The sequence below is a fragment of the Rheinheimera baltica DSM 14885 genome, from assembly GCF_000425345.1.
In the GTDB taxonomy this organism is placed as follows: Bacteria; Pseudomonadota; Gammaproteobacteria; order Enterobacterales; family Alteromonadaceae; genus Alishewanella; species Alishewanella baltica.
On record NZ_AUDG01000038.1, the window covers coordinates 1 to 40425 of the forward strand.

Sequence of the window (40425 nt, forward strand, 5' to 3'; positions counted from 1 at the left end):
TTGCGCGGCAAAACCAAGGTGCAAGGCCAATGGCAGTTGTATTGTCTGGTACATAATTTAGAGAAAGTAAGCCGGTACGGGAAGTTAGGGTAAAAAGCCAGGCGATAGCACTCAATAACACCAGCTAAAGCAGTTGTTTAAGTGAAATGGCATCCAATAAATCTTATCTTGAAATTCCTACCAAAAGCATGCAAAGTTCGTAACAAATAATAAACAGAATAGCCGGAGCGGAAATGCTGTGTTCTGAGCAGGTTTTTCTACAGGCTCGTTAGACGGTCCGGCAGCTTTTGATATTAGAGAGTTCTGGTTAAAGTCGTTTAAAATGGCGAATCGGTGTAAATGGCTAGCCAAAACCCTGAAAATTGATGCCGAAGTGGCCTTTACCTGCGGTTTATTGCACGCCATTGGTGAATATCTTATTCATGTGGTAAAGCCAGCAGAAGCTGTTGTTATCGATGAAAGGGTGAACACCGGTGAAAGCCGCTCGCGCTTAGAGCAACAATTATTAGGTTTTGATTACACGCAAGCTGGTGCAGAACTTACTGATTTTTGGCATTTCCCACAAGAAATAGTACAAGCTATTCGTTGGCAGGAAAATCCTACAGGCAGCCCAGAGCTATCAAGCTATGCCGCTTGTGTACATATTGCTCATTATATGGTTGAAAACGAGGCTAAAATTGCAGACGGCAATTTAGACGACTTCCCTGCCAAACTCGTCCATTCAATGCACCTAACCTTGTCAGATGTCTTTGCTAAATTTGAAAATGTACCTGAACTGGATGAGGGTATCGAAGAGTTCCTGAACTAACAGCCCGTGACATTATGATTGTAACAGCCCTGTTGTCAGGGCTATTACACCAACGATGAATTGCTGAGTTGTTATAATAAAACCTTAATCGCTGCACTTAAGCCATCTAGCGTCAATCCATACATACGCTTAGCCATTAATTGCTCAATAATGCCTATCGAATAATAATGCTGCCACCACGGCAGCGGTTGCGGATTTAACCACACCGCTTTAGGATATTGTGCTAACAAGCGTTGCAACCAAACTTTACCCGGTAGTTCATTGTAATGCTCTACACTGCCGCCCGGATATTCTATCTCGTATGGTCCCATCGTCGCATCACCAACAAATATCAGTTTATAATCAGCGCCATAGGTATGAATAATATCATCAACATTTATTTGTTCGGTGTAGCGGCGCTTATTGTCTCGCCATACACCTTCATAGACGCAGTTATGGAAATAGAAAAATTCTAAGTGTTTAAATTCCGTTTTTACGGCAGCAAACAGCTTTTGGCATTGTTCGATATGATCGTCCATCGAACCGCCAACATCGAAAAATACCAGCAGTTTTATTGCGTTATGGCGCTCACGCATAAAGCGCAAATCCAGCCAACCGGCTTGCTCTGACGTCGCCTGAATAGTGCCATGCAAATCCAGCTCGGTTTCTGCACCACTGCGGGCAAATTTACGCAGCTGTTTTAGTGCCAATTTAATACTGCGGTTATTCAGTTCGGTGTCAGTATCTAAGTCTTTAAACTCACGTTTATCCCATACTTTTACCGCACGACGTGCACCGCTGCCCTGCTGCCCTATCCTTACGCCTTCAGGGTTATAACCATAGGCGCCAAACGGCGAGGTGCCGCCAGTACCCACCCATTTATTACCGCCACTGTGTCTTTTTTGCTGCTCGGCTAAACGTTCGCGCAGCGTTTCTAATAGTTTGTCCAATCCGCCCAGTGCCTGTAACTTGGCTTTGTCTTCTTCTGTTAACTTGCGCAGAACATCGGGGATAAGCCATTCAGGCGGAATGGTTGCAGCCAGGTCTACTTGAGCTACACCTTGAAAATATTCCGCAAAGGCCCGGTCAAACTTGTCGTATTGCGTTTCGTCTTTTACCAAACACAAACGGGCTAACTGATAAAAGGCATCGGTATCAGCAAAAATAACCTGCTGTTTTAGTGCATTGAGTAAATCCAGCAATTCAGTGATGCTGGTTTTTAAACCGTATTTGCGCAAGGTAAAAAAGAAATCGATAAGCATAAGACTAGGTCACTTAAACATAACAAAATGAAAACGAGATCGGCGTACGCTTCGGCTCACAACACTTGCTCCGGCTCGACACAGCAACTCGCTCGGGCTCACGCCCTCACTCAAACACTCTGTGTCGACCGGTTCAAGGTTCTGATCCTTCGCAAACAATCTAACGTCGACGGTAATTATCACTCGTTACCTGCCCTGTCGCTTTGCCAAAAACGCCAGTTTTTCTACCAATGCAACATCTTGTTCATTTTTCAGCAGTGCACCAAACATTGGCATTAAGCCGCCCTTCTGCTGTTTATCAGTAAGCACGTCAGCGGGGATATCTTCGGCCAGCAATAACTTTAACCAGTCCAGTAGTTCAGACGTAGAAGGCTTTTTCTTTATGCCTGGCAGTTCACGCAGCTCAAAAAATACTTCCAACGCCGTACTCAGCAACTGTTGTTGTATCTGCGGGTAATGCACCGCAACAATAGCGCGCAAAGTCTCAGCATCGGGAAAACGAATATAGTGAAAAAAACAGCGGCGTAAAAACGCATCCGGCAGCTCTTTTTCATTGTTCGAGGTAATAATCACAATCGGCCGGTCAACCGCGCTTATTTGCTCACCCGTTTCGTGCACGTAAAATGCCATCCGATCCAGCTCGTGCAGTAAATCATTAGGAAACTCGATATCGGCTTTATCAATCTCATCTATCAGCAACACCGGCCGCTTAGCCGCCGTAAAGGCCTGCCAAAGCTTACCAGGGCGGATATAATTATTAATATCGTGCACTTTATCGCTGCCAAGCTGGCTGTCTCGCAAGCGTGACACCGCATCATACTCGTACAGGCCATGCTGTGCTTTGGTGGTAGACTTAACATGCCATTGAATAAGTTCGGTGCCTAAACTTGCTGCCAGCTCTTCTGCCAGCCGGGTTTTTCCGGTGCCAGGCTCGCCTTTTATTAACAGTGGTTTTTCCAATGTCACAGCGGCATTTACCGCCAGAGCTAATTCGTCTGACACGATATAGTTATCGGTACTTACAAAGGCCATTGTTACCCTCTATGCTTGTGGTGAAACGTAATATCTTATAGCCAAAAGCTACTGTTATTTTTGCCACGCTGGCGTATTCTTATAACCAATTTATCGTAAACGGAGTTTTTTTATGGCAAACGTCTATGCAGACAACACATTGTCTATCGGTCGCACCCCTCTGGTCAAATTAAACCGGACCATCGAAGGTGGCGCAAATGTATATGCAAAAATTGAAGCGCGTAACCCAAGCTTTAGTGTTAAGTGTCGTTTGGGTGCCGCATTAATCTGGGATGCTGAGAAAAAAGGTACCCTAACTGCCGATAAAGAAATTGTTGAGCCGACCTCGGGTAACACCGGTATCGCTTTAGCATTTGTTGCTGCCAGCCGTGGCTATAAATTAACGCTGACTATGCCTGCAACGATGAGCTTAGAACGTCGTAAGCTGTTAAAAGCTTTGGGGGCTAATTTAGTTCTCACCGAGGGTCCTAAAGGCATGAAAGGCGCCATTGAAAAAGCTAAAGAAATTCAGGCGTCAAACCCGGATAAATATTTACTATTGGGCCAATTTGAAAATCCAGCCAACCCACAAATTCACTTTGATACTACTGGCCCAGAAATTTTCAATGATCTGGATGGCAAAGTAGATATCTTTATCGCCGGCGTAGGCACAGGTGGTACCATCACTGGCGTTAGCCGCTACCTTAAACACGAAAAGCAACTGCCACTGTTAAGTGTAGCTGTTGAGCCGGCTGAATCACCGGTGATTACGCAAGCCAAAGCCGGTGAAGAATTAAAACCAGGCCCACACAAGATTCAGGGTATTGGCGCTGGGTTTATCCCGGGTAATCTCGATTTAAGCCTGATAGACAGCGTTGAACAAGTTAGCAGCGACGACGCCATTGCCGGTGCGCATCGATTAATGCGTGAAGAAGGTATTCTGGCCGGTATATCATCTGGTGCAGCACTGGTCGCAGCACAACGTTTGGCGGCAAAACCAGAAAACGCCGGTAAAAATATTGTAGTTATACTGGCAAGTGCTGCCGAGCGCTATTTAACCAGCCCATTGTTTGCCGACATCTTTACTGAACAAGAATTACAAGCTTAATCAAAATATTAGGTATATCCCAGGGCTGAAATCTCAGCCCTTTTCTTTACAGCCTTTTAAAAAAAAGCCACACTAGGCACTGAATGTGTAAGCGGATACCGCCTTTATGACACGCGTTTGGTTTCTACCTCTATTAATGCTGCTGCTAGCATGCCGCGAAGAACAACCTAGCGTTAACGCGCAGTGGGGCTCTCCCGAATATATTGCTACAGAGTTTTTTCATGCACTGTATATTGAGAATAATCTGGAGAAAGCGAAACGACTCAGTACGCCAAAATATGCCGATTTAATGGAATCCTACGGCTCTGTTCGCCAGGTGGAGCGCACACTGATCAATTTATCATTCGACAGCGTCGAAATTAGGGTGAATCGTAGCGGCGGCAATTTACGCGAACAGTATGAAGATCAAGCCGACATTGAATTGTTGTTAACAGGCCAGCATAACGGCAAAAAAGTTGACGAAATGCGGGTTGTAGAGATGATCCAACAAAATGGCAACTGGGTTGTTCAGTCAGTTAAAATAGATAAATTCAGCAGTAGCGCACGCTAACACTTAATGCTAGCGTTTAGTGAAAAATGCGGCAATGCGCTGCTGACACTCATCGCCATCGAGAAGACGCTGAAAATGTTGTAATTCTGCAGCGATCGTCTCCAGAGTAACCTGCTGGAAACCTCTTTTCATCAAGGCCTTGCTGGTTTGTACAGCGTCAGCAGGCAGTGATGCCAGCTTAAGTGCTTTTTGTCTAGCCAACTCAGTTAAGTTGTCAGCAGAAACAACCTCATTCACAAAGCCCATCTGCTGGGCTTCATTGGCAGTAAATGCTTCCCCCAATAAGAGATACTGCGCAGCATGCTGATACCCCACCAACTTGGGCAGTAACAAACTTGACCCCGCTTCAGGGCACAAGCCTAATTGCGTGAAGGGCAACTGGAAACGTGCATTATCACTGGCATACACCAAGTCGCAATGCAATAACGCTGTGGTGCCAATACCAATAGCCAGGCCACTGACGGCGGCAATTAACGGCTTGGGGAACTTAGCTAACTGATACAAAAACTGCACAGTAGGATGCGCTGCGTTTAATTCACCTGCGCCTAAGAAATCCAGTAAATCATTTCCCGCGCTAAAACAGCTTTCAGTCCCCTGTAATAAGACAACGTTAATGGCCGCATCATTTGTTGCTTGTTGCAGTGCCTCTGTCAGTTCACGGTACATTTGCTGACTTAGGGCATTTTTTTTCTCTGCCCGGTTAAGACGAATGTGTAATACGCCCTGGTCCTGTTGCTGTAAAATATGACTCATTGTTCTTCCTGCTATTTGCCAGCAACACTGCCTTCGCGGCGCGGATCTGCTGCGCCTTCCAGGCCGTTAGGTGTAATCATTATGGCATGTAGCCCGCTGTTTAAATCCTGAATCTGTACCTTGTATCCCATATCCTCCAGCACGGCTTGCTGCTGAGTCAGTGCACTACCTTTTTCAAGCGCAAGATAGTCGTTACGGTGGGTAATACGCGGCAAGTTAAGCGCTTGCTGTATGTCTAACTTCCAATCCAATACTGCGACAATGCTTTGAGCAACGTAATTGATAATTCGGCTACCACCAGGTGAACCAATGAGTAATATCAGCTTATTGTTCTGATCAAATACCATCATTGGTGCCATGGATGAGCGCGGTCGTTTACCGCCCTCTACCCTATTGGCAACGAGTTGGCCATCTTTTATCGGGCTTAAACTAAAGTCGGTTAACTGATTGTTGAGTAAAAAGCCCCCTACCATTAAGCCTGAACCAAATACGTTTTCAATGCTGGTGGTCATGCTGACAGCATTACCTTGGCTGTCGACAATGGAGAAATGGCTGGTATTAGGTAACTCTGGCGAACTGGCTGATAGTAGCGCTTGTGCGCCTTCAGGCACACCGGCTTGTGCCAGCTGCCCAGCTTTAGCTAAGTCGATTAATGCGGCTCTTTTGGCAAGATAATCCGGTGCAAGCATACCGCTGATGGGCACATTAGAAAATGCCGGATCAGCCAGGTAACGTTCTCGGTCGGCAAAGGCTAGCTTGGCGGCTTGTGCCAACAGATGTGTTGCTTTGAAACTGACTGGCTGTAGTGCTGTTAAATCGTACTGCTGCAAAATACCCAAAATTTGTAGTACGGCAACACCGCCAGAACTTGGCGGCGCCATACCACACACTTTATACAGCCGATATGGCATGCAGATAGCTTCACGTTCAATTGCCTGGTAATCGGCAAGATCTGCAACGCTTAGTGTGCCCGGATTAATAGGCGCTGTTTGCACCCGCTCGCTTATCGCCTTGGCTAACTCACCGTGATAAAACGCCTTCGGCCCTTCATTTGCGATGGCTTTTAATGTTGCAGCATAAGCTGGATTTTTAACTATTTCGCCCTGCTGTAAAGGCTTGCCATTGGGGTAAAAGTATTGCTTAGAATCAAAAATTACTGACACGCCTTTATTCCAGCCCTGAGTCAATTGGCTGGACGTGCGGCTTGATATAGCAAAACCTTGCTCCGCAGCGGTAATGGTATCGACAAATAACTCTGCCCAAGGCAATTTACCGTGTTGTTGATGGGCAGCATAAAGCAATGCTACAACGCCTGGCACCCCCACTGATTTACCACCGACATAAGCCTCTCGCCAATCCATTGTTTTGCGGTTATCGGTAAACAGCAGTGGCGTGGCTGATGCTGGCGCAGCTTCGCGCCCATCAAAGGTGGTTAATTGCTGTTTGTCTGCCTGCCAATGCAGCATAAAAGCACCACCGCCAATGCCTGAGCTCTGTGGCTCTACCAGTCCCAGCATAAGCTGGGTAGCAATTGCGGCATCAACGGCACTGCCACCTTTGGCTAATATCGCCCGGCCCGCTTCAGTGGCAAGAGGATGCGCGGCGGCCACCATATACTGTTTGCCTTTAACTAACTGCTGATGATAAATCCCAGTTGCAGCTTCTGGCTCACGGGTTTCTTGTTGTACCGTAGCGGAATATGCCAACAGTGGGTTTGATAAACATGCCCAAAATAGCAGTGTTCGGTGGTGAATTAAGTTTGCAAACATAAAAGAGCATCGTATGATCAGTATTTATCTACACCCTAACCACTTCGCTGCACAAGATCAATATTGACAACCGCCACTGGACTGGCCTGTTTGCTCCTTTGCCGCATAACAACCGGTTCCAAATATATTTTGCTTGACCATATCACGCAGATAGTTTTGCATAGGCACACTTAATCCTGTGCTGAAGCTGTGTCGTTACCCGTGCAAATACCGTTGATGAAACCCGTTGTATCCTATTTTTTGTTAGCCGCTACAATGCTGTTACTTGCTTTATTACCAGGATCTTGGCAAGCAACACTGTATTTTGACCATCTTGGTATTGATAAAGGCCAATATTGGCGCTTAATAACCGGCCATTTGTTACACAGCAACTACTGGCATTTATTAATGAATAGTGCCGGGTTAGCAATGGTTATGCTGTTGCATGGTAGGTATTTCAGCTACGGACAGCTTGCACTGCAATGGCTGCTATGTGGCTTAGCAATTAGTGCTGGCTTGTATTTTTTCTCTATCGATATTCAGATTTATGTCGGCTTGTCAGGCCTGCTGCATAGCATGCTAATACTAGGTGCGATAAAAGATATTCAGCTTAACATGACCACCGGCTGGCTGCTGCTTCTTGGCATTATTGGTAAAGTAAGTTGGGAGCAATGGCAAGGCCCTGATGCCGAGCTGGCACAGCTGATTAACGCCAATGTCGCTATAGATGCGCATCTTTATGGTGTTATCAGTGGCCTGCTCTTTTGTCTTGCCCGTTGGTGTGTTTGCCGGGTTAAAACGGCGCAGGCTCGCTAAACGCTAACACTTCGCCATTCAGCGGATGGTTAAAACGTATATATTGCGCGTGCAGCATTAAACGCGAGCTTTTAGCGGCAATGTCTGCTGTAGCATACAAGGTATCGCCGAGTATGGCATGACCCAGCGCGAGCATATGCAATCTTAATTGATGTGAGCGACCCGTTATAGGTTCCAACTGCACCCGACTTTGGTGTGTTGCACTGTCATAGCTAAGCAGCTGATAGCGGGTTACCGCAGGTTTGCCGGTTGCATGGCAAATTTTATACAGTGGCCGATTGGCTTCATCTGCGGCAATAGGTAATTCAATAGTCCCTCTGGCCTTTGCCACTTTGCCTGCAACAATAGCGATATAGTGTTTTTGCACTGTTCTGGCTTGAAATTGTTTGCTGATGTCAGACAGCACACGTTTGGTCAATGGCAATATGACTAAACCTGAAGTGTCGTAGTCTAAGCGATGCACTACCTCAGCATTATAAAACTCGCGCTGCACCCGGCGAATCAGACAATCCTGGTTTTGCGGATGTCTTCCTGGAACCGTCAGCAAATGAGCGGGTTTGTTCACTACCAGCAAAACATCATCTTCATAAGCAATATGATACGGCTCGGTTGTTGCTGGCAATATGGTTAAATCTTCAGGGCTATCATTCACGGTGCTATCATTCACGGGGCTATCATTCTCATGGCTGGCGCTCATAAGCTTCTCCATTCTTTAAACGGCGGCCATTATGCCGTAAAACCATTTGTCTGCCGATTAAATTCGGCTAAGCTACCCACTTTATCGCCTTAATGGTCTAAGCATGACTGACGTTTTTGTTTACCAGCCCCCTACCGAACCATGGCTTGACGTGATCTATCAGGATAAAGATTTGATCGTGCTAAATAAGCCAAGTGGCTTATTAACGAATCCCGGCCGCGGTGCACATCTGGCCGACTGTTTACTCAGTCGTGTACAACAGCAATATCCTCTAGCGCAATTGGTGCATCGCTTGGACATGGCGACATCTGGCGTTGTGGTTATGGCGCTTAGGCGCAAAGCAGAAGCGGCGCTAAAACAGCAATTTGCCGAGCGTCGTGTCAGTAAACGCTATTTGGCTGTGGTATGGGGCACACTGGCGCAAGCCGAAGGCACAATAGATATGCCGTTAATTGCGGATACGGCCAATGCACCAAAGCAAAAAATCTGCCTAAGCAGTGGTAAACCGGCTATTACTCACTACAGAGTACTTCAACAGTTAACAGACCGTGCGCTGGTTGAACTTAAGCCCATTACAGGGCGTTCGCATCAGTTGCGTATGCATATGTTGCACCTTGGCCACCCTATTTTGGGCGATGCATTTTATGCCCACCTTGACGCACTGCACGCTGCGCCACGTTTGCAGCTTCACGCTGCCAGCTTACAGCTACACCAACCATACAGCGGTGAATGGCTAAGATTTGATGCGGATAGCGATTTTGTGGCAGCTGATGGCAAGCTAATTATCTGACTTAATTAAACAATAATCCTTGTTGGAAAATAGTAAACGTCTAGCTATAGTGCTATTACTGCGCGCAATTGACCTGCTTGCAGATAACAACAATAAAATAGGAGCGTCACAATGAGCATGCTACATGAATTTAAAGCGTTTGCCATGCGCGGTAATGTCGTGGATATGGCGGTGGGGATTATTATCGGAGCGGCATTTGGCAAAATTGTATCGTCGTTTGTCAGCGACGTTATTATGCCGCCTATTGGCGTGCTGCTGGGCGGTGTTAATTTTCGCGATCTGGCCGTTGTTATCCAACAAGCCACTGAAAGCCAGGCCGAAGTGCTAATTAAGTACGGCATGTTTGTGCAAACAATAATCGACTTTATCATTATTGCATTTGCCGTATTTGTTGGCGTAAAAGCAATGAATTCGATGAAAAAGAAAGAGGAAGCGAAACCTGAACCGACACCTGAAGCCACACCAGCTGATGTTCTTTTGCTGACTGAAATCCGCGATTTACTGAAAAAACAAGCTTAGCATTCCAGCTAACGCAGTTAAATAAAAACGTCTCCCTAAGGAGACGTTTTTATTGCTGCGGGTAAACATAGTTGGGCAGAGAGTTATCGTTACCTTACAAGTGTTGTTCAAACAATTTGTAAATACGACGGTACTCATCCAGCCAGCTACTCGGTTGACGGAAACCATGCGGTTCAACCGGATAAATAGCCGTTTCAAAGTTTATATTTTCTTGTTCAATTAAACGCTGTACTAAACGCACAACATCTTGAAAGAACACGTTGTCATCTACCATCGGCGCATTAATCAGCAAAGGTTTTGTTAATCCCTGCGTGAAATAAATAGGTGAACTGCGCTGATAAGCAATGGGATCAATCGCCGGTGTATTAAGAATATTCGACGTGTAAGCATGGTTATAATATGCCCAGTCACTTACCGGACGCAGCGCCGCACCTGCCTGGAATAAATCAGGTTGGGTAAACAGCGCCATAAAGGTCATAAAGCCCCCATAAGAGCCACCGTAGGTGCCAATACGTTTGCGATCAACATTAGCATTGTTAACCATCCAGTTTACGCCGTCAGCTAAATCTTCAATTTCAGGTGTGCCCATTCTACGGTAAATAGCGGTACGCCAATCCCGGCCGTAGCCAGCTGATGCGCGATAATCCATATCCATCACGACATAGCCTTGTTGAGCCAGCAAGTTGTGAAATAAAAATTCGCGGAAATAGCCAGACCAGCCCAAATCACTATTTTGCAAGTAACCTGCACCGTGATTAAATACTACCGCGCGCCGTTTATCACCCGCTTGATAATTGTCTGGCAAATAAACCTTGGCAAAAACAGGTTGCTTACCATGGCTTGAGGGTACTGCCACTATCTGTGGCGCACGCAGAGGTAACTGCTTAAACTCAGCAGAGATGGTGTCGGTTAGCCTTTTAACTTCAGCACCGGGCTTGGCATCAGCTACATATAGCTCGGTAGGCAGCAAGTTAGTTGAAAACTGCAGCAACAGCTTTTGTTCGTCTGGCGACAACGTAAAACTTGTACTGCCGCCTAACTGAGTTAACTGCTCTGTTTTACCTGTGGCTAATACCACACGGTACACCTCGTAATTCCCAGGGTGCGCCATGTTAGCGCGAAAATAAATGTAATCATCTTGGCTGCTCAACATAGGCTCACTGACTTCAAAAGTGCCACTGGTGAGTTTTTTGGCTTTGCCTTTCAAAGGTTTAACATACAAGTGTGAGTAACCGGTTTCTTCCGATAAATAATACAGACTGTCGCTATTGTTTAACCAACCAAAATCATTGAAAGCGTAATTTACCCATGCCGTATCATGTAGACGATGTTGCGGCACCAGGGTTTTATTTTTTAAATCAACGGTAGCAATCCAACGATCTTTGTTGTCCTGCGCTTGCAGCATTAGTGCAACCTGCTGACCTGACGCATGCCAGCGTATCGGGCCCTGACGCCAATACCAATCATTCATCAGACCAATGTTGCGGATGATTTTTTCGCTTTTGTATTTCTCACCCCGGGCTTTAGCATTTTCTGCTTTAACCTCGGCTAGTACATCTTCGTTATAGCCTGGCATACTGGTATAGCTAAGTTCAGTGCTACTGCCATCAAGCAGGTTTAACAAAACAATACGCTGAGGCTCCGGAGTAACATCATTAACCCTGGCCCTTACCTTTTCCGCTGCAATATCCCCATTTGCGGTAATGTAGTTTGGCATAATGTCTTTGTCATTGCGTTTGCCTTCTTTACGCACCGACACCAGCATATAATCAGCCAGAGGTGACAAACTGGCAGCTACTACCTGCAACCCTTTGCCCAGATAAAATGCGTCGGGTGCAATACTGTCATTTTGCTGCTGCAACTGTGCTTGAGCGCTAAAACGCTGTTGTGCATTGCTTTGTTGCAGTGCGACAAATTCGATAAGCTTGTGCTGCTCCTGCGCCAGGTAACCTGCCGGTTTAGCGGGTGCTTTAGGCTTATCTTCAGTTTTCAAGCTGACCAGCTCACTACGCTTACCTGAGGCTAAATCCTCAGCGTACCAGGTCCAGCCCTCGCGATAAGATAAGCGGCCATCGGCTAAAAAAGACGGTTCAAATTGTGCTTCGTTGTCTCGTGTTACCTGAGTTAGCTCTGCAGTCAATGCGTTTCGAACAAAAATATCGCCTTCAAACACATAGGCTTGCAAAGTGCGATCGGCGTTAAATACCCGCTCACTGCTGCCTAGTTGATGTAATTGTGACAGCGCAACCTCAGAGCCGTTGTCTGTAGCAGAAAGTGGTCGGGCAAACCAGTCTCGCTGCTGATAACCTGCCTGCTTTCGCTGGTAGTACACCTTTTGACTGTCGAAGCTCCAATGTGCATTTTCCGGTTGGCGGCCAAGCCAATCTGGATCTGACATAATTTGCTCTAAGCTGAGCGATATTTCGCTATTGCCAGCGTATACCGTGGGCACACTAACGGTTGTTGTCTGATAAGTTTGTACTTCAGTTTTTTTTGCCTGTAATGGCACAGAAAGTGTCAGGCTGCATAGTGCTATAGCCAACACAGAAAAACGAATATGGGTCATATCAAAATTCTTATAATGAGAAAACACGCCTTGTTATACAAAGCCTGTGCCTGCAACGCAACTGTCGCGACAGCAGATGCGGCTGACGGCGTAACAAACAAGATTAACAGACATAAAAAAACCGGCCTGTAACGGCCGGTTAAAACAGAGTGAATACGAGGTATTCGAACAGCTGTAGAGAAGTTAAGCCACGAGTTTAGCGCTAATTTCTGTTAAACGCGCCTTAGCTGCGTTAAGTGCCGTTTGTTGTGCGTCAGTTCCCATATTTAATCCCTCGGCATAAACAAAATGTATGTCTTTCAAACCGACAAAATTAAAAAATGTTTGTAAAAACGGCGTCTGGCTATCCATTGAGGTGCCCTGATAAATACCACCACGGGTAGCAAAAATAACAACCGGTTTATCCTCAAGCAAACCCACAGACCCTTGCTCTGTATATTTAAACGTAATGCCCGCACGTGCAACACGGTCTAATAAGGCTTTTAACTGTGACGGAATACCAAAGTTGTACATGGGAACACCAAGTACTAAAACGTCCGCCGCTTTTATACGTGCCACGATATCGTCAGACACCGCTGCTAAACGTTGCTGCTCATCATTACGTTGTTCAACGGGCGTCATCCAGGCAGCCATTTCGGCCATATCAAGATGGGGTACCGGTGTTGTATTTAAGTCTAACGTATCCAGCGCGACACTTTGTTGCGGTAATTTTTCAATAAATTGCTGCGCTAATTGGACAGAGTGGCCTTTATCGCCACTAATTGAACTACTGATAAAAAGAATTTTTTTCATGTTGGTCTCCTACTGTTAATATAAACATCATAAAGCTATTTTTTAGAAAAAAAATACCATAAATACGCATAAACCATTCGATTTATTGGCAAATTAAAAAACTAATCCACAATCAGAGTTATTGCGTAAATGTCATAACAACAATATTGCCAGCAGGCCAACCGCCTAATCAGGAACCTGAAACATGTTGAAGTTAGCTACAGCATCAAGGCATGATAGAGGTCATTATTCTTTAGCGGATACCTCAGAGCCTATGACAGGCACAACTACAACGGCCCAGCCGTGGGATGAAGCGCTTACTTTTGTCGCACTTAAACGCGACCAGCAAGCTTATGCCGACCTTTTTAATTATTTCGTGCCAAGGCTAAGAGCTTTTGGTATGAAGATGTTTGGCAATGAACAACAGGCTTTGGAAATGGTGCAAGACACTATGTTGAATGTGTGGAAAAAAGCGGCTTTGTTTGATGCGTCCAGAGGCTGTGCCTCTACGTGGATTTTTACCATCGCCCGTAATGTTCGCTTTGACATGTTACGAAAAAAGCAAAGTCGTAAAGATGATATAAGCGCTGACGATTTGTGGTTAAACGGCGAATACCCTGAGCCAGCAGCAGATGATGCAGCAGCACAGTGGGACAACCAGTTGTTAACGGAAAAGTTAGCTCCCCACTTTAATCAGTTGCCACCGGCACAACGAGAAGTGATGGAAAAAGTGTATTTGCAGGAAAAAACGCACCAAGAAGTCGCTGACGAATTGGCAATACCCTTAGGCACAGTTAAATCACGGATCCGCTTAGCGCTGGATAGATTAAGAGAGGCATTAGATGGCGCACGCAATTAAGTTTCATCCTGGTATGTCGTTATTGGAGCAGTTTGCAGAAGGCTGCTTAAGTGCTGATGTAGCGCTGGCGGTTGCTGCCCACATTGACTTGTGCCCGCATTGCCAGCAACTTCACAACGACATTACTGCAGACTTAGCAAGCCAGGTTCTGTTGCAACCGGTGAAAGCCGATAATACCGATTGGAACGCGATGTTAAGCAATATCGTAGCTAATACGGATATGTCGCAACAAGACAAACCGCAAGCTGAACGTCCGCAACAGCTGATTGAAGTATCACAACGTCAGTTTGAGCTTCCCCGTGCGCTGCGCCGGTTAGGTGCAAACCACGGTAAGTGGTTGCATTTAGGGGGTATTGCCACAGCGAAACTGCCTACGGGCAATGATCACCATGTGTCATTACTTTACATCAGTAAAGACACAGAAGTGCCGCAGCACACTCATTTGGGTTTGGAAATGACGCTGGTACTGGCAGGCAAAATTGTTGACGAAAATGGTGAGTACCACGCTGGCGACTTATTAATTAACTCGCCCGATGACACCCATACACCACGAACTATGGCTGATGAAGATTGCCTGTGTTTATCCGTACTAAGCGCACCTTTACATTTTAAAAAGGGCCTGACACGGCTATTGAATCCATTGCAGCAATTTTTCTACTAGTCTTTACGTTAATATCGTCTTTTTGATATTAGTAGCATTAGTAACATTAGTAACATTGTCATTCGTGATATTGAAGCGCCGGCAGTACCGGCGCTTTTTTAACGAAGTAATGCGGTTCCACCCTTTAAGTTAAACACTTGGCTAAACCCTAAGCGTCCCAGCACTTTACACGCCACCAAACTTCGATTGCCTGAGCGACATACCAGTAACAGCGGCTGTTCTGGTTGCACCACGTTGTTAATAAGTGCATCAGCCAGTTTCGACAACGGAATTTCCAATACCGGATAAGGCTTAGGTAAATATTGTGACAGCGCACCAGCACTTTGTTCATGTGGCTCCCGCACATCGACAACTTGCAGTTGCGGCCACTTCAGCATAAAGGTTTCTAGCTGTTCAACCGCAATAACATCCGTTGCGTCCGATGGGCTTACCTCGACCAAGCCACACAAATGCTGAGTATGCTGCTGTAACGTAACAGCGTGTTGTTGCAACTGTTGTTGCCAGCTATCAATATGATGATGTTCAATTAATCCTGTTAACAAGGGCTGCTCTTTCTGCGCCAATGCTAGCGTAGTAAAAAACCGCTGTGCGTAATCATGGCAGGACAATATTAACGTCGCATCATCAATGTGACTTGCTAATAAACGAATACTTTCGGTCAATGCAGATATGTCGCCGCCGGGTAAGTCAGTTCGCCCCACTCCACCGGGCAACATCAGATCGCCAACAAACACAGCGCAGAGCTCTTGTTGCCGGTGTAATAGAATGCTAACCGCTTCCGGCGTATGCCCTGGCGTTGCAATTTTAGTTAATTGATAGTCGCCACACGCAATGGTTTTTTGCTGTTCTGGCCAGCCCAACACATCACACCCTGCTGTGCTATATGCACTACCAACTAAGGCGAGAATTTCCTTACGGGCAGACAGATGATCATGGTGTAAATGGGTATCCAGCACGGCTTTAACCTGCAAACCCAAGCCCTGAATAATATTCGCTATGCGCCCGGCTAACGCTAGAACCGGGTCAATGACGACGGCATCACGGCTATTGGGGCAAATTAATACATAGCTGCATAAGGCTTCATGCTTTAACTGCAACAACCCTGTAGCATGCAACTCCAGCGTAGGAGTGGCATCGGTTAACACCAGACAATGCTGAGATACCACCTGCGCCAGCGCGGTTATTGCAGTACAAGCTTGTTCGCACTCGACAATGGTCATTGCCGGGCCAAATGACAGCCGAATGGCACCTTGCGAGCGCCAACTCTCAAGTCCCATGGCATCAAGCACAAAACTACTGGGCACTTTTGAACTACAAGCCGACCCTGAACTGACACGAATACCGGCCGCATCAAACAAATCCATAATGTCTTTGCTGTAAAAGCCCGGTACAGAAAAATTAATCGTCGTCGGCACAATATAGGGGGCGTCACTATTTAATACCATCGCAGGAAATACCTGCTTTAAAGCACAAATTAACTGCTGTCGGTATTGCCATAATACCGCTGACGATTGAAATACGGATCCCTGCGGTTTTGCCAGCTCAGTGAAAATAGCGTGTAATGCGGCAATACCAGGTAAGTTTTCGGTGCCAGACCGTAAGCCACTTTCCTGACCACCACCGGCAATAAATGGCTGATAAGGTGCGTTTTTTCGCACATATAAAAAACCGATCCCTTTAGGAGCATATAATTTGTGTCCACTAAAGGGAGCATAATCAATACTGGTTTGAGCAATGTTCAGTGACATTTTCCCCAGTGCCTGTACACAATCTACCATCCAGTATACTTCTGGGTTACAAATGCGGATTAACTGCTCAAGCGCGGCTAAATCCTGCTTTACGCCGGTTTCATTATTCGCTGCCATGGTGCAAATCATTGCCGTTTTTGGCAAGTTATCACGCATAAACTGTGTGTCCAGTAAACCATGCTGGTTAACCGGTATCGCCATAACAGTTGCGTTAAGCTGTAATACTTTATTCCAGTGTTTCAAGCTTTCCGGCACCGCTTTGTGCTCGGTAGCACCGTATAGTAGCAAAGTGTCGGCGCCCGTCAGACCTTGTTCACGGGCTGCAAGCAGTGCCGAGACAATAGAAGTTTGGATACCTTCTGTTGCACCTGAGGTAAATACAATATCACCGGTACGCGCACCTATTAGCTGGCGCGCCAGCGCACGCGTGGTTTCCAGCTCAGCTTTCGCTTTAATGCCGGTGGCATGGCTGCTACTCGGGTTACCAAAGCCTCGCTGCATAATGTGCATCGCGGCCTCAGCAGCAGCAGGAAGTACCGGCGTAGTGGCATTATTATCGAGGTAAATTTCACGATGCAACTGACTAAACATGCTAAGGCCCCTAGCGTTATAACCAAAAAGAATATGTTATTCCACCTAATAATAACTGGCATAAACCCATAGCTCAAGCTTAGTGTTTGTTGCAGAAACAACAAACCGCCCGTAGGCGGTTTATTTATAAATGTTTATTCAACTAAATCTTTGGGGATCTGCGGTCGTAACTCTGACCACACCATGCCACTTTCTTTACCGTATTTACGTACCGCAAATACCACTTCATCGAATTTACCGTTTTCAGCGTACAGCTTTATTTGATGATAATACTTACGCGCCAGCTCTCGGGCTTTAGGGTGCGAAAAGTAAAAACGGGCAATTTTGTTATACAAACCGCGGAAGCCATTTAAAATAAGGACATAAATGCAGTTGGCTGAATGCAGTGCCAGCTCATGGTTTAAATTGTAGTCAAACTCTGCAAAGGCTTCGGCAGTGTCTTCCAGCGCTTCTGCACCGGCGAATATTTCTACCACCTGCTGTGCATGGTTTTTAATTGCACCACGAATATAAATAGCACTAATATTGGTACGGGCAGAAAGCAGCTCGTCCACTAGCTCTGGCATACGCTCTTCATCTAGCCGCGCTAAGGTTTCCAAAATATTAAGGCCGGACGTTTCCCAAAAATTATTAACTTTAGTGGGTTTACCGTGTTGAATGGTTAGCCAGCCATCGCGTGCTAAACGTTGTAATACCTCACGCAGCGTAGTGCGCGTAACACCAATAAGCTCAGACAATTCACGCTCTGCAGGCAATATTGAGCCGGGGGCAAACTTTCCGTTCCATATCGAGTCTACGATATACTCTTCTGCAAACCCGGCTGGGCTTTGCGCTTTAATCAGATTGGTCATGCGGATCTATCCGTCTTCTTGGTGAAAAATTTGCACTGATTGTACCAGAGCGCCAACAGTTAACAAGCCACAGCCTTAAATTAGGCTAATGCAACAGCCAGATTGTACATTAAGACTAAATACCGTAGATTATCCGCGGCTAGTAATAAATCCCCGTCAGAAGGATATAAGATGCTTCAAACATTAAAATTTTTAACTACTCAGCGTTGGGGCTGGGCGCTTGTTGTGTTGTCCAGCCTTGGCTTACTTGGCACAGCACTGTACTTTCAATACGGTTTGAATCTACAGCCCTGTATTAAATGTATCTATGTCCGCAGTGGCTTTGCCGGTATTTTATTAGCGGGCATTATTGGCTTGCTGGCACCGAAAAACGCACTGTTCCGTATTGTAGCCTTGTTAGGCGTCGGTGCTGCCGCAGTATTTGGTGCGTTACAAGCGCATGAATTACTGAGTATTGAGCAATTGCTGGTTGAAGGTGGCTTTTTTAGCTGTTCATTGTTTGCCGAATTCCCCAGCTGGATGCCGTTAGATCAATGGTTACCGGCTATTTTCGAACCGACCGGCAGTTGTGGTGACACCAGTTGGCAGTTTTTGGGCAAAAGTATGGCGTTTTGGAGTGCGCTAACCCTGTGGTGTTATGCTGCAGTTGCTGCGTTATTGCTTATCGCCCAGGTTGCCAAGCTTAGTTCAAACCCTTATCGGGGCTAGGAGCTTAGGAACGAGAACCGGTTTGCAGGGACGAAACCGGTTCGTGTGTTAACTGTCTAGCGACTTAACTGCGGATAATCAGTGTATCCCTCAGCACCACTACTATAGAACAGCTCTGGCTTAGCGTCGTTCAAAGGTGCATCTGCTCTCAATCGCTGCACCAGATCCGGGTTCGCGATATAAGGTACGCCAAAGGCGATTGCATCAGCAATACCGTCGGCCAGTGCTTTTGTAGCAGTGGCTTTATCAAATTTCTCATTGCTAATATAAACACCGCCAAACTGGCGTTTCAACATGGGGCCTAAGCTATCTTCGCCCTGTGCTTCGCGAGCACAAATAAAGGCAATACCGCGTTTACCCAGCTCTGTTGCCACATAACCAAAGGTATCAGCGCGCTGCGAGTCACCCATGCTGTGCGCATCGGCCCGTGGCGCCAGGTGCATACCTACCCTGCCAGCACCCCATACTGAGATCACGGCATCAGTAACCTCTAACATTAAGCGAGCGCGGTTTTCAATGCTGCCGCCATAGTTGTCCGTGCGCTTATTGGTGCTGTCTTGTAAAAACTGATCCAGCAGGTAGCCATTAGCACCGTGAATTTCCACGCCATCAAAACCGGCTTTTTTCGCGTTATCTGCGCCCAAACGGTAAGCTTCTACAATGCCAGCAATTTCATCCGTTTGAAGTGCGCGCGGCGTGACAAAGGCCTTTTTCGGCCGCATTAAGCTAACGTGGCCATCGGCAGCAATAGCACTTGGCGCCACCGGCAGCTGGCCATCTAAATAATGTGGGTCTGAAATACGGCCAACATGCCAAAGCTGCAGCATAATTTTGCCGCCAGCCTGATGCACAGCAGCGGTTATTTTACGCCAGCCTGCCACCTGCTCGTCAGACCAAATTCCCGGTGTATCGGGGTAACCTACGCCCATCGGTGTTACCGACGTTGCCTCAGTTAAAATAAGGCCGGCACTGGCGCGCTGCACATAGTATTCAAGCATTAAGTCATTTGGCACCCTGCCCTCGCTAGCACGGCAGCGGGTTAATGGCGCCATAATAATGCGGTTAGCTAGCTGTAAATCGCCAACGCTGACGGGGTCAAATAAAGTGGGCATAGTAAGTCCTGAATTCAATGTTAAAATTTACTGCGCAGCAGTGTATAAGTTATCGCAGCAAACGCTGCGGCTGAAACCTATATATGTACCAAATGGTACAATAACAAGCACCCAAAAAAAATAATTGCGAATAATTGCAAAAACTGGCCTGATTAAGCCAACTTTTCGTTGTGTGACCCCTTATGCACCGCTATAAGCTAGACAAAATAAGCAGCAAAAACTGGCTTACGGCCACAGAAGCTGAGCAGATCAGGCGGTTAATTGCCGCCAGCTTTAATGGCGTCGACAGCCAGCAGTACTTCAACAAGTATTTTGCCAACCCAGCGCATTACCAAAGGCGCGTGCGGCTGTATTATAAAGGTGACTTGTTACTTGGCTATTGTTTACTGACATTTCGTAAAGAGGCCAATAACAGCATAGTTATAGGGGCTTCAGCCGCGTTCACGCCGGGTTATCGCGGCAATAACAGTACTTTTGGCTTTTCATTTTCTGCAGCAATCCGCACCTGGCTGCGCCACCTTAGGCATAAGGTGTATTACTTAGATACGATGCTAAGCCCGGCAATGTACCGGGCAATGGGCAAAAAAGTCGCCTTTATCTACCCCAACCCCGGCATGAGCAAAGCCGACATTGCCAGGTATCAAGCCCTGGTACCCAATGCCGAACCCAGTAACTGGCAAAACCTTAACTGTTTAAAAACCGTAGGCCGTGCCAGCAATTACACGGCAGAAGACATCAGCAGGTTAAAAGCCAGCACTAAAGCCGAAATTGCGTTTTACTGCCAGCTAAACCCCAACTTCGCTCAAGGCACAGCGCTAATGGTGTTAATACCGGTAAACCTAAAGCAACTGCTGCTTACCGGCTGGAAGTGGTTAAAGGGATTGGTGAAGCGATAACAACATAAGGCTGCTGCTTTATCTTAAGCTCTATACAAGCACCAATATTGATTTTAGAAACAACCGTGTTATGTTAGTTTTTTAACCATCCCCCATAACAAACAATAAAGGCGATGGTTCATCAATAAAGCCAAAGAGGGAATTTTATGGTTGTTGAGCAGCAACTGGAGCGTGCGCGTCTTGAATTACTTGATATGGGTCTTAGATCCAACCCACAACTAAATTACCGCAGCGGCAGCAAATCTCTCGATATTATTGATGAACAATCAGCAAAAATTTTTGAAATACTGGTTGAGCAAGAAACTACGCTCAGTTTTTTACCACTTCCTGAAGAGTACCAACAAAAAATTGCCGACAACGAGGACGAAGGAACATTCTTTCAGTCTGATAAAGTGTCCGAACTCCCCCCGCTTGATTTATATTTAGAACAAAAGAAAGGTGTATCCCGTTTTAGCGACAAATATCTGCAGACGGGTTTGATACCCGCCAAGCTGGATAAGGCGCTGCTAAAACTTGAGATTGAAGCTCATACTATGCTGCAGGAGCAAGGTGTGGAGGTGTTGTATCTGGCACTTGGCTTTTTGCAGTGGAATGAACCGACAAACTCATCTGTATCAAGGTACGCACCTTTGATTCTTGTGCCTGTTGAGCTTAACCGTTCTTCGGCCAGAGACAGCTTCAAGTTACGTTACACCGGCGAAGATCTGGGCTCAAATCTGACTTTAGCGGCAAAACTAAGAACAGAGTTCAAGTTAATGCTTCCTGCCTATTCCGATGAAATGACAATCTCGGATTATTATCAGGCGGTATCAGATGCGATTACCGCACAACCATCGTGGCGGGTGCATCAGGATAAAATTGGTTTAGGGCTATTCTCCTTCGGCAAGTTTCAGATGTATATGGACCTTGACCCGGCTGGCTGGCCTGAAGGAAAGAAACCATCGCAGTTGCCTTTAATTGGCCGCTTGTTCCGTGATGGTTTTGACCAGACTGCAGACATCAATCCGGTAGATCTCAATCACCCGGAAAAGCTCCATCTGGTAAAAGATGCCGACTCCAGCCAAATTGAAGCTATTTTAGCGATGAAGTCTGGCGCAGACTTGATTATTCAAGGCCCCCCAGGCACGGGAAAATCGCAAACCATCACTAATATCATTGCTGAAGCGGTTGCGCTGGGTAAGAAAGTACTGTTTGTTGCGCAAAAAATGGCCGCGCTTGATGTGGTGAAAAAACGCCTTGATGAAACTCACATGGGCTTTGCCGTACTCGAGCTGCACAGTCATAAAAGCACCAAAAAAACTGTATTGAGTTCTATCGCAGAATCACTTGAGCAAGGACGGCCGCAAACAAAAAATCGTGAACAGGAGTTTTTGGATTTAGCCGAATCGAAAGCCTCACTTGATGATTACGTGCATGCGATCCGGGCTCCGATTCTGCACAGCGCTGTCAATTACATTGAAGCTTTAGGTTCCCTGCTGCAACTAAAGATAAAAGATCCAGACAGTTCATTACCTGTCTTACCCTTTAGCTGTTTCGAACAATGGACTGCAGAGCAATACAGCAATGCCAAAAAGCTTGTTGCGGAATTAGTGCAGCAATTAGAGCGAGTTGGCGTACCTGCAGTGCATCCGTTTGCTATGTCGGGCCGCACTGACTTTTCTCCTGCACTGCAGCAGGCATTAACCTTAACTCTGGCACAAATAAGCCAGTTACTTAGCCAACTTGATGTGCAAACTGAAACAGCCAGTACTTTTCTGCAGCTTGAGAAACCACAAAACCTGCAGCAAGTAACACCACTGATTTCAACTTCAGCTTGGCTGTCGGAAGTGCCGGATCTCAAAGGTGCCAAAGTAGATAACCTGCTATGAGGCTCTGAGCAAAAAAGGATCGACAACGGCCTTGCATGTTTAGCTAATTTCTTAACACTGAAAGCCAGCTGTGAACAGCATTTTATCGATCAGGCACTGGATGCCGATCTACTGAGTATCCGACAAGGGCTGATTGGAAAAACAGATAAATGGTGGCGTTTCCTGTCATCTGATTACCGACAAGCAAAAGCAAAGTTAGCCGGACTTTGGCGTGGCACTCTACCCGCTTCCTCTGCAGAGTGGCTAACCACGTTAGACACCGCTTTAGCTTATCAAAGCGCCAAAAAAGAGCTCGCCAGTTACCACTCGCTGTTAGCTGAAGTTTTTGGCTCTCAGTGGCAAGGCGAATATTCAGAGCACAGTGACTTAACTCAAATTCACAGCTGGATCAGTACCTTTTATACCAAAGTTACCCGCCTTGAATTGCCTCAGTCACTGGCAAAGCTGATTGATACAGGCGTTGATAAAAAACTGCTACGCGACCAGGCAAACGCTCTGACAACACTTTGTGACGGCATTGCTGTACAGGTACAAACGCTGAAAGACCTGATACAGATAGATAACAGCAATCCAAACTGCGACTTAGCGTTACTGCAATTTTCGCAACTCAATGTCTGGTTAGAAGGCTGGAAGAACTCAGCTCTACTTTACGATTTCGCGCGGTATAACCAGATTATTCAGGCACTTGAACCTTATAAAATCAAGGCTCTCACTGAACTGGCTTTCTCATGGAATACCGCCCCGGAACAGCTAATGACAGCATTCGAACTTAGCTATTATCGCGGTTTAGTTGATCATGCCTACGACAGCTCGGAAGCAATACGCCGATTTGACCGCAATAAACATGAGCAAAGCCTGCGCGATTTTAAACGCATAGATGGCGACAGTTTATTTTTCGCGCAAGAGCTATTGGTAAACCGCCTTTACGAGCGCTTGCCCAAGAAGACAGCTAAAGGTGAAATGGAACTGGTGCTGCGCGAGCTTGGTAAGAAAAAACGCCATATTCCGATCAGAAAACTTCTGGCGGAAGCCGGTAACGTTATCCAGCAAGTAAAGCCCATTTTTATGATGAGCCCTATGTCTATAGCCACTTACCTGAAACAAGGTGCTTTAGATTTTGATTTGGTGATCTTTGATGAAGCCAGCCAAATTCCGGCACCCGATGCTTTAGGCGCCATGCTACGCGGACGGCAAGTAATTGTGGTGGGTGACAGTAAGCAGATGCCGCCAAGCAACTTGTTTGGTAAAGCCGTTGAACTGGAAGAAGAAGAGCTGGAAAACAGCGCTACTGCAGAAATGGAAAGTATTCTGGCGCTAATGGAAGCTCGCGGTGCAGCCAGTAAAATGCTGCGCTGGCACTACCGCTCTCGCCACGATTCATTAATTGCCGTATCAAATGACCAATTCTATAAAAACAAGCTGCTGGCCTTTCCAAGCCCTGGCTTTCACCCCGATGCAACAGGGCTTAAATTTCATTATTTACCGGACACCCACTACGACAAGGGCGTCTCCCGTACCAATGCAGGCGAAGTAGAAGCAGTAGTAGCAAAAGTGCTGAACCATGCTTTGACCAAACCGCATTTATCTTTAGGCGTGGTCGCGTTTAGTCTTTCGCAGCGTGATGCCATATTGCTGGAACTGGAAAAAGAGCACCGCCTGCACCCTGAAACCGATGAGTTCTTTGCAAGACATGCAGGTGGTGATGAGTTTTTTGTAAAAAACCTGGAGAACGTACAAGGCGACGAACGCGACGTTATTTTTATCAGCATTTGTTACGGCAAAACAAGTACCGGCCAGCTAAGCCAGAACTTTGGCCTGCTGAACAAACCCGGCGGTGAACGGCGGTTAAACGTATTAATCTCACGTGCGCGACTGGCGATGGAAGTGTTTGCCAATTTCAAAGGTGATGAACTGAAAGTTGGAGCTGACAGCCCTTTCGGAGTTCGTTCACTGCAAATCTTTTTGCAATTTGCCGAATCAGGCCAGTTAAGCAAATCTCATGAAAAAGAACAGGAACAAAACTTTGCGTTTGGTGCACTGCTGCATCAGGCAATCCAACGCTTAGGTTATCAGGTAGCCACCAGGGTCGGCAGCCAGGGTTATTACATCGATTTAGCTATAAGGCATCCGGACAACCCTGATAAATTTGTGTTGGCACTGGAGTATGACGGCGCAGGCTATTACGAGGCAGCGTCGGCACGCGACCGTGAGCGGCTGCGCCAGAGTGTGCTCGAAGGACTGGGCTGGAGCTTTGAGCGCATTTGGTCCACCGATTGGTTCAGAGACCCTGAGGCTGAGCTAAACAGGCTTAAGGTGCTGATAGACCATGCAATCGCACAACACGACGAGCTGATGGTATCGATGGCTGCGCAAGCTAACAATACCCAGCAAGTGAAATACAAAACTGCCGCGCCAGAGCCCGTTGCAGCGCCTATTCTGCGGGTTGAAGAAGAACAACCGGAATTTGAAGCCTGCACTACGCCGTATAAAAAAGCTGATGTGTCTAAACTAAATATTCCCCACGTGGATGATTTCAGTGCCATCCCCTTAAGCACTTTGGTTTATGCCGTAGAGCGTATTGTTGAAACCGAATACCCGATATTTTCATCTTTGGTTGCTACCCGTTTAGCCAATGCCGCAGGCTTAACCCGTGTTGGCGCCAAAATTAAACGCACGGTAGATCAAGCCATCGCGAGCGCCGCCGAAAAAGGATTAATCCAGGTAGATACAGACGAAGTGCTATGGCCGCATGGGCGCAGCACAGTCAAGCTAAGAAACTGGAACAGTGCAGACATTGCCACACGTAAGCTGGAAAATGTGTGTGACGCTGAACTGACTAATGCCTTATTGCTGACAGTGCAAGACGCGCATGCCATCAGTGTCACGGACGCTGCATCCGCAGCTTTGGGCTTGCTGGGCTTCCTGCGCGCAACAGCTCAGGCGGCAGAACGAATGAGTAAACTGGCGCAACTTCAATGCGATAAAGGTGTGTTAGTTTGTGAGAATGAGCGATTGAAGATTGCCGTAAGTCAGTAACAGCAAGACCTACCCCTAAGGGCTGCAGCCGATAGGCTGCGGCTATCATCATTGGATCTATTGGCATGGCATCCGGTTATTTTGCTGAGGAATAACGGTAAAATATCAAAGGGAAGCAACTGCATCGCTAATTTTGTTACGACCCCAATAAACTTTAGCTGATATAGGTAAGGCCAATGCCTTGCTGTTTTTGCAAATTCGGTTTGAGTTAACCCACTAACGTTATGCTGATCAAATGGTGCCAGCCATTGCTCGATAGTTCTGCGGATCATGTAAAACCCCTGTCTGATAGTAGATTCAGGCAACGCAAGAAGATTTAGCTAAGCTGAGAATGTGCGATTGGTGTTACGCTTACACTGTATCAAAAAATAGCCTTTTTAATTACCGCTGTCAGCGTCAAAAAATGACGTTTTACGAAAAAAAGAGCAAAAAAAAACGGCATATGCCGTTTTTTAGGTGTATTGCAATTACGCTTGGCAACAAGTTCTGTTGCGAGCACTATCGATCATTTTACGTTGTGATGCGTTAGCGCTGTCGATTACAGATTTAAACACCCTGCCTTTTTCTTCAGAAGTCCCATTCCTTAGAAGTTCAGATAAAGAGCTTCCAGAACTAGACTTATTGCTGGCGTGCACTTTTGCTTTCATACTCTTTTCCTGCTGTTTGGTTTGACACTTAAAACTTTAGAGCCCAAAGACAGCTCAAATTGGTAAAAATTTTAATTATTAAATTTAATATAACTTGTATACATTACCGCAAGATTAACCGCAATGGTTGAACTGAAATAATTTCAATCAAAAGCCACAGTTCGCTATTTTATAGCATCTAGCAAGGCGCGCGCATTATACGCCTGAAATATGGCGTCATCAACTGAATCTACGTTTAAACGCCAATCGCCTATCGATTGGTTGTAGTCTTTGACAACAACATCAATCCAAAGTGCAGCACCAAGTTCCGCTTTAAGCTGGTTAACCGTTTCCTGAGACTTAAAAAATTGCTCTACGAAAGTTTCTGGCAAGATACGCCTCCCCTCAACTTTCTCACGTGCTTTGACGAACTCCCATGAAACCAAAGGATCTTGCAAAACAAAGATCACGTAAACAAATCTACCTCTTCTTAAACTCCTGTCAATGTTTCGTTTGGCCACATCGAAGTTGGATAACGTACCGTCAAGAATGAAGTCTTGACAATTATCCAATGCCAAATCCAAAACTCTTTCTACAATCGGAACTATTGCCCTTTGAAATAAATGTGAGTTGCACCCGTCGTACAGGCTAAAGTAACTTCTATATTCATCTGGATCTATTCGCAGTATAGGCATAGAACCGTCTTCAGATATAGCAGCCAACTCTTTGGACACTTCTGTCTTACCAGCACCAGGGGAGCCGGACATAAAAATAGAGCTTGGACTCTCCGAGGGCCTGTACTTTTTCTTATCCGTAATTTCCCTTGCAACCTTGGTGCGCATTTTTTTTGCCTCAAAAAATGCGCTATCAATAATTTCCTGTTCAGTCACATCTGGACCCCTTCCGGCTTCACGAGAAATGAATCGAGAATAGCATGCGCTCGCATAGGCAGGGAAACGCTAACTAAGCGCGAACATCTATTCGTTAGACAATCGAGACTATTGCAGTTTTGCGTACAACAAAGCCAAATATTCAGTTGTGCTAAGATCTTTCGTGCTTCAATCTGTTTCAGACCGATAGGGTAAGGTTCATCGATATTTTTAACTATCCACCCTTAGAACTATACAATGAAAACCCGATACATTGCTGGGGTCACATTAGCTCGGGCCGCACGTACTTGAAATCTGACTTGAGCGTCATATTCAGTCAGCTCAATAGTAGATAGCTCTTCTATAAGCTTATTTACACTGATATTACGGCTTTGCGCCAAGGCTTTAAGCCTGCTGGCTTTATCATCCGGCATTCTGATAGTTAGATTTTTCATAACAGGCTCTTCACGGGCAACCACATTAACCAATGTATGCATATTTGAAACATTAGAACAGCTTAGCCTTAAATAATACGCACCGCAATTGCCAATTTAAGCGATAAAAAGCCCCGACGCGCTGGCCGGGGATTCTAGTTATTACTCAGAGGATCAGGTCTATAAGCGGCCTTATCGACGGCATTAAGTCAGGATAAAAAGTTAAAGTTGGCGCAGCACGTCGAGCAAGCCGCCTTCTTTTAACAGCCGGTCGGAAACCTGAATTTCCTGGAAATCTTCTCTAAATTTTACGTTATCACGGCTGGCATTTATGAAAACAAAACCTTTGCTGCGGTCGTCACCAACTGCCATTACCCGGCGCACGGTCAACTCTTCACCCGCAACTACTTCTGTAACGGAATTTTTGCCTGATGGCTCGCCACCTTCAGTAGCAGACTTCCATAACCGATTTTCGATAGTATTAATTAGCCAAGAGGCTGCAACACGCGGAAATTCGGTTTGGTACAGCAATATTCCTGGTTCATCCTGTCTGTTTTCATATGGTGAGGGAGATTTTTTAATAAAAACCAACTCATCGTCAGACGCAACAATAAACAGTTTTTCATCGTCAAACAGTAAATAATCCATCTCTGCTTCGAGGCGATAGCCTGACGGTAAGTTAGCTGTGTTTAACAAAATTTATAAAATCCCCGCCTATGATGTTTATTAAATCCAGCCAACAGCGTTATAGAGTACCTTACTTGTAGCGCTCACCTAAACTTTGCCAACGCTGCAGGAACCCTTGTTCGAATAGGAAGTAGCTGTCTAACGCAAGTTCAATGGGAGCAAAGCTTTTATTACCGTGTTTGCTGCGCGACCAGTTAGTTAGCGCATACCCTTCAGTGGTCCGGCCGACAGTTAGCATTTCACCGCAGACATCAACATAATTTGAAATCATTGCACCGGCATGCAAGCCGCCCTGTGCAGGAGGTCTGCGAAATTCCTCAAGTGCTTTCGGGAACCATATCAGTACTTCGATCGGAAAATCATGCTGTACACAAGAATACTTCAATGTAGCGTCTGGAAGTTCATACGTCGTGCTGCTTAAGATAGATAGATGACTACTCCCTCGGGTTACAAAAGAAAGCAATTTGTCCCTTAGAGGCTGATGCAACACTTGGCTATCAATTAATTTTGCATCTTGCGGCAACCGGGTATGATCACTGATCAGAGGTAGTGGACTGAGAGACGGAAATCGCTGAACATATGCCATTGTATTTGCCCGTTTTAAAGATCGATAATGACAATTGCATCATTGTCATTCAGTGTTTTCAGGTCTATCTCAGTACGCTCGAAATTGATTGTTTCTACCGCACCATGTTGATTTCTACTATTTGTAAGGTCCTTGGTTAGACCATTACCCAAATAGTCATCGTTGTTTCCGACCTTCTTGTGCATGTCCATTCGCTGAATAAGTGTTTCTTTTTCTTCATCCGAAAAATCAGTTATCTCTAAGTATTCTGCGAAATCGTCAGTATTAGTGGACCATTTCGCAAGCATTTTGCTATCCACTGCTTTTTTATACTGCTCAGCATACAAGGCTTGATATTCAGCATTCATTGTTTTATCAGTGAATGACGCAGGAAATGCACCAGGCAATTCTGTATTGGCGAACTCCGATACGTTTTTAAATGTTGCAGAAACACTTTTAACGCCGGTCAGCGGTGCGGCTTTTTCAGTATGAAAAAGGGGTCGTAGTTAATAATCGCTGTTAATTTTTAAAGCATTGAAATATATAGGATTAACTCCCACTTCATCTTTAAATGTTTCTATACCCTTTTCAAAAGCGTTTCCAACGTTGTAAGAGTTTGATCTGTAAAGCCTAAGGTTGCATGGAAGCCAAACTGCTCACCTTTGCAAGGAGTTGCTTATCCAATTCAGCCAGATAGGCTAAGCCATATTGCGGCTCATTCAGGGTTTGCGCCAGGTGTTCGGGCAGGTTTTTTCTGTAACTGGTAAAACAGCTGGCAATCCCCACGGCGATAGCGGCCACACTGTCGGTGTCACCAGACAGCGCCACACAACTTTGCAGTAAATCAGCCAGATTGTCATGCCGTAACAAACAACTTAATGCGGCACTTACGGTATCAAAAGCTTCCACCGTTACGGCTTGTTGCCAGTTGTAATTCCAGTCAGCAAAACCTTCGCTTTGTAAAAACGCTGGCAGTTGCGATATCTCGCCAAGTTGGTACAAACCAAAATGAGCGGCCAGCGCGACGGTACAACTACTCGCTATGCCGGTTGGTGTGTTATGGGTAATAGCAGCTTGTTGTTTGGCATAGGTTAACAGCTGATGTTTGCTGGCAATAATACCCAGCGGTACTGCACGCATAGCTGCACCGTTGCGGGTACTATGAGCACGCAGCGTAGTGAGTAACTGCTGGCCATTTTCAACTTGTTGCAATACTGCATAAAAGCCTTTTGAGTACCCCTGACGGGGGTCTCGTTTGAAACACTTTACGAACTTATCGGCAATGTTTAGTGCTGTCCATTCAGCATCTGCTACTAACAACTCGGCCAGTGCCAAACTCATTTGCGTGTCATCGGTATAGTTGCCTAGCATGCCGTATAGCTGATGTGGAACATAGCAGCTAAGGTCATTGTGTTGGGCAATAACCTCTGTTGCGGCAAACTCGAATCCGGAACCGTAGGCATCGGCTATAGCAATTTCATACAACATAAAGGCTCACTTTTACGCCGGTTCAGCCAGATCGATCTGAGTTCTGGCAGTAAAAGCAGCGAAAATCGGGTTGGCCGCTGTCATTTCCATTTTGGCCAGTTCTACTAGGATCTCTGGCAACAAATTCAGTATTTTGGCATCGATGCTGGTCATATGCTCGATCAGTTTTGCATTAAAAACACTATCTAGAGACGCACCATCCTCTCCGGCATGCCGTCTTATGCGATAAAGCTGCTCGCTCCAATAGTTAACTTTTTCTTGCTGTGTCCACGCGCTATATTGCATAGGAAAAGATGCTTTTTCTACTAACTTTGCCACTTCTTTCTTTCTGTCTGTTTTAAAGGCATTGAAGACAACATATTCAGCACTGATCACAGGTTTACCAGTCAAAGAGCCGTAAACCGTAAGCTCTTCATGAAGTACGTCGGTTTCCGCTTCCAACAGATAAGACACTTTCACTTTGACATTTAGGTCTTTGTACTCAACATCAAACGGTGCCTCTAACGACGACGCCCTTTCGTCGCGGCTTAAAAAACAGGCTGCTTTTTCATCAAACTCTAACTCTTGCTGGCGCTTAGTTTGGTCGTTAACAATCCAGACAACGTAACGCTGCAGCTCTGGAGAATGGAAGCATTTTAATACTTTTTGGTTTATCAACGCCTTCGTGAGAGAAACAGGCAAAGAGTCTGCGCTTACTCGTTGAAATGAGCTGTTCATATATCTTGCTCCAGTACGTATCGTCCATCGCTGTCGATTGAGAATACAAGGTTGTAAGTAATAACGATGTGCTTCATTTTCCAATCAGGATGTTGCTTACCTTATCTATTAAAACCTGCAGCGCATTTTATCAGGGCTTACCAATTCACGAGATGCCAATATTGCGTAGATAAATGTGGTACTGGCAGCTAATTCAGTAGACGGATTTTTACCGGCGCAGCTTTATCTCAGATAAACAACATCTGGTTTTTTATTAGCGCCAGCACGTTAACCGAAGCATGTTTCGGTGTTCACTATCTCAACAGCAGTAATAACCATATTTTCAGACATCTTTAGGGCGATGTAGTCCATAAACTGATCATGGATAACTCGGTCAAATAACGCCTAAACGGTCAATTAACGGCAGTAACACCTTCTCGACCCGATCATCAGTTATTTGAAACTCTTGTGGCCAAGAAGATAAGATATGAGACTTTCTGGACTTGTTTATGACTTTGAACCCTGTTCTACCATAGTCTCCGGCATTCATACTTCTGCCAATGATAATTTCCTCATTGTCAAAATGCGCCATACACCGATGCTGGTCTTTCGGTAAGCCGCCTTCAGAAGGTAACTTCCAAAACCCGTTTAAAATAGTGTCTTTAAGCCAGCTCAAAGCAGACAATGGTAGTTCGGTCTGATATTCGGTATTTCGAATTTTTCCAAGGGAAATTTCATAAATTATCAGCAACTTGTCGCTACAGAAATACTTAACTTCTTTGCTACCTGTTTCATCGAGTAATTCGTTACCCAAAAATTGGTAAAATGCCGTATCAGTTGCATTGTTTAAAAGATTAATGTCTTTCATGATGCTAATTATTTCCCTGACAGCTTAATTGCTTTAACTGATTTACGAGATTCCAGCTCCCTAAGGGACTCAGGCTTGTGTTGAATTTCCAATACTTCCAGCGCACCTGGCGAACCTTTTTGGCTATATCGTTCAGTCAGTCCGTCGCCTGTAAATACTTCCCAAGCGCCTATTTCTGATAGAATTTTTTGCCGAGCTATAAATTTATCCTGTTCAACCGGCTCAGTAAAGTACTCGGATGCAAATCTCTCGGCTTCTTTTGTTTCAAACGTATCGCGCCAATCTTGTCCGTTACCAACCACATCTTTATTAAATGCAGCCCAATGTGCTCTAAACTCTTCGGAATATTCTGCCGTCATGACTTGCTCAATCAATTCAGGCTTAATGTCACCAGAAAATTCATCTTTTAGTTTTGACTGCATATTATCGAACGTTGGCACGAACGTGTCTGACCCATCGGTCAAATAATTCTCTCCGCGATCGACTATATACAGGGTGTACTCTTTGTTTGGATTGTATTTAGTACCAAATAGATCAGCAATCAGGGCCGGGTCGGTATCAGCACGTTCAATCATATCAAAAGTCGACATCCATAAAGGATGGCGACCAGATGAACGCATGTGTCCGATCGGTGCATCAATAGAGTCTGCTGAAGGGCTAAAACGCACCATGAAACGGTCATTTGGTAATGTTCCCGCCGCAGCCATAGTGCGTAGCTCAGCATCTGAGTATTTAGGCACATAACCATTGATGGCTAAATCGTCAGCAGCCTTTTTCAGCAAAGCTTCGCAATCTTCCAAACTCTGCGGTGAGCTGGCAGGTGTCTTAGCTGCTGGGCTCTTCGCCTCATGCGAAGCTGCCTTAGCCGCTGCAGGCGCAACTGTTGCCACCCCACCGCCTTTGGGCTTGGCGGTTTTGGCTACCGGTGCCAGGCCTGCGCTGCTGCCGCTGGCTGGAACTAAGCCGCCGTCGCCTATGCCGTTACCTTTTGGTGGCTGGCCCCAGCCGTCGCTGAGTTGCCAAATACGTATTTCGTCGGCTGCAAAGAGTTGCAACAGCGCGTCGCGCAGCTGAAAATCGTTTAACTTAGATAAGTCGTGCACCCAGGGTTTAGCATGCTGATACATGTCTACCCACAGCTGGCGTAAAGTACCGGACGGTTCAAGATCGTGCAGAAAATAGCGGCCAAACTCTCTATCTCTGACATCTGGTAGACAGTCGTCACCTAAATCCGCTCTGGCGAGCAAACAACTGCTGCACAGATAGGTTTTACCCCATTTATCTTCCAGAACTACGCCATTGTATTGCTGGTCTTGCATCCTGCCACCTTGTTTATAAAAAGCGCTTTTTCTAAACATAAATTTTACAACTTGCGCATTTTTACAACCTGGCGGGCTAATGTCAAACGTTGTTTTGCCGCAACTACATTGGTTTCGTGTTTGCAAACAGCCGTTTGTTACTACGTTGACGTATTTGCTGCGGCTTCAGTCTCATACCAGATGCCGTACTTGTCGCCCTGCCACTTTAGCATTGAGTAAAAGTAGGCTACTGCCAGCATGATAAGGCCACCGGCTAAAGCCGCTTCATTTACCAGCCCAAGGCAGCAAAAAATAAAACCAGCACAATGCGACATAATTTCTGCCCGCTTTGCTGTATTGCGTTCTGGCCGCACTTGTAACAGGTTTAACCAAAACCATATTTTTAAAAATAGCGGTAGTCTTTGCCAATCATTGGTGTGTTTATCAATCATAAATGTCTCCTGGTTCAGTGTAGTTACATCGACATCAAGAGCAGCAGCGAGACATTTTAACGATTCGACACTGGCGTTGTGGCCGCTCTCAATGCGCTGAATGGTGCGAACATTAAGCCCGGACATTTGCGCTAATTGTTCTTGAGAGATGTGTCGGCTAAGACGCAGTTGTTTTAAAATCATTAAGTGGCTCCTGTGCTCCTGAACCAGCAGCATGGGTTATTTTATCTTCTGTCAGGTACGTAATGTACCCGACATTAAGCCGACAGCAACACAGGTTTGCGTTGTGGGCAGCTAAAGTGAGGCAGTCTTTTGATTAACTGGCAGGCATGGCCAATTGCTTTAATGCGAACCGACCTCTTTCAGACACCGGGTTCGACTTATCTGCTGCAAAAGCTTGGGCAAATCCCTTGGCGTCATCTCCTAAGGTTTCCAGCGCCCGGATCAGAAACTCTGCCGCAACCCGTCTGACCACCGAAGAGCGATCGCCGGCTGAGCATTTTAGCAACTCTAAAAATGGAACTTGAACTGCAATCTCTCGCTCGGACATCACAGCATTAAGCCGTCCGACACAGTAACGGACATCTGTCCACTGCCATTTTCGAGCTTCAATCCAGGTTATTCGCCCTTCAAACAGGCTTCGGTAGGCTTTAGCTCTAACTGACGGTTGTGCGGCGTGCTGTGCTATTTCAGCAAGATAGCTATCAAGAATTGCGGTGCGGCCAAGCTGAGAAAATAGCGAGGCCATCGGCCCAGATGACGATGAGATTATTTTGTGTCTAAAACACGCTGCCACCTCATCTGTGGCAATAATTTGTAACAGCACTTGTTTATCCTGCTGCTCAATTCGTCCCCAGGAGCTCCAATTAGCCAATGCAACGCAAACTGCCGCCACAACGTAATCAGGATTGGTTGCTGCTGCAATTTCAGGCAGCTTTTCTCTGGCTGCTTTACGAACTTCAGGCACCCAGTCATTTAGCCGGCGAATAGCGCAGGAGAAGAAAAATGTATTAGGTGCGCCACCTGATAAAGTTCGTAAAACTCTCTCACGCCGGTAGCCGTCCCAATTTATCAAGTCTAACCAGGTTAACAACTCATGGGAACTGTTAGCCCAAAACTTCCATTTGGGTGGAGCGACATCAGTTAAAACCCGGTCGAATTCATATCGGATCAGCCGCTCCCAATAAGCAAAATTCTCTAGCGGCAATTCAGCCGTCGCATCGATAAGCGCAGACATATCAGCAACAACTTTACTGCCTGAACTGATGGAGCTGGCAAAAGCCCTGACTGCTGACAGCACTTTATCTTCCATAATATGTGATTGCTGCATTTACTACTTACCTCTATCTAAACACTTAATACCAAGACAAGCGGCGACCGACTCCTGCAATATATCCACCAGCTCAGGGTCCATGTATTTGTAATCGTCTGGGATATCAAGTACATGAACGCATTTTTTATTTACAAGACGAGTAAATTCAGCCACTAACCTATTTTTATGTTTCTGCTCCATCACCAAAATGATATCGGCCCAACGGATATCGGCAGTGCCTACCGTCTTACGGGCATTCGGGCTTGTACCTGCAGAGCGGACATTAATATCGGGGTGTTTACGCCAGACGGTTTCAGCTGTGGGGCTTCGCCACTGATTACGGCTACAGATAAACAGCACATTTTTCATAACTCTTTTTACTTCCAACGCTGGTGTTCGACTGCCAACTTGTATTTTGAAAAAGGACAATTTGCCGTTGTAAAAGTTATGCTTTTAACATTACGGCATAATTACGTCATAACGCTGCTATAGGCAGGTCGCCATACGCATCAAACCATGTTGTGACAGCAAAATACTGCCGCCACCTGATGTGTTTATTAACAATTCGCCCGTTTCAACAAACCAGGATGAATGCGGTGCGCCGGGTAACTTCAACCATTTTTCTGCCCGCCATTGGCCGTTGGCGTCGTGAATTAACTGATAAACCATGCCATTGTTCGAACCTAAATGGGAAAGACCTGCTAACGCAACGTAGCGCTCACCAAGCTTATAAATATCCTCAATGTTTTCATTAAGAATGACAGTCGACGCACCGTTATCAGCAACGTAAACCAGCTCACCGCCCCACTCACCACGGCTGCCACCCGCTAACCAACCGTTTTTCACCCGCAAGGCAAGATCAGGCACGTGCTCAATATTCTGGCGGATCTCTCTGATATTATTAGCATTAACCTCTATGATGGCGTCGGGTTCGGCGGCCTTTTGTGCGTCTTCATCATCAGCCCCGTAACTCAGAACCACAGTGTTATAGGCCAGACTTTGCATTTTCTCGCTGTTATTTGATTTATACAACTTCTGCCCGGAAGGTTCAGCTAGGGTTTTTAATGTTATCTTTTCACAGGCTTTAAGCTGAAAATTCTGAAAATTGAAATACTCATAGCCAAAGTTATTTTCATCAGTTTTATTTTCATAGCCTTGGCCCGTTTTGATCAGTTGCAACGCTTTACGTGCCTGCTCCCGAACCGGCGGAAACCAGTGGCTGTCTGCCGCGCTGGTTAACTCGGTCAATGCAGACTTAGCATTGAGCCTGCCAAGCGCTTCTGCTGTTACCAGGTTCAACAAAACGTCGTTAGGCTCATTCAGTAACGGAATTAAATAAGGGATCGACGGTCTGTAGCCAATATAGCCTAAGGTGCGTACCGCCAGCATTTTCGCTTCTGGCTCCATGTTGGTAAGCAAATTCATCACCACAAGGCCAGCATCCACTGCGCTTGGGCCAAACGCTGCGATATCCCGCAGCAAGTAAATGTCGCCAGTTTCAGCCAATAACTCGACGAGAATGTTTACTGCAAACTGCGATTTTATACCAACTAAGGCCTTATTTATCGCCTTGGTAAGTTGGGGCTGCTGCTGTTTTAATGCTATTAGCCGGCTATCGATAATAGCGGCTGGTTTACCCAAATCACCAATTATAGAAAGCGTTCCAACACGGATATCATCAGAAAGTGATCTGTCCTCGGCAATGTCGATCAATGCCAGGGCAACATCGGCCCGCTGCTCCCCCATTCTTGCCAGCACATCGCCAAGTAAATAGTAGGTTTTGTGGTTGCAACCGTACTCGCATTTAACCGCGTTCAGAATGACTGGTAATGCTTTTGTGCCAAACAACCTGACAGCATAGGCTTCCTGATTACCAGGCGATGATCTTGACGCCAGAAATGCTTTTACTGCAATTTCTGCCGCCTCTGCCGTCCCCACCTTAGCTAACGCCGGGGCTAGCCAGGACACGTCTCTGTTAAGACCGCGTACAATTTGCGGTAAGTACTTTTTATCAATGTACGTAGCTTCACGAAGCGCGACAGCGCCAACCCTGGCAATCAGCTCGTCATTGTCGTCCAGCAGATGCATGATAGCCGGCATAGCGTCATCACCAAATGCCAGTAATTTCTTAATAATCGCTTGCTCTGCCGCAGAGGGGTATTGCCCCGGGGTACTTAGTTTATCAACAACACTGGCAACCTTGGCAATACAAACGCCGGGCGAAGAACAAGCGTCAGCAACGATGCTTTCTTCAATCGCTAATGCCGTACCACAAAATAGTAATAAACCAATACAGACTAACTGTTTCATGTTGTTCTAAAATTCCTTTTCAATTTTGATACCAGGTTTCTTTCGGTAAAGGTCGGTACAATGTTCTTAGCTTCAGCATAAACCTTACTGACAATAAATTTATCCTTAGCGGTTTGCGGCAAAATGGTCGCGATGTTAAATAGCTAAATGGTTTAACGGCTGCTAAAAACAACAAAGCCCCGCAATGCAGGGCCTTGTATATCGTAGACTATAGCGATTACACAATAGCTAACAGTTCTACATCAAAAATCAGTGCACTGAACGGTGCAATAGCATTGCCCGCGCCGCGCTCGCCGTAGGCAAGGTTATGCGGTACATATAAACGCCATTTCGACCCTACGGCCATCATTTGCAGTGCTTCAGTCCAACCAGCAATAACACCTGATACCGGAAACTCTGCCGGCTCACCACGTTGGTAAGAGCTGTCAAATACCGTACCGTCAATTAAGGTACCGTGATAATGCGTGCGCACTGTAGACGCTTGCGATGGCTTATCGCCTTCAGCTGCAACCAATACTTCGTATTGTAAACCAGACGCTGTTACGGTTACTTCAGCACGCTTGGCATTTTCTACCAGGAAAGCTTCGCCGGCACCGGCTAATAATTCTGCTTTTTCTGCTTGCTCAGCTTGCATGCGCTCGCTGATCACACCAAAGGCAGCACGAATTTGCTCATCCGTTACCTCAGGTGCTTGCTCAGTAAATGCGGCAATAACACCCGCCGCTACCGCGTCAATGTCTAAACCTTCAAACGGATTGTCAGCTAATTGCTGACCCATTTGTAAACCAATACCATAGCTGGCGTGTTGTTCAAGCGTTGTATATTTATCTGACATGAGTTCCACTTATACTATTGAAGCGCAAAGCTTCAGGTTAAAAGTGCGCATATGTTAGCGCAAATGCATTCGAATGTCTTGCCAGCTCAACCGGCCAGTTGTTGTACCTGTAGCCAAATGCGATTGACATTTTGCTGGTCTTGCTCAGTTAACTCACCATTCTCAATGGCAAACTGTAAGCTGTTGCTAACCTGGCTGACAACATCTTGTGCAATAAACGGCTCGCCGGCTACCTGCAAGGTGCCTACAGCTAAATCAAAATGGCCGCGCAAATACCCCGATGCGAACAGTTCGTCATCTGTTGCTACCGGAACCAGGGCATCAAATAAGTTTGCTACAGCATCAATAAAGGTTTCAGGTGTAGTTTCAATTGTAGATAGGGCTGTCATGCTATTCCTCATCCTCGTACCCTAAGCGGTACATTACATAGTCGTTATATCCGGTCAACACGTTTATAAGCCCGGTTAATAGTTTATCCAATTCCACCTCGCCGGTATCAGCAAGCAGTGGTCTGCCATCAAGTTGTTGTAATTTGGCTTTACTGGCAATAAGCAGAATATTGTCGCGACCTAACGCTCGGATCACATCAGGCGAGAGTTGTTGATTTCCTCGGCCAAACACATGTCCCTGCCCACCAATTAAGGTAATGATCAGTTTGCTGGGATAATCTGTCACCAGGTCGGCCAGTTGCATAGCTGTAACATCACTGGCGATTAGCTGACCATTTTCAATCACGTCAACGCCCAGCAAGGTATTGTCTAAACCCAGTTCAGCCATCACTGCAGCAACCGTTGAACCCGACCCCATGACATAACGTACATTCTCTTCCAGTTGACTAACAACATAGGCGGCTAAGTCTGCCAGTACCAACTCTTCAGACTCACGCCCGCCCATTTTAACGCTTTGTACATAACGCAGCTGAGCAGGAATACGCATTTCACCAAAGCGACGGGCTTTTACTACCCCACTTCGGAACGCTTGCTCATCGATATCCATTACGGGGGCTTCACTTAATGATACCAGCTCCCCTGCCACCAATTTTGCTACCAGCTTACCTGCAGCCTGCGGCGATATGGCATAGACGCCAGAGTGAATTTTTACACCTGCGGGGATCCCAAGTACCGTGGTGTGTTCAGCCACCGCCGCACAAATGTTACGCGCAGTGCCATCACCGCCGGCAAACAACAATAAGTCGGCGCCTTGCTGGCACAACGCCTTCGCCGCCGCTTCGGTGTCTTGTGCAGTAGAGGGTGAACTTTGCGGCTGATAAAGCACTTTGTAAGTTAAACCCAGCTCAATGCAGACGTTCTCACCCATGTCGCCGGCTACGGTAAGCACTTCAAATTTATCGCGTTGCTCTAGTAACGCTTCCAAAGCCGTTTTGGCCCGATTCATCGCCTGCGGCACTGCACCCAGTGCCATAGCCTGCTGTGCCTGACCATCAGACCCTTTTAAGCCAACACTGCCACCTAACCCCGCCAGTGGGTTAATAATAAGCCCCAGTTGAAACCGACTTGCCATAGCCAGACACCTTTTACAGCATAGAAAAAGGTCGCTATTGTAATACCTTCACTACAACTTTCACAGCTTAGAAGCAATATCCTGCGAAAACACCGTAAATCCAAGTGTTTTTTCAGGGACTTAATTGCATATCTAATAGGTTTAAGCTTTACTCATTTACACCGTGGGCGAAGCAGCTGCCCCAGCAGAGGTAGTGTGATGTTATTGAATTCTCTAAGATTTAAATTAACCGCTGGCGTGGCTATATTGACCGCTATTAGCATTGGCAGCATGACGTTAATTGGCTGGTACTCAATGAACAGCTCAAGCGAGTCTGCCGTAAATAACGTGCGTCAGGCCGTAGAGCAAGCGGCACAAAATATTCTTCGTGCCGAAGCAGAAAAAACAGCGTTAGAAACTGCTGCACTGCTGAACCGTAATTATGACATTGCCAAGAATTTAGCCAGCATAATGGCGAATACGGCTATTGGCACAGGCTGTGTGAAAACTGCTGATCACCTTTTGGTCTAAGCAACAGATTTATATGATCAATCGTTCTTGATAAATCAGCACAGTTAGTTGCTGCTTTACTAAAATTAGTAGCATACCAATTAGAACAAAGTGTGCTGATATGACCTTCCATATTAAAGGCCAAGGCAGACATCAAGTCACCTTACTTCCTGAAGCGCTGGATGACTTCGTTACTGAGGAGAATCCTGTCCGAGTAGTCGATATTTTTGTTGATGGATTACAGCTTGATTCACTTGGCTTTGAGAT

The 40425-nt window shown here is 46.0% G+C and carries 39 protein-coding genes; 13 read left to right on the forward strand and 26 right to left on the reverse strand.

Going from position 1 to position 40425, the window contains the following annotated elements; all coding sequences use genetic code 11:
• Positions 1-292 precede the first annotated feature (292 nt).
• On the forward strand, positions 293-808 hold the full coding sequence (locus H595_RS23500; RefSeq protein WP_276202264.1) for an HDOD domain-containing protein: 516 nt from the start codon (positions 293-295) through the stop codon (positions 806-808).
• A 71-nt stretch (positions 809-879) separates the two neighbouring features.
• On the opposite strand, the gene H595_RS0112840 is transcribed toward H595_RS23500, so the two are convergent.
• Together H595_RS0112840 and H595_RS0112845 are read right to left on the reverse strand one after the other, a co-directional pair.
• Complete coding sequence (locus H595_RS0112840) at positions 880-2049, reverse strand: vWA domain-containing protein (protein ID WP_027671577.1); 1170 nt, start codon at positions 2047-2049, stop codon at positions 880-882.
• A gap of 186 nt (positions 2050-2235) precedes the next feature.
• Entirely contained in the window at positions 2236-3081 is an 846-nt protein-coding gene (locus H595_RS0112845; RefSeq protein WP_027671578.1) for an AAA family ATPase, read from the reverse strand.
• Positions 3082-3193: 112 nt separating this feature from the next.
• Here H595_RS0112845 and cysK point away from each other — a divergent pair, with 112 nt between their 5' ends.
• Both cysK and H595_RS0112855 read left to right on the forward strand, forming a co-directional pair.
• Positions 3194-4168, forward strand: a complete 975-nt coding sequence (cysK, locus tag H595_RS0112850; protein WP_027671579.1) for a cysteine synthase A — start codon at positions 3194-3196, stop codon at positions 4166-4168.
• 106 nt (positions 4169-4274) lie between these two features.
• Positions 4275-4718: a hypothetical protein gene (locus H595_RS0112855; RefSeq protein WP_027671580.1), complete on the forward strand. Its 444-nt coding sequence runs from the start codon at positions 4275-4277 to the stop codon at positions 4716-4718.
• Between the two features lie 9 nt (positions 4719-4727).
• Here H595_RS0112855 and H595_RS0112860 read toward each other — a convergent pair whose 3' ends face one another.
• Both H595_RS0112860 and ggt read right to left on the reverse strand, forming a co-directional pair.
• Entirely contained in the window at positions 4728-5471 is a 744-nt protein-coding gene (locus tag H595_RS0112860) for an enoyl-CoA hydratase (RefSeq protein WP_027671581.1), read from the reverse strand.
• Positions 5472-5482: 11 nt separating this feature from the next.
• Complete coding sequence (gene ggt, locus H595_RS0112865) at positions 5483-7240, reverse strand: gamma-glutamyltransferase (protein WP_037054759.1); 1758 nt, start codon at positions 7238-7240, stop codon at positions 5483-5485.
• 216 nt (positions 7241-7456) lie between these two features.
• On the opposite strand from ggt, the gene rrtA reads away from it, so the two are divergent.
• The gene (gene rrtA, locus H595_RS22305) at positions 7457-8035 is read left to right on the forward strand and encodes a rhombosortase (RefSeq protein WP_051219883.1); all 579 of its coding nucleotides are present in this window, start codon (positions 7457-7459) and stop codon (positions 8033-8035) included.
• Here the strand turns inward: rrtA and H595_RS0112880 are convergent.
• Complete coding sequence (locus tag H595_RS0112880) at positions 8013-8732, reverse strand: pseudouridine synthase (protein ID WP_051219884.1); 720 nt, start codon at positions 8730-8732, stop codon at positions 8013-8015. The genes rrtA and H595_RS0112880 overlap by 23 nt on opposite strands.
• A gap of 103 nt (positions 8733-8835) precedes the next feature.
• On the opposite strand from H595_RS0112880, the gene H595_RS0112885 reads away from it, so the two are divergent.
• Positions 8836-9522 carry an RluA family pseudouridine synthase gene (locus H595_RS0112885; RefSeq protein ID WP_027671584.1) on the forward strand — a complete coding sequence of 229 codons (687 nt, stop codon included), beginning with the start codon at positions 8836-8838 and terminating at the stop codon, positions 9520-9522.
• Between the two features lie 111 nt (positions 9523-9633).
• A complete protein-coding gene (mscL, locus tag H595_RS0112890) occupies positions 9634-10041 on the forward strand; it encodes a large-conductance mechanosensitive channel protein MscL (RefSeq protein ID WP_027671585.1) in 408 nt (135 codons plus the stop codon).
• 94 nt (positions 10042-10135) lie between these two features.
• On the opposite strand, the gene H595_RS0112895 is transcribed toward mscL, so the two are convergent.
• Both H595_RS0112895 and H595_RS0112905 read right to left on the reverse strand, forming a co-directional pair.
• The gene (locus tag H595_RS0112895; RefSeq protein WP_027671586.1) at positions 10136-12607 is read right to left on the reverse strand and encodes a S9 family peptidase; all 2472 of its coding nucleotides are present in this window, start codon (positions 12605-12607) and stop codon (positions 10136-10138) included.
• 183 nt (positions 12608-12790) lie between these two features.
• Positions 12791-13399, reverse strand: coding sequence for an FMN-dependent NADH-azoreductase (locus H595_RS0112905; protein WP_027671587.1), 609 nt, complete (start codon positions 13397-13399; stop codon positions 12791-12793).
• A gap of 184 nt (positions 13400-13583) precedes the next feature.
• Between H595_RS0112905 and H595_RS0112910 the strand changes: the two genes are divergently transcribed.
• On the forward strand, positions 13584-14237 hold the full coding sequence (locus H595_RS0112910; RefSeq protein WP_240474893.1) for a sigma-70 family RNA polymerase sigma factor: 654 nt from the start codon (positions 13584-13586) through the stop codon (positions 14235-14237).
• The gene (locus H595_RS0112915; protein WP_027671589.1) at positions 14221-14898 is read left to right on the forward strand and encodes a ChrR family anti-sigma-E factor; all 678 of its coding nucleotides are present in this window, start codon (positions 14221-14223) and stop codon (positions 14896-14898) included. The genes H595_RS0112910 and H595_RS0112915 overlap by 17 nt, the downstream gene beginning before the upstream one ends.
• Positions 14899-14996: 98 nt before the next feature.
• On the opposite strand, the gene H595_RS0112920 is transcribed toward H595_RS0112915, so the two are convergent.
• Both H595_RS0112920 and fadR read right to left on the reverse strand, forming a co-directional pair.
• Positions 14997-17237, reverse strand: coding sequence for an aminotransferase class V-fold PLP-dependent enzyme (locus H595_RS0112920; protein ID WP_027671590.1), 2241 nt, complete (start codon positions 17235-17237; stop codon positions 14997-14999).
• 134 nt (positions 17238-17371) lie between these two features.
• Entirely contained in the window at positions 17372-18088 is a 717-nt protein-coding gene (fadR, locus tag H595_RS0112925) for a fatty acid metabolism transcriptional regulator FadR (RefSeq protein ID WP_027671591.1), read from the reverse strand.
• A 171-nt stretch (positions 18089-18259) separates the two neighbouring features.
• Here fadR and dsbB point away from each other — a divergent pair, with 171 nt between their 5' ends.
• A complete protein-coding gene (gene dsbB / locus H595_RS0112930; RefSeq protein WP_027671592.1) occupies positions 18260-18796 on the forward strand; it encodes a disulfide bond formation protein DsbB in 537 nt (178 codons plus the stop codon).
• A gap of 56 nt (positions 18797-18852) precedes the next feature.
• Here the strand turns inward: dsbB and H595_RS0112935 are convergent, their stop codons facing one another.
• A complete protein-coding gene (locus H595_RS0112935) occupies positions 18853-19908 on the reverse strand; it encodes an alkene reductase (RefSeq protein WP_027671593.1) in 1056 nt (351 codons plus the stop codon).
• A gap of 182 nt (positions 19909-20090) precedes the next feature.
• Here H595_RS0112935 and H595_RS0112940 point away from each other — a divergent pair, with 182 nt between their 5' ends.
• The 3 genes from H595_RS0112940 (at position 20091) to H595_RS24415 (ending at position 25708) form a co-directional block, all read left to right on the forward strand.
• Positions 20091-20804, forward strand: a complete 714-nt coding sequence (locus tag H595_RS0112940) for a hypothetical protein (protein ID WP_027671594.1) — start codon at positions 20091-20093, stop codon at positions 20802-20804.
• A 146-nt stretch (positions 20805-20950) separates the two neighbouring features.
• Positions 20951-22672 carry a DUF4011 domain-containing protein gene (locus H595_RS24410; protein ID WP_205623222.1) on the forward strand — a complete coding sequence of 574 codons (1722 nt, stop codon included), beginning with the start codon at positions 20951-20953 and terminating at the stop codon, positions 22670-22672.
• Positions 22673-23095: 423 nt separating this feature from the next.
• Positions 23096-25708, forward strand: a complete 2613-nt coding sequence (locus H595_RS24415; protein WP_205623223.1) for a DUF3320 domain-containing protein — start codon at positions 23096-23098, stop codon at positions 25706-25708.
• 811 nt (positions 25709-26519) lie between these two features.
• On the opposite strand, the gene H595_RS0112955 is transcribed toward H595_RS24415, so the two are convergent.
• The 16 genes from H595_RS0112955 to H595_RS0113030 all read right to left on the reverse strand — a co-directional run bounded on the left by H595_RS0112955 (position 26520) and on the right by H595_RS0113030 (position 39669).
• Complete coding sequence (locus H595_RS0112955; protein WP_037054760.1) at positions 26520-27224, reverse strand: zeta toxin family protein; 705 nt, start codon at positions 27222-27224, stop codon at positions 26520-26522.
• Positions 27225-27454: 230 nt separating this feature from the next.
• A complete protein-coding gene (locus tag H595_RS0112960; protein WP_027671597.1) occupies positions 27455-27658 on the reverse strand; it encodes a hypothetical protein in 204 nt (67 codons plus the stop codon).
• 201 nt (positions 27659-27859) lie between these two features.
• Positions 27860-28333, reverse strand: coding sequence for a hypothetical protein (locus H595_RS0112965; RefSeq protein WP_240474894.1), 474 nt, complete (start codon positions 28331-28333; stop codon positions 27860-27862).
• A gap of 61 nt (positions 28334-28394) precedes the next feature.
• Positions 28395-28910: a hypothetical protein gene (locus tag H595_RS0112970; RefSeq protein ID WP_027671599.1), complete on the reverse strand. Its 516-nt coding sequence runs from the start codon at positions 28908-28910 to the stop codon at positions 28395-28397.
• 14 nt (positions 28911-28924) lie between these two features.
• A complete protein-coding gene (locus H595_RS0112975) occupies positions 28925-29257 on the reverse strand; it encodes a hypothetical protein (RefSeq protein ID WP_205623224.1) in 333 nt (110 codons plus the stop codon).
• A 262-nt stretch (positions 29258-29519) separates the two neighbouring features.
• On the reverse strand, positions 29520-30377 hold the full coding sequence (locus H595_RS0112980) for an ADP-ribosylglycohydrolase family protein (RefSeq protein ID WP_027671601.1): 858 nt from the start codon (positions 30375-30377) through the stop codon (positions 29520-29522).
• Positions 30378-30389: 12 nt separating this feature from the next.
• Positions 30390-31094, reverse strand: coding sequence for a hypothetical protein (locus tag H595_RS0112985; RefSeq protein ID WP_027671602.1), 705 nt, complete (start codon positions 31092-31094; stop codon positions 30390-30392).
• Positions 31095-31467: 373 nt separating this feature from the next.
• On the reverse strand, positions 31468-31941 hold the full coding sequence (locus H595_RS0112990) for a hypothetical protein (protein ID WP_027671603.1): 474 nt from the start codon (positions 31939-31941) through the stop codon (positions 31468-31470).
• An 8-nt stretch (positions 31942-31949) separates the two neighbouring features.
• Entirely contained in the window at positions 31950-33260 is a 1311-nt protein-coding gene (locus H595_RS0112995; RefSeq protein WP_156885982.1) for a hypothetical protein, read from the reverse strand.
• Between the two features lie 140 nt (positions 33261-33400).
• Positions 33401-33874: a helix-turn-helix domain-containing protein gene (locus H595_RS0113000; RefSeq protein WP_027671605.1), complete on the reverse strand. Its 474-nt coding sequence runs from the start codon at positions 33872-33874 to the stop codon at positions 33401-33403.
• 133 nt (positions 33875-34007) lie between these two features.
• Positions 34008-35021, reverse strand: coding sequence for a hypothetical protein (locus H595_RS0113005; RefSeq protein WP_027671606.1), 1014 nt, complete (start codon positions 35019-35021; stop codon positions 34008-34010).
• 3 nt (positions 35022-35024) lie between these two features.
• The gene (locus tag H595_RS0113010; protein ID WP_027671607.1) at positions 35025-35372 is read right to left on the reverse strand and encodes a low molecular weight protein tyrosine phosphatase family protein; all 348 of its coding nucleotides are present in this window, start codon (positions 35370-35372) and stop codon (positions 35025-35027) included.
• A 117-nt stretch (positions 35373-35489) separates the two neighbouring features.
• Positions 35490-37313, reverse strand: a complete 1824-nt coding sequence (locus H595_RS0113015; RefSeq protein ID WP_027671608.1) for a HEAT repeat domain-containing protein — start codon at positions 37311-37313, stop codon at positions 35490-35492.
• A 217-nt stretch (positions 37314-37530) separates the two neighbouring features.
• Complete coding sequence (locus H595_RS0113020; protein WP_027671609.1) at positions 37531-38148, reverse strand: BamJ family beta-barrel-assembly machinery protein; 618 nt, start codon at positions 38146-38148, stop codon at positions 37531-37533.
• Between the two features lie 86 nt (positions 38149-38234).
• Positions 38235-38537, reverse strand: coding sequence for a YfcL family protein (locus H595_RS0113025; RefSeq protein ID WP_027671610.1), 303 nt, complete (start codon positions 38535-38537; stop codon positions 38235-38237).
• A gap of 1 nt (position 38538) precedes the next feature.
• On the reverse strand, positions 38539-39669 hold the full coding sequence (locus tag H595_RS0113030; protein ID WP_027671611.1) for an ATP-NAD kinase family protein: 1131 nt from the start codon (positions 39667-39669) through the stop codon (positions 38539-38541).
• Between the two features lie 198 nt (positions 39670-39867).
• On the opposite strand from H595_RS0113030, the gene H595_RS0113035 reads away from it, so the two are divergent.
• Complete coding sequence (locus H595_RS0113035) at positions 39868-40179, forward strand: hypothetical protein (RefSeq protein ID WP_027671612.1); 312 nt, start codon at positions 39868-39870, stop codon at positions 40177-40179.
• Positions 40180-40425: the final 246 nt, after the last annotated feature.

What these genes read in the sequence shown, in the direction of transcription:
- H595_RS0112840 (WP_027671577.1), bottom strand. Translation starts at nt 2,049, where the DNA reads ATGCTTATCGATTTCTTTTTTACCTTGCGCAAATACGGTTTAAAAACC.
- H595_RS0112845 (WP_027671578.1), bottom strand. Translation starts at nt 3,081, where the DNA reads ATGGCCTTTGTAAGTACCGATAACTATATCGTGTCAGACGAATTAGCT.
- cysK (WP_027671579.1), top strand. Translation starts at nt 3,194, where the DNA reads ATGGCAAACGTCTATGCAGACAACACATTGTCTATCGGTCGCACCCCT.
- H595_RS0112855 (WP_027671580.1), top strand. Translation starts at nt 4,275, where the DNA reads ATGACACGCGTTTGGTTTCTACCTCTATTAATGCTGCTGCTAGCATGC.
- H595_RS0112860 (WP_027671581.1), bottom strand. Translation starts at nt 5,471, where the DNA reads ATGAGTCATATTTTACAGCAACAGGACCAGGGCGTATTACACATTCGT.
- ggt (WP_037054759.1), bottom strand. Translation starts at nt 7,240, where the DNA reads ATGTTTGCAAACTTAATTCACCACCGAACACTGCTATTTTGGGCATGT.
- rrtA (WP_051219883.1), top strand. Translation starts at nt 7,457, where the DNA reads ATGAAACCCGTTGTATCCTATTTTTTGTTAGCCGCTACAATGCTGTTA.
- H595_RS0112880 (WP_051219884.1), bottom strand. Translation starts at nt 8,732, where the DNA reads ATGAGCGCCAGCCATGAGAATGATAGCCCCGTGAATGATAGCACCGTG.
- H595_RS0112885 (WP_027671584.1), top strand. Translation starts at nt 8,836, where the DNA reads ATGACTGACGTTTTTGTTTACCAGCCCCCTACCGAACCATGGCTTGAC.
- mscL (WP_027671585.1), top strand. Translation starts at nt 9,634, where the DNA reads ATGAGCATGCTACATGAATTTAAAGCGTTTGCCATGCGCGGTAATGTC.
- H595_RS0112895 (WP_027671586.1), bottom strand. Translation starts at nt 12,607, where the DNA reads ATGACCCATATTCGTTTTTCTGTGTTGGCTATAGCACTATGCAGCCTG.
- H595_RS0112905 (WP_027671587.1), bottom strand. Translation starts at nt 13,399, where the DNA reads ATGAAAAAAATTCTTTTTATCAGTAGTTCAATTAGTGGCGATAAAGGC.
- H595_RS0112910 (WP_240474893.1), top strand. Translation starts at nt 13,584, where the DNA reads ATGTTGAAGTTAGCTACAGCATCAAGGCATGATAGAGGTCATTATTCT.
- H595_RS0112915 (WP_027671589.1), top strand. Translation starts at nt 14,221, where the DNA reads ATGGCGCACGCAATTAAGTTTCATCCTGGTATGTCGTTATTGGAGCAG.
- H595_RS0112920 (WP_027671590.1), bottom strand. Translation starts at nt 17,237, where the DNA reads ATGTTTAGTCAGTTGCATCGTGAAATTTACCTCGATAATAATGCCACT.
- fadR (WP_027671591.1), bottom strand. Translation starts at nt 18,088, where the DNA reads ATGACCAATCTGATTAAAGCGCAAAGCCCAGCCGGGTTTGCAGAAGAG.
- dsbB (WP_027671592.1), top strand. Translation starts at nt 18,260, where the DNA reads ATGCTTCAAACATTAAAATTTTTAACTACTCAGCGTTGGGGCTGGGCG.
- H595_RS0112935 (WP_027671593.1), bottom strand. Translation starts at nt 19,908, where the DNA reads ATGCCCACTTTATTTGACCCCGTCAGCGTTGGCGATTTACAGCTAGCT.
- H595_RS0112940 (WP_027671594.1), top strand. Translation starts at nt 20,091, where the DNA reads ATGCACCGCTATAAGCTAGACAAAATAAGCAGCAAAAACTGGCTTACG.
- H595_RS24410 (WP_205623222.1), top strand. Translation starts at nt 20,951, where the DNA reads ATGGTTGTTGAGCAGCAACTGGAGCGTGCGCGTCTTGAATTACTTGAT.
- H595_RS0112960 (WP_027671597.1), bottom strand. Translation starts at nt 27,658, where the DNA reads ATGAAAAATCTAACTATCAGAATGCCGGATGATAAAGCCAGCAGGCTT.
- H595_RS0112970 (WP_027671599.1), bottom strand. Translation starts at nt 28,910, where the DNA reads ATGGCATATGTTCAGCGATTTCCGTCTCTCAGTCCACTACCTCTGATC.
- H595_RS0112975 (WP_205623224.1), bottom strand. Translation starts at nt 29,257, where the DNA reads ATGAATGCTGAATATCAAGCCTTGTATGCTGAGCAGTATAAAAAAGCA.
- H595_RS0112980 (WP_027671601.1), bottom strand. Translation starts at nt 30,377, where the DNA reads ATGTTGTATGAAATTGCTATAGCCGATGCCTACGGTTCCGGATTCGAG.
- H595_RS0112985 (WP_027671602.1), bottom strand. Translation starts at nt 31,094, where the DNA reads ATGAACAGCTCATTTCAACGAGTAAGCGCAGACTCTTTGCCTGTTTCT.
- H595_RS0112990 (WP_027671603.1), bottom strand. Translation starts at nt 31,941, where the DNA reads ATGAAAGACATTAATCTTTTAAACAATGCAACTGATACGGCATTTTAC.
- H595_RS0112995 (WP_156885982.1), bottom strand. Translation starts at nt 33,260, where the DNA reads ATGCAAGACCAGCAATACAATGGCGTAGTTCTGGAAGATAAATGGGGT.
- H595_RS0113000 (WP_027671605.1), bottom strand. Translation starts at nt 33,874, where the DNA reads ATGATTTTAAAACAACTGCGTCTTAGCCGACACATCTCTCAAGAACAA.
- H595_RS0113005 (WP_027671606.1), bottom strand. Translation starts at nt 35,021, where the DNA reads ATGCAGCAATCACATATTATGGAAGATAAAGTGCTGTCAGCAGTCAGG.
- H595_RS0113010 (WP_027671607.1), bottom strand. Translation starts at nt 35,372, where the DNA reads ATGAAAAATGTGCTGTTTATCTGTAGCCGTAATCAGTGGCGAAGCCCC.
- H595_RS0113015 (WP_027671608.1), bottom strand. Translation starts at nt 37,313, where the DNA reads ATGAAACAGTTAGTCTGTATTGGTTTATTACTATTTTGTGGTACGGCA.
- H595_RS0113020 (WP_027671609.1), bottom strand. Translation starts at nt 38,148, where the DNA reads ATGTCAGATAAATATACAACGCTTGAACAACACGCCAGCTATGGTATT.
- H595_RS0113025 (WP_027671610.1), bottom strand. Translation starts at nt 38,537, where the DNA reads ATGACAGCCCTATCTACAATTGAAACTACACCTGAAACCTTTATTGAT.
- H595_RS0113030 (WP_027671611.1), bottom strand. Translation starts at nt 39,669, where the DNA reads ATGGCAAGTCGGTTTCAACTGGGGCTTATTATTAACCCACTGGCGGGG.
- H595_RS0113035 (WP_027671612.1), top strand. Translation starts at nt 39,868, where the DNA reads ATGTTATTGAATTCTCTAAGATTTAAATTAACCGCTGGCGTGGCTATA.